The 57,671-nt window shown below is 43.7% G+C and carries 52 protein-coding genes and 3 tRNA genes (2 of these 55 only partly in view); 30 read left to right on the top strand and 25 right to left on the bottom strand.

The genetic code is table 11. The features are described 5' to 3' along the window. Positions 1-225, bottom strand: partial view of an exodeoxyribonuclease V subunit gamma gene (locus ABZP31_RS01340; protein ID WP_248134790.1) — the 5' portion only. It extends 3,468 nt beyond the left edge of the window; 225 of the gene's 3,693 nt are visible here — the first part of the coding sequence; its start codon is at positions 223-225; its stop codon lies beyond the left edge, outside the window. Positions 226-411: 186 nt separating this feature from the next. Here ABZP31_RS01340 and ABZP31_RS01335 point away from each other — a divergent pair, with 186 nt between their 5' ends. Continuing rightward, positions 412-909: a hypothetical protein gene (locus ABZP31_RS01335; protein WP_005016937.1), complete on the top strand. Its 498-nt coding sequence runs from the start codon at positions 412-414 to the stop codon at positions 907-909. 41 nt (positions 910-950) lie between these two features. On the opposite strand, the gene ABZP31_RS01330 is transcribed toward ABZP31_RS01335, so the two are convergent. After that, positions 951-2,372 carry a phosphate--AMP phosphotransferase gene (locus ABZP31_RS01330; protein WP_248134788.1) on the bottom strand — a complete coding sequence of 474 codons (1,422 nt, stop codon included), beginning with the start codon at positions 2,370-2,372 and terminating at the stop codon, positions 951-953. Positions 2,373-2,584: 212 nt separating this feature from the next. On the opposite strand from ABZP31_RS01330, the gene ABZP31_RS01325 reads away from it, so the two are divergent. From ABZP31_RS01325 to ABZP31_RS01265, 13 genes are all read left to right on the top strand, one after another. Further along, positions 2,585-3,292 (top strand): hypothetical protein, encoded by a 708-nt coding sequence (locus ABZP31_RS01325; protein ID WP_248134786.1) that lies wholly within the window; start codon positions 2,585-2,587, stop codon positions 3,290-3,292. 153 nt (positions 3,293-3,445) lie between these two features. Continuing rightward, positions 3,446-4,390: a bifunctional demethylmenaquinone methyltransferase/2-methoxy-6-polyprenyl-1,4-benzoquinol methylase UbiE gene (gene ubiE / locus ABZP31_RS01320; protein WP_034683429.1), complete on the top strand. Its 945-nt coding sequence runs from the start codon at positions 3,446-3,448 to the stop codon at positions 4,388-4,390. Positions 4,391-4,403: 13 nt separating this feature from the next. After that, on the top strand, positions 4,404-5,078 hold the full coding sequence (locus ABZP31_RS01315) for an SCP2 domain-containing protein (protein WP_106438952.1): 675 nt from the start codon (positions 4,404-4,406) through the stop codon (positions 5,076-5,078). Between the two features lie 12 nt (positions 5,079-5,090). Beyond that, positions 5,091-6,710 carry an AarF/UbiB family protein gene (locus ABZP31_RS01310; RefSeq protein ID WP_248134784.1) on the top strand — a complete coding sequence of 540 codons (1,620 nt, stop codon included), beginning with the start codon at positions 5,091-5,093 and terminating at the stop codon, positions 6,708-6,710. A 183-nt stretch (positions 6,711-6,893) separates the two neighbouring features. After that, the gene (hisIE, locus tag ABZP31_RS01305) at positions 6,894-7,676 is read left to right on the top strand and encodes a bifunctional phosphoribosyl-AMP cyclohydrolase/phosphoribosyl-ATP diphosphatase HisIE (protein WP_248134782.1); all 783 of its coding nucleotides are present in this window, start codon (positions 6,894-6,896) and stop codon (positions 7,674-7,676) included. An 8-nt stretch (positions 7,677-7,684) separates the two neighbouring features. Then, entirely contained in the window at positions 7,685-9,187 is a 1,503-nt protein-coding gene (locus ABZP31_RS01300; protein ID WP_248134779.1) for a UvrD-helicase domain-containing protein, read from the top strand. Positions 9,188-9,203: 16 nt separating this feature from the next. Then, the gene (locus ABZP31_RS01295; protein ID WP_248134777.1) at positions 9,204-10,556 is read left to right on the top strand and encodes an AAA family ATPase; all 1,353 of its coding nucleotides are present in this window, start codon (positions 9,204-9,206) and stop codon (positions 10,554-10,556) included. Positions 10,557-10,888: 332 nt separating this feature from the next. After that, positions 10,889-13,726, top strand: coding sequence for a monovalent cation/H+ antiporter subunit A (locus tag ABZP31_RS01290; RefSeq protein ID WP_248134775.1), 2,838 nt, complete (start codon positions 10,889-10,891; stop codon positions 13,724-13,726). 6 nt (positions 13,727-13,732) lie between these two features. Beyond that, on the top strand, positions 13,733-14,101 hold the full coding sequence (locus ABZP31_RS01285; RefSeq protein ID WP_005016960.1) for a Na+/H+ antiporter subunit C: 369 nt from the start codon (positions 13,733-13,735) through the stop codon (positions 14,099-14,101). Next, on the top strand, positions 14,101-15,909 hold the full coding sequence (locus tag ABZP31_RS01280) for a monovalent cation/H+ antiporter subunit D (RefSeq protein WP_034672275.1): 1,809 nt from the start codon (positions 14,101-14,103) through the stop codon (positions 15,907-15,909). The genes ABZP31_RS01285 and ABZP31_RS01280 overlap by 1 nt, the downstream gene beginning before the upstream one ends. Positions 15,910-15,912: 3 nt before the next feature. Beyond that, on the top strand, positions 15,913-16,452 hold the full coding sequence (locus ABZP31_RS01275) for a Na+/H+ antiporter subunit E (protein WP_005405911.1): 540 nt from the start codon (positions 15,913-15,915) through the stop codon (positions 16,450-16,452). Continuing rightward, positions 16,449-16,721, top strand: coding sequence for a monovalent cation/H+ antiporter subunit F (locus ABZP31_RS01270; RefSeq protein ID WP_005016968.1), 273 nt, complete (start codon positions 16,449-16,451; stop codon positions 16,719-16,721). The genes ABZP31_RS01275 and ABZP31_RS01270 overlap by 4 nt, the downstream gene beginning before the upstream one ends. Before the next feature lie 9 nt (positions 16,722-16,730). Then, the gene (locus ABZP31_RS01265) at positions 16,731-17,150 is read left to right on the top strand and encodes a Na+/H+ antiporter subunit G (RefSeq protein ID WP_005016970.1); all 420 of its coding nucleotides are present in this window, start codon (positions 16,731-16,733) and stop codon (positions 17,148-17,150) included. A 495-nt stretch (positions 17,151-17,645) separates the two neighbouring features. Here ABZP31_RS01265 and ABZP31_RS01260 read toward each other — a convergent pair whose 3' ends face one another. The 9 genes from ABZP31_RS01260 to tpiA all read right to left on the bottom strand — a co-directional run bounded on the left by ABZP31_RS01260 (position 17,646) and on the right by tpiA (position 24,591). Then, entirely contained in the window at positions 17,646-18,044 is a 399-nt protein-coding gene (locus ABZP31_RS01260) for a ribosome-binding factor A (RefSeq protein ID WP_005016973.1), read from the bottom strand. Continuing rightward, entirely contained in the window at positions 18,044-20,770 is a 2,727-nt protein-coding gene (gene infB, locus ABZP31_RS01255) for a translation initiation factor IF-2 (protein WP_005405706.1), read from the bottom strand. Before infB ends, ABZP31_RS01260 begins: the two co-directional genes overlap by 1 nt. Before the next feature lie 10 nt (positions 20,771-20,780). Continuing rightward, entirely contained in the window at positions 20,781-22,265 is a 1,485-nt protein-coding gene (gene nusA, locus ABZP31_RS01250; protein WP_248132750.1) for a transcription termination factor NusA, read from the bottom strand. 40 nt (positions 22,266-22,305) lie between these two features. After that, complete coding sequence (gene rimP / locus ABZP31_RS01245; RefSeq protein WP_005016981.1) at positions 22,306-22,830, bottom strand: ribosome maturation factor RimP; 525 nt, start codon at positions 22,828-22,830, stop codon at positions 22,306-22,308. 207 nt (positions 22,831-23,037) lie between these two features. Then, a tRNA-Met gene (locus ABZP31_RS01240) sits at positions 23,038-23,114 on the bottom strand. An 86-nt stretch (positions 23,115-23,200) separates the two neighbouring features. Continuing rightward, positions 23,201-23,277: transfer RNA gene (locus tag ABZP31_RS01235), tRNA-Met, on the bottom strand. Between the two features lie 42 nt (positions 23,278-23,319). Next, positions 23,320-23,404: transfer RNA gene (locus ABZP31_RS01230), tRNA-Leu, on the bottom strand. 52 nt (positions 23,405-23,456) lie between these two features. Further along, positions 23,457-23,786: a preprotein translocase subunit SecG gene (gene secG, locus ABZP31_RS01225; RefSeq protein WP_017400668.1), complete on the bottom strand. Its 330-nt coding sequence runs from the start codon at positions 23,784-23,786 to the stop codon at positions 23,457-23,459. A 10-nt stretch (positions 23,787-23,796) separates the two neighbouring features. Beyond that, entirely contained in the window at positions 23,797-24,591 is a 795-nt protein-coding gene (gene tpiA, locus ABZP31_RS01220) for a triose-phosphate isomerase (protein WP_034672273.1), read from the bottom strand. Positions 24,592-24,879: 288 nt separating this feature from the next. Between tpiA and pilB the strand changes: the two genes are divergently transcribed. Genes pilB through coaE form a run of 4 tightly spaced genes read left to right on the top strand, consistent with a single transcriptional unit; the run spans position 24,880 to position 29,318 of the window. Next, positions 24,880-26,589 carry a type IV-A pilus assembly ATPase PilB gene (gene pilB / locus ABZP31_RS01215; RefSeq protein WP_034672272.1) on the top strand — a complete coding sequence of 570 codons (1,710 nt, stop codon included), beginning with the start codon at positions 24,880-24,882 and terminating at the stop codon, positions 26,587-26,589. Positions 26,590-26,618: 29 nt separating this feature from the next. Then, the gene (locus ABZP31_RS01210) at positions 26,619-27,845 is read left to right on the top strand and encodes a type II secretion system F family protein (protein WP_248134770.1); all 1,227 of its coding nucleotides are present in this window, start codon (positions 26,619-26,621) and stop codon (positions 27,843-27,845) included. Further along, positions 27,845-28,705, top strand: a complete 861-nt coding sequence (locus tag ABZP31_RS01205; protein WP_248134768.1) for an A24 family peptidase — start codon at positions 27,845-27,847, stop codon at positions 28,703-28,705. Before ABZP31_RS01210 ends, ABZP31_RS01205 begins: the two co-directional genes overlap by 1 nt. Position 28,706: 1 nt before the next feature. Further along, positions 28,707-29,318: a dephospho-CoA kinase gene (gene coaE, locus ABZP31_RS01200; protein WP_005016991.1), complete on the top strand. Its 612-nt coding sequence runs from the start codon at positions 28,707-28,709 to the stop codon at positions 29,316-29,318. Here coaE and ABZP31_RS01195 read toward each other — a convergent pair. The 4 genes from ABZP31_RS01195 to ABZP31_RS01180 all read right to left on the bottom strand — a co-directional run bounded on the left by ABZP31_RS01195 (position 29,315) and on the right by ABZP31_RS01180 (position 31,662). Further along, the gene (locus ABZP31_RS01195) at positions 29,315-30,250 is read right to left on the bottom strand and encodes a DMT family transporter (protein ID WP_101235097.1); all 936 of its coding nucleotides are present in this window, start codon (positions 30,248-30,250) and stop codon (positions 29,315-29,317) included. The genes coaE and ABZP31_RS01195 overlap by 4 nt on opposite strands. Before the next feature lie 24 nt (positions 30,251-30,274). Further along, positions 30,275-31,030 carry a 23S rRNA (guanosine(2251)-2'-O)-methyltransferase RlmB gene (rlmB, locus tag ABZP31_RS01190; RefSeq protein WP_005405959.1) on the bottom strand — a complete coding sequence of 252 codons (756 nt, stop codon included), beginning with the start codon at positions 31,028-31,030 and terminating at the stop codon, positions 30,275-30,277. A 103-nt stretch (positions 31,031-31,133) separates the two neighbouring features. Beyond that, positions 31,134-31,457, bottom strand: a complete 324-nt coding sequence (locus ABZP31_RS01185; RefSeq protein WP_005016998.1) for a pyrimidine/purine nucleoside phosphorylase — start codon at positions 31,455-31,457, stop codon at positions 31,134-31,136. Between the two features lie 67 nt (positions 31,458-31,524). Continuing rightward, the gene (locus ABZP31_RS01180) at positions 31,525-31,662 is read right to left on the bottom strand and encodes a hypothetical protein (protein WP_005405738.1); all 138 of its coding nucleotides are present in this window, start codon (positions 31,660-31,662) and stop codon (positions 31,525-31,527) included. Between the two features lie 402 nt (positions 31,663-32,064). On the opposite strand from ABZP31_RS01180, the gene recN reads away from it, so the two are divergent. The 3 genes from recN to ruvX all read left to right on the top strand — a co-directional run bounded on the left by recN (position 32,065) and on the right by ruvX (position 35,052). After that, positions 32,065-33,726 carry a DNA repair protein RecN gene (recN, locus tag ABZP31_RS01175; RefSeq protein WP_248134766.1) on the top strand — a complete coding sequence of 554 codons (1,662 nt, stop codon included), beginning with the start codon at positions 32,065-32,067 and terminating at the stop codon, positions 33,724-33,726. Between the two features lie 335 nt (positions 33,727-34,061). After that, the gene (locus ABZP31_RS01170; protein ID WP_005017002.1) at positions 34,062-34,616 is read left to right on the top strand and encodes a YqgE/AlgH family protein; all 555 of its coding nucleotides are present in this window, start codon (positions 34,062-34,064) and stop codon (positions 34,614-34,616) included. After that, on the top strand, positions 34,609-35,052 hold the full coding sequence (ruvX, locus tag ABZP31_RS01165) for a Holliday junction resolvase RuvX (RefSeq protein ID WP_111280213.1): 444 nt from the start codon (positions 34,609-34,611) through the stop codon (positions 35,050-35,052). The genes ABZP31_RS01170 and ruvX overlap by 8 nt, the downstream gene beginning before the upstream one ends. Positions 35,053-35,117: 65 nt before the next feature. Here ruvX and ABZP31_RS01160 read toward each other — a convergent pair whose 3' ends face one another. From ABZP31_RS01160 to ABZP31_RS01150, 3 genes are read right to left on the bottom strand one after another with little or no spacing between them, the layout of a single operon-like run. Then, positions 35,118-36,131 carry an HlyD family secretion protein gene (locus tag ABZP31_RS01160; protein WP_248134808.1) on the bottom strand — a complete coding sequence of 338 codons (1,014 nt, stop codon included), beginning with the start codon at positions 36,129-36,131 and terminating at the stop codon, positions 35,118-35,120. A gap of 26 nt (positions 36,132-36,157) precedes the next feature. Beyond that, positions 36,158-36,364: a DUF1656 domain-containing protein gene (locus ABZP31_RS01155; RefSeq protein WP_111280209.1), complete on the bottom strand. Its 207-nt coding sequence runs from the start codon at positions 36,362-36,364 to the stop codon at positions 36,158-36,160. Position 36,365: 1 nt separating this feature from the next. Next, entirely contained in the window at positions 36,366-38,450 is a 2,085-nt protein-coding gene (locus ABZP31_RS01150; protein WP_248134764.1) for an FUSC family protein, read from the bottom strand. 459 nt (positions 38,451-38,909) lie between these two features. Here ABZP31_RS01150 and ABZP31_RS01145 point away from each other — a divergent pair, with 459 nt between their 5' ends. Next, positions 38,910-39,680 carry an IclR family transcriptional regulator C-terminal domain-containing protein gene (locus ABZP31_RS01145; protein ID WP_248132762.1) on the top strand — a complete coding sequence of 257 codons (771 nt, stop codon included), beginning with the start codon at positions 38,910-38,912 and terminating at the stop codon, positions 39,678-39,680. A 227-nt stretch (positions 39,681-39,907) separates the two neighbouring features. On the opposite strand, the gene ABZP31_RS01140 is transcribed toward ABZP31_RS01145, so the two are convergent. Continuing rightward, the gene (locus tag ABZP31_RS01140) at positions 39,908-40,522 is read right to left on the bottom strand and encodes an alpha-ketoglutarate-dependent dioxygenase AlkB (protein WP_005404537.1); all 615 of its coding nucleotides are present in this window, start codon (positions 40,520-40,522) and stop codon (positions 39,908-39,910) included. Positions 40,523-40,670: 148 nt separating this feature from the next. On the opposite strand from ABZP31_RS01140, the gene ABZP31_RS01135 reads away from it, so the two are divergent. Further along, on the top strand, positions 40,671-42,473 hold the full coding sequence (locus ABZP31_RS01135; protein ID WP_248134762.1) for an ABC transporter ATP-binding protein: 1,803 nt from the start codon (positions 40,671-40,673) through the stop codon (positions 42,471-42,473). A gap of 69 nt (positions 42,474-42,542) precedes the next feature. Here ABZP31_RS01135 and pgsA read toward each other — a convergent pair whose 3' ends face one another. From pgsA to lpxO, 4 genes are all read right to left on the bottom strand, one after another. Continuing rightward, entirely contained in the window at positions 42,543-43,130 is a 588-nt protein-coding gene (gene pgsA, locus ABZP31_RS01130) for a CDP-diacylglycerol--glycerol-3-phosphate 3-phosphatidyltransferase (protein ID WP_005017019.1), read from the bottom strand. 106 nt (positions 43,131-43,236) lie between these two features. Next, a complete protein-coding gene (locus ABZP31_RS01125) occupies positions 43,237-44,034 on the bottom strand; it encodes a thioesterase family protein (protein WP_034680169.1) in 798 nt (265 codons plus the stop codon). A gap of 107 nt (positions 44,035-44,141) precedes the next feature. Next, entirely contained in the window at positions 44,142-45,941 is a 1,800-nt protein-coding gene (gene uvrC, locus ABZP31_RS01120) for an excinuclease ABC subunit UvrC (RefSeq protein ID WP_248134760.1), read from the bottom strand. A gap of 502 nt (positions 45,942-46,443) precedes the next feature. Then, on the bottom strand, positions 46,444-47,358 hold the full coding sequence (lpxO, locus tag ABZP31_RS01115; RefSeq protein WP_111282749.1) for a lipid A hydroxylase LpxO: 915 nt from the start codon (positions 47,356-47,358) through the stop codon (positions 46,444-46,446). 539 nt (positions 47,359-47,897) lie between these two features. On the opposite strand from lpxO, the gene fadB reads away from it, so the two are divergent. The 3 genes from fadB (at position 47,898) to ABZP31_RS01100 (ending at position 52,249) form a co-directional block, all read left to right on the top strand. Then, positions 47,898-50,048, top strand: coding sequence for a fatty acid oxidation complex subunit alpha FadB (gene fadB / locus ABZP31_RS01110; protein WP_248134758.1), 2,151 nt, complete (start codon positions 47,898-47,900; stop codon positions 50,046-50,048). 12 nt (positions 50,049-50,060) lie between these two features. Then, entirely contained in the window at positions 50,061-51,233 is a 1,173-nt protein-coding gene (fadA, locus tag ABZP31_RS01105; protein ID WP_005017032.1) for an acetyl-CoA C-acyltransferase FadA, read from the top strand. A 224-nt stretch (positions 51,234-51,457) separates the two neighbouring features. Beyond that, complete coding sequence (locus ABZP31_RS01100; protein ID WP_034680168.1) at positions 51,458-52,249, top strand: hypothetical protein; 792 nt, start codon at positions 51,458-51,460, stop codon at positions 52,247-52,249. A 92-nt stretch (positions 52,250-52,341) separates the two neighbouring features. Here the strand turns inward: ABZP31_RS01100 and ABZP31_RS01095 are convergent, their stop codons facing one another. Next, positions 52,342-53,091: a hypothetical protein gene (locus tag ABZP31_RS01095; RefSeq protein ID WP_248134756.1), complete on the bottom strand. Its 750-nt coding sequence runs from the start codon at positions 53,089-53,091 to the stop codon at positions 52,342-52,344. A 202-nt stretch (positions 53,092-53,293) separates the two neighbouring features. Between ABZP31_RS01095 and ABZP31_RS01090 the strand changes: the two genes are divergently transcribed. From ABZP31_RS01090 to ABZP31_RS01075, 4 genes are all read left to right on the top strand, one after another. Continuing rightward, positions 53,294-54,001 (top strand): DsbA family oxidoreductase, encoded by a 708-nt coding sequence (locus tag ABZP31_RS01090; protein WP_248134754.1) that lies wholly within the window; start codon positions 53,294-53,296, stop codon positions 53,999-54,001. A gap of 625 nt (positions 54,002-54,626) precedes the next feature. Next, a complete protein-coding gene (locus tag ABZP31_RS01085) occupies positions 54,627-54,851 on the top strand; it encodes a hypothetical protein (RefSeq protein WP_005404531.1) in 225 nt (74 codons plus the stop codon). Between the two features lie 306 nt (positions 54,852-55,157). Continuing rightward, on the top strand, positions 55,158-55,487 hold the full coding sequence (locus tag ABZP31_RS01080; RefSeq protein ID WP_248134752.1) for a hypothetical protein: 330 nt from the start codon (positions 55,158-55,160) through the stop codon (positions 55,485-55,487). Between the two features lie 254 nt (positions 55,488-55,741). Next, on the top strand, positions 55,742-56,896 hold the full coding sequence (locus ABZP31_RS01075; protein ID WP_248134749.1) for a hypothetical protein: 1,155 nt from the start codon (positions 55,742-55,744) through the stop codon (positions 56,894-56,896). A gap of 352 nt (positions 56,897-57,248) precedes the next feature. Here ABZP31_RS01075 and htpG read toward each other — a convergent pair whose 3' ends face one another. Further along, positions 57,249-57,671: the 3' end of a molecular chaperone HtpG gene (gene htpG / locus ABZP31_RS01070; RefSeq protein WP_248134747.1), read on the bottom strand. Its footprint extends 1,500 nt past the window's final position; the window shows 423 of its 1,923 coding nt (coding positions 1,501-1,923); its start codon lies off the right edge, out of view — the gene reads right to left on this strand; the stop codon is at positions 57,249-57,251.

The raw sequence follows: 57,671 nt of genomic DNA, 5'->3' as shown, positions 1-57,671 counted from the left end.
ATACCATTGGAAACCGCGTATACGCTGGTGAAACAGCTGGTTGGCACTAATGCCCTGTTCTTCAGCCATTTTCTGGGTCAGCCACTGCTCGATAGCTGGAGTCGGTACCACAAAGTGCTGGGTTTTCAAGACTTCAAGCGGATGTACTGCCGGCTGGCCCAAGGTAGAAAGCACCCCGTGTACCAATACGTCAATACGCTGGCTTTGAATAACATGAATCCCCATATTCTTTTTACCCTAATAACAAATATTCAAGTTCTGTGCACAAAATCACAAAGATAATTCACTGTACAACACCTGCTGGCCATGTCACTTTTACATCATCCATAGGTACAAAATTTCTTTGAAATACGTATCTTAATAGTGATTCAATTGGAAAATTAACACTTCACTGAATAAGGTATTCATATAATGAAAATAGACAAGATTCCTGATGCCATTGATCCTACCCTGAATTTAGAACAGATTCGTCAAGAATGTCTGGAACTGGTCAAAAAACGTGCTTACGTATCCGCTGGGGCGGCCGTAATTCCAATTCCTTTTTTTGATGTCGTGATTGACATCGGTATTTTATCGCAATTATTGCCGGAAATTAACCATCGTTTTGGCCTGACCCCTGACCAGATCAGTGTTTATGACGCAAAAACCAAACAAATTCATTGGAATGAGCTGCGTAAACGTGGCGTAGAATTTTCTGGCTTGGTAGTTGCCCGTACTGCGGCAAAGCAGTCATTAAATGGAATGGTCGGTAAAGTATTGACTAAACAGGTGACCAAATTTATTCCGCTCGGTGGTCAGATTGTTGCAGCAAGTCTGGGTTATATTATTATGAAGAAGATAGCCGAAGCACATGTTGAGGAAAGCTATAAAATGGCTAAAAATATTCAGCAGAAAATACAAAAAGCTTAAAAATGATTTCTATAACTCAATATTAAAAAACTACAGGCTGACTAATCAGCCTGTAGTTTTTTCAGAATGCCTTCGAGTACCTGTATACGAGCGGCTTCTTTATTATTTGTTGCAATTACCTGCCAAGGCGCCCATGCAGGACTGGTCCGCTCAAACATGTCAGCAGCAGCTTTTAAGTATTCATCCCATTTTTCGCGGTTACGCCAGTCTTCATCTGTAATTTTAAAACGTTTATGTGGTGTATCGGCACGGGCCTGAAAGCGCTTGGCCTGCTCGTCTTTACTGATCGCCAGCCAGAATTTGATCACCAGAGTCTGACTGTCAGTTAGGTCTTTTTCAAAACGGTTAATCTCATCGTAGGCCCGTTGCCACTCTGCCGGCTTGGCAAAACCTTCTATACGCTCGACCAGTACCCGGCCATACCAGGAGCGGTCAAAAATCATGATATCTTCATGTTCATCCAGCTTGTTCCAAAAACGCCATAAGTAGGGTCGGCGCAGCTCGTATTTTTCCGGGGCAGCAATGCTATAAATTGTATATTCACGTGGGTCCAGCTTTTTAACAATCCGTTTAATGGCTCCTCCTTTACCAGCTGCATCCATGCCTTCAAAAACGATTACCACCTGACGTTCATCATGACGTAGTGCGGTTGCAACCTGACGACTTAATTCCTTTAAATGACTCTTATACTCATTTTCTGCCAGTTCCTCATTTTGGGGCTCCAGCAATAGTTGCGGAACAGCTGCCTGTTTCCAGTTAGTCACTCCATTGTTCTGATGGACTGGCAGGCGTTGCATAGCTTCTAATATAGATTGCGCAAACTGCTGGTCACGGATTTTTTCATCCTCTCCATCAATGATCAGCCAGTCATCAGTAAAACGCTGACGTAACTTTTGCAGAGTCTCATACTGTTTTTTATTGCGCCAGTCCAGCCCATGCAGGCGGTGCCAGTGCAATTCTGAAGCATCGATATTGTCCAGACGCTTTTGCAGATTTTTCCAGGGCAGATCAAACCAGACTTTAACAACCTCGACATGATTATTCTGGAGGTCCTGCTCAAAGGCACGCATATTTTCGATATAACTGTCATACATGCCTTGGTCAAGCGGTTCAGAAACATGCATAGCTGTTGCCAGCAGGTCGCTGTACCAGTTCCCGAACATCACCACAATCTGCCCTTCTGCAGGTATGAAACGACTATATGGCTGCCAGAAAGCCAGCTTGGGGGTCAATAGATGTGGAGGATCAGCCTTGACCTGCAGATAACGTGGATCCACCCATTCACGAAGCTGCTTGACTGCCTCGCCCTTACCAGCCAGCTCAATGCCACTTACCAAAATGACCAGACTTTTAGCCTGCGGTGTTCCCCGACTTTCCCGCAGGGCATACTGGGCATCGATCAGGGCAAGTGATAACTCATCTTCATTCATCAGTTTAAAAGATCTTTTTTCTTGTCCGGCCATGCGTGCCTCATCATTTCTGTTTTGTTCAATATACTGTGATTTAAACTAGCACCCTGAAACTTAATGTATTATTTGTTTCACTTTATTTAGCGCATCTTTTATAGATTGACTGACTATTTTTTAATAAGTCCAGAACAATGTTGTCATAGCACCTGATTTAAACTCTGGCTATGCTTTTCTTTTTTTATATTTAAACTGGGTTATGTTATCTCATGTCTAAACTCGACGCCCTTGACCAGCTTTTAAAACAATATAATGACTTAAGCTATCATCAGGATCCTGCTTTAAAAAAACGTTTATACGAGGCTCAAGCCTGGCTTAAAGCGCGAATCCAATCTACGCATCAGGGACTTTTTAGTCAGCCACAAAACCAGCTGATGGCTACATATTTTCTGAATCGTCTATATGGCGGACCAGAATTTGATGATCTGGCTAAACAGATTGAACGCTTACTCAAGTATGCACATAAAGCAGAGAAGCTATTGCCTGAAAATGCCATCAGAACCGGACTGAAATCCGTCAGTCTGGCAGTATTGGCAATGCAGCTTGATGAACAGGTGGCTGCACAGCTTCTTGAAGACTACCCGGCTGAGGAGCCTATTAATGATGAAATGATGCGTCTGACGTTAATTAAATTAAATCAGTCAGATGCGCGTTACCATCAACTCGCCTTACTTGATGAACTAGGGCTAAATCTTGATAAATACATGCGTTCTTTTGTTATGCATACCGCATTCAAAATGTGTAAAGGCGTAGCGCAAAAATACCAGTTCCAGCTGATGTACGATTTTATTGGTGAGGGGTTTGTGGCTATGAAACCGATGAAATCAGCTGCTGCTTTCATTTATAGTTTCACCGAGAAAGAACGACAGATTATCGACAATGTTCATTCAGGCAAGGTAGATCCGTTTAAAATATAATCTGTGCTAGAAACCGGATAAAAGATAACTCAACAGATTTTTTCTGTATATTATTCCGAGCAATTACAAGATGAACGCTGTAAAAATAGCAAGAATCTGTCATCATGCAACCTACTGCAAGATTTATTATTTCTGTGTTCAGGAGTGACTCGTATGTCTAATGAAAACCCTACATCCAGCCCAGCCACTGAGTCGGTATCCAATACAGAGAAAGTCAGTCCGTTCTTAACCGAGCCTTTACCGCAAGGTGCGCCTCAAGGCCAGCAGCAATCCCTACAACAACAGCTGACTGATGCTTCAACCAATACACAGGTACCTAAATATAACCTGCCACGTGGTGCCAACACCGGTAACGTAGGTGAAGTGACTCACTTTGGCTATAAGAGTGTACGTGCTGAAGACAAAGCACAAAAGGTTGCAGAAGTATTTCATTCGGTCGCCAGCAAATATGATGTCATGAATGACCTGATGTCTTTCGGCATTCATCGCTTGTGGAAGCGTTTTGCAATTAACATGTCAGGTGTGCGTCGCGGCCAGCATGTACTAGATATTGCAGGCGGCACAGGTGATCTGGCTAAAGTTTTTAGCCGTGAAGTTGGCCCTACTGGTCATGTTGTTCTGTCTGATATCAATGAATCCATGCTCAATGTTGGACGCGACCGTCTGCTAGATGCGGGTTGTACTAATGTCGATTTTGTACTTGCTAATGCTGAAACACTGGAACCATTTGCAGATAACAGCTTTGACCTGCTGACTATCAGTTTTGGCCTGCGTAATGTGACAGATAAAGATGCAGCGCTACAAGCTATGTACCGTGTACTTAAGCCGGGCGGCCGCCTGCTGGTTCTGGAGTTTTCTAAACCGGTATTTGAGCCTTTTTCAAAACTCTACGACCTATATTCATTCACTGCCCTGCCGCTTATGGGCAAACTGGTTGCAAATGATTCTGAAAGCTATAAATATCTTGCTGAATCCATTCGTATGCACCCGGACCAGCGTACACTTAAAACAATGATGGAAAATGCCGGATTCCAAAACTGTGATTACCACAACCTGACAGGTGGTATTGTTGCGGTACACCGTGGATTTAAACTTTAAAAGGTAGAACGATATGTGGTCGATTTTAGCACTGGGTGCTATCGAGCGTGTCATTCATCACTGGATTGAGCTGGATTCGCTGACACGTATTCAGCTTAACCAGCTACAAGGCAAAATGCTAAGGGTTGTAATTGCTTCACCGCAGCTGTCTGTAGATATCTGCTTTGATGAAGATGAGGTACGGCTGGAACCAACCATTACCGGGCATCCGGAGCAGTCTTCTGTTTTTGAACAGCGTCCTTTTGATCCAGAACATGCTTTTAGTGAAGCGACAGCAACCTTAAAGGTTGAAAATATAGTTGAACTGGCCAAACTTTTTCTGACAGAAGAGATCGGTAATATTCCGGTACAAGGTGATTATCGCTTGCTACAGGAATTACAGCGTATTATTCAGCAGGCCGAGCCTGATCTGGCAGCACATCTTTCCCCATGGATAGGTCCGGCCTTGGCACATGAGCTCGGCAAACTCCAGCTTGCACCTAAAATTTTAAAGCGTTCAATGCAAAGCCACTTCTTTTTTGCCGAAGATGCACTCAAAGAAGATAGCGGGCTATTTGCAGGCCGCTGGGAAATGGATGAGCTACATCACTCTACTCGGCAACTTAACCAGAATATTGACCGTCTAGAAGCGCGTCTTCAGCAGCTTCAAGCTCAGCTTTTGTCTCAATCAGTCCAAAAACAAGACTAGGTAACACTCTCTATGATTCCGCACGTTACACGTTTACTCGAACTCTGGCGTATCGCAGCCCATTACAGACTCGACACCCTGGTTCCCGCGGAAGAAATACCTGTCAAAGCCCGTCCTGTACTAAATTTAATCCGCCTGCATCCGGCTGCATGGTCGAGTAAAGAACGTAAAAACTCACTCAAGCTAAAAGAAGCCCTAGAAGACATGGGGCCATTAGCAATCAAGCTGGGACAACTGCTTTCTACCCGTCGCGACCTGATACCACCCGAGATTCTGGCACAGCTGGTGCTGTTGCAGGACAGAGTCAAGCCTTTTCCAGTTGAGGTGGCTAAATCAAGAATCCAGCAATCCCTGAGGGCTGATATATACACCTTGTTTGCGCGTTTTGACGAGCAGCCGCTGGCTGCTGCTTCAATTGCCCAGGTACATACAGCTGCCTTGCATGATGGCCGTGAAGTGGTCGTTAAAGTAACCCGGCCCGATATCCGAGTGCAGATTTTACAGGATTTTGAAATTTTGGCCTGGCTGGGCCATTGGCTGGAAAGCCGGATTGAAGCAGCACGTGCCTTGCATTTATCTGAAATTATCCAGGATTATCGCCAGATTATCCTGAACGAACTCGACCTTACTCTGGAAGCTGATAATACGCGTCGTATGCGTCATTATTTTACTGGCTCTAGCATGATGTATGTACCGGAAGTCTATATGGACAGTCCGGATGTAATGGTTGCAGAGCGTATTACGGGCGTTCCAATCTCAGATACGGCCACCTTTGACCGTATGGGGATGGACCGGGCCGATCTGGCTGAAAAGGGATTAACCATTTTCTTTACCCAAGTATTCCGTGACAACTTTTTCCATGCTGACATGCATCCGGGCAATGTCTTTGTGGAAACTATCAACCCACAGAATCCACGCTTTATCGCACTGGACTGCGCGATTATGGGTGAACTCTCTAAACATGACCAGATGACTGTCGCACGAATGCTGCTGGCCGTGATGAACAGTAATTTTATGCAGCTGATCCAGATTGTGCATCAGGCGGGCTGGATCCCTCCAGGTACGGACCAGGATGCGCTGGCTCGTGAAATGCGCCGTACTGTCGGGCCAATGGTTTCCAAGCCAATGGATCAACTGGACTTTGCTGGCATTCTTATTCAGGTGATGGATATTGCCCGCAGGTTCCATCTGGAAATTCCACCACAACTGATGCTTTTGCTTAAAACATTAGTTCACGTGGAGGGTTTGGGTACTGACCTGTATCCACAGCTGGATATCTGGAAACTGGCCAAACCCATCCTGACCGACTGGATCAAGGCAAATATGCATCCCGTCAAGAATATTAAGGAAATAGGTCAGCAAATTCCAGACCTGCTCCTGGGAGCACAAGATTTACCAAGCTTATTGATTGACAGCCTTAATGGACTAAAAAACCAGTCATCCTGGCATGAAAAGCAACTGCGTGAGTTACAGGGTATGCGTCTGCAAATGGAACACCAGCAGCGACGTAGCTGGATTTTCGGCAGCCTCATAGCTATTTTTCTCAGTATAGCCATCATTGCGCCATGGTATTTGTCGGTTTTGCTTATTGCGTTTGCCAGCTTCTTAGCCTTATGGCGGGTAGTAAAATAATTTTAAATTCAGCTTTAGTTTTTCTTGACTGACGCCATAGGATCAAATATTCATGGCGTCTAATCCTGTCGTTTTTTTCTTGGATAACGTTCTTATCTTCCCTGCTTTGCCGTACACTATAGCCTCATAAAAATTCCTGCCGGTCTTTTCACCGGTTCCATCTTTTATTGCGGTGATGTATCCATGAATAATTTGCAGTGGCTCGATGAAGTAAAATTTAACGATCAAGGTTTAGTACCTGCTATTGCACAGCATCATCAGACTGGCCGTGTTTTGATGGTGGCATGGATGAATCGCGAAGCTCTGGCCCTTAGTGCTGAAAAAATGCAGGCTGTGTACTACTCACGTTCACGTCAGAAACTCTGGCATAAAGGTGAAGAGTCTGGACATTTTCAGACTGTATATGAAATCCGTCTGGACTGTGATGCTGATGTGATTATTTTGCAGATTGAACAGCACGGGGGAATTGCCTGCCATACTGGACGTGAATCCTGTTTCTATCGAAAACTTACAGCCAATGGCTGGGAAATTGTAGATACCCAGCTCAAAGATCCAGAGCAGATTTATAATAAGAAAACACAGAATACGCATACAGCCGTGATGTCTGCATCAAATGCTGAATCCGAACAGGTAGAGATTTTATCTTATCTGGGTGGGATGATGCGTGAGCGTAAAGCAGCTGATCCTGACTCATCTTATGTCGCCAAACTCTACCATAAAGGTTTAAATAAAATTCTGGAAAAAGTTGGTGAAGAAAGTGTAGAAACCCTGCTTGCAGCAAAAGATTTCGCTGCATTAAACAACCAGGACAATCGCAATGATCTGGTCTATGAGACAGCAGATCTCTGGTTCCATACTATTGTAATGCTCGGTTATTTTGATCTTGAGCCGCAACTGGTACTCAATGAACTGGCACGTCGCCAGGGTTTATCCGGACTGGTTGAAAAAGCCAGCCGTCAACATTAAGGCGTTTTGTGTCTATTCAAGAAAAACCTCAAGCCACTTATGAGCAGGCTGTTGCCATAGACAATGCCCGTCTTGGCCAATCCTTTAAAGTGATTGCCTATGCAGGAACAGGTAAAACCACAACCTTACAGATGATCAGCGATGCCATGCCACAAAGGCGTGGCATGTATCTGGCTTTTAACAAGGCAATTGCCGCTGAAGCACAGCAAAAATTTCACCGTAATGTCGACTGCCGTACTTTTCACTCGCTGGCTTTTCGTAGCGTACCGCGTGGTGTGACGGATAAACTGCGTTTACCACGTTTGAGTCCCAGTTTTATTGCTAAAGAATACCGGCTACAGCCTATTACATTACGTCGTTTAATGGGCGGACGCTATGAGAAGTATGTACTCATGCCCAGCCGTCTGGCGAGTCTGGTTGCCAATGCAGTCAGCTTTTTCTGTTCAACCAGTTCGCAATATCCGGCACCACGGCATATTCAGGCTCCAAGCTGGTTACATGCAGATGATATTATTACTCTACAGCAACATCTGTATCCTGCGGTAGAACGGCGCTGGTTAGAATCAATTGATCCTAATCATCAAGCAGGTATCGGGCATGATATTTACCTGAAGCTTTGGGCCTTGTCTGAGCCGTATATTCCAGCTGACTATGTCCTCTTTGATGAAGCTCAGGATGCTGATCCGCTGATGCTTGGAATTTTACTTAAACAGAAAAGTACCCAGGTTATTTATGTGGGAGATGCCCATCAGCAAATTTATGCCTGGCGCGGGGCTATTAACGCCATGCAGCAGCTTCCCTTGCCAGAATCCCGTCTTACCACCTCATTCCGTTTTGGAAACGAGATCGCACAGGTAGCGAACTATCTGCTGGGTGCATTAGATGAAACTGTGCCCCTTCTTGGAAACCCTGAGCTAAAGTCGAGCGTAGTTAACAAGCCTCATATTAAAATGCGGGATGCTATCTTATGCCGGACCAATGCCCGGGCGATGGAGCTGCTATTGGCCGGTTTAGTACATGGAGATAAAGTCAGTTTACAGGCTGACCATCTTAAACTGAATCGTTTTGTCGATGCAGCCAGCCTGCTTAAACAGGGCAAGCGGGTTACCGATGTGCCTGAACTGGCTTGGTTTAATTCTTGGCATGATGTTCACGAATATTGCGAAACTAATGAAGGAAGTGATATTAAACCGCTGGTCAAACTGGTGGATGATCATGGTACGGATCCACTCAAGAGGGCACTAGCCAAAATTACCCCGATTGAACAGGCTGATTATGTGATTTCAACTGCACATAAGGCAAAAGGGCTGGAGTGGAACCGTGTCCATATTGAAGATGATTACCAGTTTAAAATAAATGGACTGGAACATAAAATCAGTGATGAAGAGCTAAGATTACTATATGTCGCATGTACACGTGCTAAAGTGAGCTTAAATATTCATCACATCTATGACCTGATCCAGCAGCTCAAGCTCAAGACTCCTCAAAGTTTGCGCCGCTCCGTGGGTTAACTTATGCCGGGGGCATATGAAGCTCAAGTCTGTCCGTTTAAAACATATCAGCCATTTTACTGACCTACAGCTGGAACTTGATGAGCAGCCACTAACACTGATCATTGGTGATCAGGCTTCTGGCAAAACATCAATCCTTAAAAATATCTATCAGGCACTGACCTGGTTTCCTGCACGCTTAAAAGATCTCAGAACTGCAGGCGTAGTTATTCAGGACCAGGATATCATGCATAACCGGCTACAGGCCAAAGTCGATATACAGGTGAGTCTACCTGCCGAAATTGGTAACCTGGCTGAAAGTAGTAATGTTCAAGCCACAAGCTCGTCTCTGTGTTCATGGCAATTGTATAAAACTCTTAATGCTCAAGGTACAGGCATCAGCAAAGTTGAAACTGTGCAGCTTGAGCAGATGGCCATGTTGTACCAGCAGGCGATCAGACAGGATCCAATGCTGGGTTTACCGCTAATTGCCTATTACCCGACAGAGCGTTTTACCAATGAAACCAATTTGCTGAGCAAAAATATTCCGACTATTTTTCAAGCGGCTTCAGCATACGATCTAGTATCAGTACCCTTCACCACTTTTATACGCTTTTTCGAATGGTTACGTGAAGTCAGTGATGTTGAAAATGCCCGGACTACCCAGCTTTTTCATGAGCTGCTCAAGCAACATCATGCATCCACTATAGAGTTCCAGCATGGACTCTCCCAGCTTCAGACACAGCTCTATGCACCCTGTCTCATTGCTTTAAAACATAGCCTTCAGACAGTCTTACCAGAATTAACCGAGATTTATCTGGAGTATCAGCCCAAATTACAGCTGATGGTCGTCTATGCAGGAAAAACGTTGATGTTCCAGCAGCTCTCCAGCACTTTAAAAACCTGGGTTGCCCTAGTCGGAGATATAGTACGCCGCCTTTGTTTATTAAACCCGCTAAGTCTATATCCATGTCTTGAAGGAGAAGGTATTTTGCTGATTGACAATATAGATGCACATTTAGATTTACAAAGCTCGCACTACATACTTGAAGGTTTGAAGCAGGCTTTTCCAAGGCTACAAATTATTGCTACTGCCAGCCAGAGTGAACTGCTGGAGACCAATCCTTTATACGCACTGCGTTTAGACAACAGGCAATTATATAAAAAGCCAGAAAGTACCACCTGGGCTGGCTTCACTACTCTCTATCAGGACTTAGAGGGACAAGAAATATTACCTGATTCAGCAAATACAAATGAGGCAGCGTGCTCGGCTTTGCCCCAGATTGTTGAGCTGATTAAGCAACTTTCAGCTACAGAATACGAAGAGCTTTTACGTTTGATAAAAAACGGTTCCTATTCACTTCCTATATCTGATGCTGATTTTAAATAAACTTGGTCATGAAACTATTAAACAGGCAATTGCCTTAGCAATATGAAAAAAATCTTGGGATCACGAATGAGTCGCGTATAATAAACAGGCGTAACACATAAGTCTTTGATGTTGTTATTTTCGTGTAATAAAATCAAATTTTACGTAATTTTTTATAGTAAGATTATTGATCGTTTTGCTATAGCATTTTACAAGTTGCGCAATACAACTTGTCCTTTTCTGATTTACATACAAGTTTCGGCTTTCAAGATTTAAAGCTTTGGATATCTCATTGATCTCCTATAAACCCTTGAAAGATAAGGTTCACCTTTAGGTCTTGACCTAATCATGACATGGATACGAGTGTGCTATCGATTATTATACTGCTCCCTTTAATACTTGGCACCACCCTTGTCTCGTGGCTGAAGAGATTCTCGCGCGGGGTAACAGCTTTAGGGGCGATTGGAGTCAGTTTAACCAGTTTTAGCTTATTACTGACTCACGCAAAAAGTATTTTAAATGGTCAGGTTTTTTCAGAAAGCTGGCCTTGGCTACCCGAATTGGGACTGAATCTGAGTTTGCGTCTTGACGCACTAGGACTGATGTTTGCCTTGCTGATTACCGGTATCGGCACCTTAATTTATATTTATGCCTATTACTATCTTAGTCCTAAAAACTCCCTCAGCAAGCTCTACAGTCTACTCATGCTGTTCATGGCAGCCATGCTGGGCATCTCTTTATCTAATAACCTGATTCTTCTGGTGACCTTCTGGGAACTGACCAGTATTTCATCATTCCTGCTGGTCGGTTACTGGAGCAACTATGAAGCCGCCCAGCGTGGTTCACGTATTGCACTGACGATTACCGGTATGGGTGGACTGGCAATGCTCGGTGGTTTTGTTCTGCTTGGACATATTACTGGCACTTATGAAATTGACCAGATTTTAACTATGCGGGAGCAGATACAGCACCATTCTCTTTTTGTACCAGTCTTATTACTGGTTCTACTCGGTGCATTTACGAAAAGTGCCCAGTTTCCCTTTCATTTTTGGCTACCTAATGCCATGGCAGCACCTACCCCAGTTTCGGCCTATTTACATTCGGCCACTATGGTGAAAGCTGGTATCTTTCTACTGGCCAGACTGGCACCTATTTTTGTGGGGGCTGCGCTTTATCATAATATTGTTACCTTTATTGGCCTGTTTACATTAACCATGGCAGCTTTTTTTGCCATTTTTAAAGAAGATCTAAAAGGTCTATTGGCCTACTCTACCATCAGCCATTTGGGGCTGATTGTTTGCCTGTTAGGTATCGGCTCACCGCTGGCTGTTGCTGCTGCTATTTTCCATATTATTAACCATGCAACGTTCAAAGCTGCATTGTTCATGATTGCTGGAATTATTGATCATGAATCAGGCACTCGTGATTTACGCAAATTAAGTGGTCTCTGGCAATTCCTGCCATTTACCGGCACCTTAACCATGATTACCGCTGCAGCAATGGCTGGTGTCCCCCTGACCAATGGTTTTTTGTCTAAGGAAATGTTCTTTACAGAGCTACTGGCTAATCTCTCAGGCCCTGTTGCAATAATTTTTGGCATCATGGCGACCCTAGCCGGAATATTTGCAGTTGCTTACTCTGTCCGGCTGGTTCATGGTGTGTTCTTTGATGGACCGATAAGTAAAGCAGTACCAAACCGCTCACCACATGAACCTCCATTTGGAATGCGGGCACCTGCGTTACTACTGGCCATCTTATGTATTTTAGTAGGTATAGCTCCAGCCTTACTGGTTGAAGATATTATTAACTCAGTTACACGTGCTAGTTTAATGCAACCAGGATTTGAAGGTGCTCATTTGGCCATCTGGCATGGGTTCAACTTGCCACTGGTTATGAGTATCATCGCTCTGGCCGCCGGTGCAGGACTATACTTTAGCTTAGCCAAAAATGGTCGCATCCGCTCAATTGATCTGGACCCAAAACTTGGAAAATTACAAGGCCGGGTACTGTTTGATCTTTTTCTAAAATACCTACTAATCAACTCACGTCGACTTAAACGCAAGACTGAATCAGGGTCATTACAGAATTATCTGCTCTGGATCATCTTATTCAGTATCGCACTGGTAATGACGCCTTTATTTAATCAGGGCTTGACTACTGGAGCACGCGAACTTACTCATGCACCTGCTATTGCTATCGTTTTATGGCTATTACTGTTTTCATCCTGCTGGATGATGCTGTGGTTTCATCATGAGCGTATCAAGGCAGTCCTTATCAGCGGTGCTATTGGCCTAGTCGTCACCATGGTGTTTGTGGGACTTTCGGCACCTGATTTGGCATTAACCCAGATTACAGTCGATGTAGTGACCACCGTACTTTTACTGATGGGGCTGGGTTTACTGCCTCAGCTTACACCATACGAATCAAGCCGGACACGGCGCTGGCGTGATGCTGTGATTGCCATTGTAGCGGGCTTGGGTATTGGCTGGATTACCTGGTTATTATTAACCCGTGACCATGAATCTATTTCATGGTTTTTCCTCCAGCAGTCGCTGCCGCTTGGAGGCGGATCAAACGTAGTGAATGTCATCCTGGTTGATTTCCGTGGCTTCGATACCTTTGGTGAAATTACTGTTCTGGGTATTGCGGCAATTGGTGTGCTCTGTCTGATGGATGGTATGCGAGCACATGGCACAACCATGACTCAAGGCCTGACCTTCCGGTTTAACCCTTCACCGTTGATGTTGCGCTCTACAGCATCTTGGGTATTGCCTCTTGCCCTGGTGGTAAGTCTGTATATCTTCTTACGCGGTCACAATTATCCAGGTGGTGGTTTTATTGCCGGGCTGATTACCGCAATGGCCTTAATTATTCAATACATAGCCTTGGGTCAGGACCAGACTGAACAGATGCTTAAAGTCCGCTCCGGGCGCCTCTACGAAGTCTGGATTGGTGTGGGTCTATTAATTGCAGGTCTGACTGGCATTGCTGCCTGGTTCTGGGCACGGCCATTTCTTACCAGTGCTCACATTTATATTTCTCCACCTGTTCTAGGTGAACTGCACTTAGCTTCTGCTGCGGCATTTGATGTAGGTGTATATGTAACTGTTGTCGGCGCTACCATGCTGATGATTTCTGTATTAGGCGACTCCAGACATTCCAGTATGTCAGGACCGATGCCAAGGGAGTAATTATCCATGATCAGTTTAGAATTCTTACTTGCCTCTGCGATTGGTCTACTGGTTGCTACAGGGGTCTATCTGTTATTAAGAGCGCGTACCTTTCCCGTGGTTTTAGGCCTGGCAGTTATTGGTTATGCCGTTAACATGTTTTTGTTTGCAACTGGTCGTATTCAGCTTAATGCTCCGGCAATTTTGTCACAGACTGTAAGAGTCACAGATCCATTGCCTCAGGCACTGGTATTGACAGCTATTGTGATCGGTTTCGCGACAACTGCTTTTATTGTACAGCTGGCTCTGCGTAGTCGCTATGAATCAGGAACTGACCATGTCGATGCTAAGGATGACCCGTCACCCAATCTTGATGCGCGCGGGGATGAGCCATAATGTCTGATTTCTTAAGTTTCTGGCATGCTCATACGCCAATTTTCAGTATCTTGATTCCGTTATTTACAGCAGTTCTCTTATTGTTGTTAGGAAATCCAGGCTCAGGAGAGTTAGCGCAAGACTGGCGTCAGCCTTGGCGACGCGGTATCAGTTACTTTTCTGCACTTGCCGGGTTTGCTACAGCCATCAGCTATTTTATACAGGCCAGCCAAGGCACCATTACTGTTTATAATTTAAGTGAATGGGCCGCCCCCTTCGGCATTATTCTGGTTCTTGACCAGTTATCTGCCATGATGCTAGTGCTTACCTATACCCTGGCGGTGCCTCTGCTCTGGTATGCCAGCAAGGACTGGGATACCCGTGGACGTTATTTTCATGCCATGGTTCACTTCTTGCTGATGGGGCTGTGCGGTGCATTTCTAACGGGTGACTTATTTAACCTGTTTGTATTCTTTGAAATACTGCTCATGGCCTCTTATGTACTGCTGCTACATGGTCAGGGGAAAGCACGTTTTCAGCTTGGGGTACATTATGTCACGATTAACCTGTTGGCTTCTGCCCTATTCCTGATTGGACTTGGAATTATTTATGGCAGTGTCGGCAGTCTGAATATGGCTGATGTAGCGCGAATTGTACCTTCATTACCACCAGATCAGCATCAACTGGCAGTTGCGGGTAGCCTGCTTCTGTTTGCCGTATTTGCCATTAAGGCGGCGTTACTTCCGGTCGGATTCTGGCTGCCTAAAACCTATGCTGTAGCCACTACACCCGTTGCCGCACTATTTACTATTATGACCAAAGTGGGTATTTATGCCATCCTGCGAGTAAATGGCACTATTTTCGATGATTATTTTGCCCAGACTGCACTTAAAAGCTGGCTTCTACCACTTGCTATTATTACTGCTATTTATGGCACTATCGGAGCAATCGGTGCTGAACGCTTACGACGCTTCGTAGGCTTCATGATTGTATCTTCAATTGGTACTCTGCTGATTGCCATTTCGATGTTTAATACCGAAGCCTGGTCTGCGGCTCTTTATTACCTGGTGCACAGTACTCTGATTGGTGCTGCTTTTTATCTGCTGTGTGGCTGGATAACTTCGCAACGTGGCGAGTTTAAAGATCATCTGGATGTGTCACCAAAAATGAAACAGGACAAGACCATTGCTCTGGTTTACCTGATCATTGGTATGATGATGGCTGGCTTACCGCCATTTAGCGGCTTTTTTGGCAAGCTATTTATTTTGCAGGCAACCGCTAATCATCCGCAGCAGGGAATTATTATTGCAAGCCTGCTGATTGTCAGCCTGCTCAGTATTATTGCTTTTGTCCGGGTCGGCTTCATCCTGTTCTGGCGAGCCACTACACCAGAAATGGACCCACGTGAAATTGCTTTCGAAGCGTATAAGGTTTTACCTGAAACAGCGCCAGTACGTAATGATAAAACCTTATACCTGTTACTTCTGCTTCTGATCCTTTATGTGGTTTTTGCTGCACCGATCCAGCGCTATAACCATAATACGGCACTGCAGATTCAAAATGATCAGGCTTATACAGATACGATTTTAAAACGTGGTCTGCTTAATCAGGTCATCAGTGTTAAACCTTACGATGCCAGTTATGTACCAGAAACAAAATATGGCGGCGAGAATAAAGACCGGAATGCCAATCTGATTCCATTTATGATCAGTGAAAATACACTAGAAGGTGGACACATCTCGGAATATAAATGGCGACAAATTCAGCAACAGCATAGTCTGGAACCTGCTGTTCCGGAAGATGCACAGCTTAAACCCATGGAGCCTTAATTAATGAAGAAATCCATGCATAAAATACCTGTTTTAGAGTGGTGTTTTCCACATCCCTTTGTTTCAATACTGGTAGGTTTAAGCTGGCTCATGCTGGCACATAGCGCCGATGCCGCCAACCTGGCCATGGCAGTTTTACTGGGTATTGTTATACCGAAACTGGTTCAGCCCTTTATTATTCGTACACCGGATATTCACTGGGGTATGGCCTTAAAACTGTTTTTTGTAGTGTTGTGGGACATTGTTACTGCCAATATCAAGGTAGCCATTTTAGTACTTGGCCCCTCACGCAACCTTAAGCCAAAATGGTTTAGGGTACCGCTAGAGAGTGATCACGAACAGGTTAACAGCTTGCTGGCGATGATTATTACTACCACGCCTGGAACAGTCAGTGCGGGCATAGATCAGGAACGTGGTGATATTCTAGTCCATGCCTTAAGTGCCGAAAGTGAGGAGGAAGAAATTGAAACTATCAAGCAACGCTATGAAGCTCCTTTACTAATCATCTTTAATGTCGAGCCAGCTCAAGGAGAAATCGAATGATCTTACCTTATGCACTAGGAATCTGCCTGATCGCGATTATGGTCTCGATGTTAATGTGTCTCTACCGCCTGGTTACAGGCCCATCCATAGTTGACCGGCTACTTGCACTGGACACATTTTTCCTGAATGCCACCTGTCTGGTAGTTGTACTCGGAATTTACTGGATGAGCACTTCCCTGTTCGAAGGAGCACTGCTGGTGGCCATGCTGGGTTTTGTCTCTACCGTTGCACTTGCCCGTTATTTTACCAGTGGCCATGTAATCGACTAGGAGAACGAAATGCAAGAACAGTTCATTATGGAAATACTGGTTTCTTTTTTCCTGGTGGTTGGCTCATTTTTTATGGTGGTTGGGGGCATTGGCATGGTGCGTTTACCCGATTTATTTATGCGCCTGCATGCCCCGACCAAGTCCAGTACTTTGGGCTTAGGTAGCTTCTTGATTGCCAGTATCATCTTCTCGGCATTCCATGGCCGCTTTGGTTTTGCTGAGATTTTAATCACCTTGCTGGCTTTTATCACAGCACCTGTTTCCGCTAATTTGATGGCACAGGCTGCGCTCCATCTGCGTTTACGCTCTAGAAGTGGTGATGTACCGGAAGCACTGGACCGGCCCTTGCCTTGGGAAGGTTATCGACGCCGGGTAACCAAGCGGATTAGAGAGAGTCGAAGAGGAAGAAAAAACACCCCAGATTCTTGATGATTCTATTTCAGAATATTAAGGATCTGGCTGAATCATCAGGTCATGATCAAGGATGGTACTTGACCTGAGATCAGTTACTCACATATTAAATAGATTATTAAAATTTATAACCACATTCTGAGCTTTTAATTTCCAAGCATGTATTGCTAGATAAAGATTAAAATATTTATGGAATCAATCATTAAATAATTGATATAAAGTTCAGCCCAATAATTAAAGAGCCTAATTTATAAACTAAAATTTTCATTTCTGGCTTAACAGAAGCCACCTTTTATAGAATACGAGTAGAACCTGTAATAAAAGAACTTTTTTAATTCTTCACGTTCAAACTTTTTATTTCATATTAAATGATCAGTAATAAATATCAGGTCAGATTTTTACTTTAATAGCGCAATAAATAATTTAAATAAAATAAATTTTTCAATTAAAAAAAGCGGACTTTAAAGCCCGCCTTTTTGCCAAAAATTTTTTTAAAAGAATTCAGAATAAAAATTATTCTTCATCTTCTTTACGCTCAGGCAGGTCTTTCACTGCCTCAGCAATCAGCCCAAACATATAGTTGCCGTAGGCATTAGTCTTGTCATAATGGAAACGCAATCTTGGTGTAATGCGTGTCTTAATACGACGACTCAATTCTTGGCGCAGGAAACCTGAAGCCTTGTTTAGAACTTCAAGTGTCTGCTGATGTGCCTGTTCATTCTGGTCATCAGATAACTCACGACCCATAACTGTGACATACACATCGGCATAACCTAAATCTGGGCTCACTTTCACGGCCGAGATGGTCACCAGACCACCCAGACGTGGATCTTTCAGCTCTTGGCGGATCAGCTCAGACAGCTCACGCTGCACACTGTCGCCCATACGCTTCAGACGTTGACTACCCGCCATTAAAGACTCCGTTTGATTTGCTGAACATCATAAACTTCGATTTTATCGAGTTCCTTGATGTCATTATAACCTTTAACTGCCAGACCACATTCGATACCCGCACGAACTTCGTTTACGTCATCTTTATAGCGGCGTAGAGATTCTAGTTCACCTTGGAATACTACAACGTCATCGCGCAGTACACGGATTGGTTTATTACGATAAATCGTACCTTCCATGACCATACAGCCGGCAGCAGCACCAAACTTGCTTGAACGGAATACTTCACGAACCTGAGCTACACCCAGAATCGTTTCACGATGTTCTGGAGCCAGCTTGCCGCTCATTGCATCTTTTACATCATCAATCAGTTGATAAATCACGCTATAGTAACGGATATCAATTCCATCAATGTCAGCTTTCTGACGTGCTGTGTTGTCTGCACGAACATTAAAGCCGAGTAGTACCGCTTCAGAAGATTCAGCCAGTGTCACGTCAGATTCAGTAATTGCACCTACACCTGAACCAATGATACGTACTTTTACTTCATCTGTAGCCAGATCGGCCAGCGCCACATGCAAGGCTTCTAAAGTACCTCGTACATCTGTCTTCAGTACCACGTTTACTACAGGCACATCTTTCTTGCCCATAGACGCCATGATATTTTCCAGACGCATTGCACTTTGACGCTCAAGACGTTTTTGGCGTTCACGGTCCATACGGGCATCAGCAACTTCACGGGCTTTTTTCTCGTCATTCACCACAAGAACTTCATCACCCGCCATTGGCGCTTCTGGTAGACCCAGAATTTCTACCGGAATTGAAGGACCTGCAGATTTAATCCGTTTACCGTTTTCATCTGTCATGGCACGTACACGGCCATAAGATGCACCGGCAAGAACCAGATCACCGACATTAAGCGTACCATTTTGTACCAGGATCGAAGTAACTGCACCACGGCCCTTATCGACACGCGCTTCAATAACCACACCTTGCGCTGCACCTTCTTCAGAAGCTTTGAGCTCCATCAGCTCTGCCTGAATCTGGATCAAGTCAAGTAACTCATCAATCCCTTCACCACTATGTGCAGAAACTTTGGCAACTGGTACATCACCACCCCATTGTTCAGGCACGATTTCTTTAGCGGTTAATTCATTCAGTACGCGGTCCGGATCAGCCGATTCTTTGTCCATCTTGTTGATTGCAACAATAATCGGTGTTCCTGCAGCACGTGCATGATCAATTGCTTCTGCAGTTTGTGGCATGACACCATCATCTGCTGCAACGACCAGCACAACAATATCAGTCGCCTGTGCACCACGTGAACGCATTGCGGTAAAGGCAGCGTGTCCCGGAGTATCCAGGAAAGTGATAATTCCCTTGTCGGTTTTCACATGGTAAGCACCGATATGCTGGGTAATTCCACCTGCTTCACCGGCAGCCACTTTCGAGCGACGGATACGGTCAAGCAAAGATGTTTTACCATGGTCAACGTGACCCATAATTGTCACGACTGGAGGACGTGTAGTTTGAGCACCACGAGCCTCTTCAGCAGCTTCTAGCAGGTTATCTTCCGCCTGTGTATCAGAAACAAGTACCGGATTATGGCCCATTTCTTCTACAACCAGGGCAGCAATTTCCTGATCAATTGCCTGGTTCTGAGTTACCAGTTCACCCATTTTCATGAGTGACTTGATCACTTCACGTACTTTAACTGCCATTTTCTGTGCAAGATCAGCCACCACGATGGTTGAACCGATCTCAACATCATAAACCTGCTTTTTAACCGGTTTTTCAAAGCCATGTTTATTGGCCTGACTGGTTTTTAAACCACGTTTATGCTGATTCTGGTTAAATGACTGCTCTTCTTGACCACGACGACCACCTTTTTTCGGTGAACGTGTATTATTGGTATTGGTACCCCGCTTGATTTCACGGTCTTCTTTAGCAAATGAATCTTCATATGCCTGACCAACCAGACCTGCCGCGAGTGGAGAATCATCTACAACACGAATAGTTTTGGTGGCATCTTCATTTGAATATTTGGAAGCCATCTGACGCATTTGTTCAAGCGTACGCTGTTGTGCCTCTTCAGCAGCCTTGCGACGCGCAGCTTCTTCAGCCGCTTTTAATTGTGCTGCCTGCTCTTCACGTGCTTTACGCTGCTCTGCAGTCTCGGTTGGTTTGACTACCGGCTTAACAATCGGCTTATTGGTTGAGCGTTTTTTCACCACCACTTCAGCTTTTTGCGGGCTTTTCGCAGTTTCCTGCTTAGCTGCTGCACGCATTGCTTCCAATGTTGCATTCGCTTTATTTTCACCACTAAGTTTTTGCCCGTCATTTTCCTGACGCGCTGCCTGTTCAGCTTTTTGACGTGCAATCATGTCAGCACGCGCCTGCTCTTGCGCATCAGCTTTAGCGCGCGCTTCAGCAGCAATCTGTTCAGGGTTCGGCTTAGTAAAAGTATGTTTTTTACGTACTTCTACATTAATCGTTTTCGCCTTACCTGAGGTACTGGCCACTTTAGCCGTGCTAGTTGTTTTACGTTTCAACGTGATTTTTCCTACGCCACTATCCGCTTGCCCATGTACTTTTTTGAGATGACTCACTAGTACATCCTGCTGCTCGGTAGTAATAATATCTTCAGCCTGACGCTGTGGTAAGCCTGCATCGCGAACTTGCTCTAGGAGCTTTTCTACAGGACGACCTACGCTGAGCGCTAACTCTTGAATCGACTTGTCCGTCATATATTTCCTCCTAGTTAAACCATGATTCACGCGCTTTCATAATGAGCTGACCCGCACTCGCAGCATCCAAACCTTCAATATCAGCAATATCGTCAGTTGCCTGATCGGCCAGGTCATCTACAGTCACTACACCACGAGCGGCAAGTGAATAAGCAATCTCTCGTGTCATCCCTTCCATGTTCAGAAGTTCTTCACTCGGATCTTGAATGTTTTCCTGCTGTTTTAACGCATCCGCTAAAGCAGCTTCTTTGGCACGGCTTTGCAATAATTCGACCAGTTCGGCATCCAGCTCGATTTCATCGAAGGTTTCTGCCGGTACATAAGCTACTTCCTCAAGTGAAGTAAAGCCCATTTCAACCAGTGCCATCGCCAGTTCTTCTTCAATATCCAGACGTGAAACAAACATATCCAGATATTGCTGTGCCTCATTCTGCTGGCGAGCACGATATTCGTCTTCCAGCATCATATCCAGCTTGTAACCGGTAAGTTCTGAAGCAAGACGTACATTCTGGCCCTGTGAACCAATTGCACGTGCAAGCTGGTCACTGGTCGCAAAAATGATATCAGCACTATGTGTATCTTCATCCAGTACAATTCCAGAAACATCAGCCGGCTCTAGGGCACTGGCAATATACTGGGCCGGATCATCAGACCACACTACAACATCAATACGCTCACCGTTGAGCTCCTGCTGAACAGCCTGGATACGTGTACCACGCATACCAATACATGCACCCACTGGATCAATACGGTGGTCATTGGTTTTTACAGCAATTTTAGCACGAACACCAGGTTGACGCGCTGCTGCTTTAATCTCAATGATTTCTTCAGAGATTTCAGGAATCTCTTTTTTCATCAGGGCAATCAGCATTTCAGGCTTGGCACGCGAAAGTAGAAGCTGAGCGCCACGGCCTTCACGGTTTACACTGTACAAAATGGCATTGATCCGCTGTTTTGGGCGCAAAATCTCTTTAGCGATCATTTCTTCACGCGCCAGATAAGCTTCTGCATTATCTCCCAGATCAATGATAAAGCCATCTTTGGTCTGCTTCTTCACTTCACCGTAAATCAGCTCGCCTACTTTAGACTCATAAGCATCCGCAATGAGCGCACGCTCTGCTTCACGAATTTTCTGTACAATAACCTGTTTGGCAATTTGAGCTGCGATACGGCCAAATTCAATTGACTCGACTTCCAGCTCCCGAATATCGCCAATTGACCATTTTGCTGGGTCTACATCGGAAATCGCATCTTGACATGCCGGCATTTCATGGTCTTCATCTGCAACCACTTCCCATTGACGGAATGTACGATAATCCCCAGTCTTACGATCAATTTCAACACGTAAACGTGCTTCTTCTGCGGTGGTACCTTCGTAGAATTTTTTCTTCGTCGCTGCAACAAGCGCCTGCTCTAAAGCTTCGAAGATCGCTTCCCGACTAACACCTTTTTCATTACTGACCGTTTCAACAACGGTAAGAATTTCACGGCCCATAAGTCACCTATTAAATTGAATTCTTCTTAATGGAATTAATTTAGTCCTGATAGATCAAATTTGCTTTATCGATATTGTTGCTATCGATTTCGAGCACCTTGCTGCCTTCTACTTCTACCTGAATCTGTTCTTGCTCCAGGTCCACACTCACCAGTTTAGCTTGAAATTTACGGCGGTTATCAACAGCACTAATCAGACGTAGAGCCACCTGCTGACCAATATAAGCCGACATCTGTTCAAGCTGGAAAAATGGACGATCCCATCCTGGTGAAGAGACTTCAAGTGAATATTCACCTGAGATTGGATCATGCACATCAAGAATTGCGCCCACTTGCTGGGTCACCCGGACACAGTCCTGCACACCAATTCCACGGCCCTGTTCCAGCTCACCGTCTTCATTCAGTACAGGTTCTGCATTTTCATCTACAGGTTTATCAATAAAGATGCGGACTAAAGAACGTTTGCCCTGAGGAAGGAATTCGATCCCCCACAACTCGACGTCACAGGCTTCGACCGCTGGTGCAATTAAATCATGGAGGGCTTGGGTTTTATTTGATAATTTCATTTACTCTCGTCTTCTCGTGCCATTCAACCGGTCAGTACGTTCTGACCGATGCAGACTGTTATAGTGAAGCATCACTATTTGACCAATTGATGTCGACACTACACGATAGCCAATAAAAAAGGGCGTCAATCGCCCCTATATTTTACACAGAAAACTAAAGTCCACTGTGCAAAAAGGCCCACCTATTTGTGAGCCCTCTTAGAAACTTGGTAGCGGGAGCTGGATTTGAACCAACGACCTTCGGGTTATGAGCCCGACGAGCTACCAGACTGCTCCATCCCGCATCAACGTGCAAAAATTATAAACGAATTTCAAAAAAAGTCAATCTGACTTACAAGAAACTCTCAACTGCTTTACACTGCAATTGAATTGGTAGCGGGAGCTGGATTTGAACCAACGACCTTCGGGTTATGAGCCCGACGAGCTACCAGACTGCTCCATCCCGCATCAATGTTTTCTGCTGCATGCATCAACGATCTGGTTTATCGTTGGTGCGGAAGGGGGGACTTGAACCCCCACGCCCGAAGGCACTACCACCTCAAGGTAGCGTGTCTACCAATTCCACCACCACCGCAGCAGGTCGCATTCTAGTAGCTTCCCTAGTAAAAGAAAAGCTTTAATTTAAATTATTCACCAGTTTTTGGTGCAGTTGGTGAAGTTTCAGGCGAAACCGGTTGCGCAGGCGCACTGGTTTGTACACTTTGCAAGCTATAAGCAGCTGTAGTCTGTTTTTTTGCAAAGACTGCCAGGGTTAGGCTGGTTACAAAAAACAGTGCAGTTAAAATAGCGGTGAGCCGGGTCATGAAGTTACCAGACCCTGAAGCACCAAATACGGTTGCCGCACCACCGCCTCCAAAAGAAGCTCCGGCGTCAGCACCTTTACCATGCTGAACCAGGATCAGTCCAATCATCAAAATAGCCAGAATAATATGTATTACCAATACAAACGTATGCATGCCGAACTCCTCATTCTTTTATTTGGGCAAATGCCTGAGCAATTTTATGGAAGGACTCGGCGTTTAAGGAAGCCCCGCCAACCAGTGCCCCATTAATATCCGGACAGGCTGCTAGCTCTACTGCATTCTCAGGCTTAACACTGCCACCGTAGAGGATGGCTATATTAGAGCCAAGCGGGGTGATTTGGCAAAGTGCTTCACGAATTTTTTCATGCATGGCCTGTGCATCTGCGGCAGAGGCAGTCTTACCCGTACCAATTGCCCAGATCGGCTCATAAGCAATCATGATATTTTGCCATTGCTCGGCCTGTACAACTTCGGCAATGTCACAAATCTGTTGCAATACCACTTGTGCTGCCTGCCCTGCCTCACGCTGCTCCAGGCTTTCCCCTACACAATAAATAATTTTCAGACCCGCATTTAATGCATTTTTAATTTTTTCTTTTAAAATCTTTAGATCATCACCCAACAGTTCTCGACGCTCTGAATGACCTATGAGCACCCAGTGAATCTGACTGTCTTTTAATAGCTCTGCACTAACTTCGCCGGTATACGCCCCAGTTCCTGCTATACGTGAGACATCTTGTGCCACTATATGCACCGGACTTGCAGCATTTCCAAGCTGCTGTTTTGCAGAGGTCAGCGCAATTGCCACAGGCGCTATCCCCAACTGACATTGCTCAGGACTGATATGCTGTTCTATAAGTAATTGCTTAAATTGTTCAATGAGTTGCTGGGCATCTGCGTGCATTGGGTTCATTTTCCAATTACCAACAACCCAAGGAATAATTGTCGAACCCGACATACTTCTAACCTTTCATCAAAAATGCACCACATTCTACACGGAATTCATCTATTTGAAGATAAATTTCGTAACTCCATTGCTGCTATTAGGCTTTTAAAGTTAAGCTTATTGTTCTGTGATATGTCCTGACGATCTATATAGAAAATTCTTCCTAAAGATAGCCATTGTTCAGGTTAAATACATGATTTCATACCAGAGCCCTTATTTAAACTGTGGTATTTTTCGGCAACAAAAGTATAATTTTACAGAGATCTATAAATCGTCGGTCATTTAAAGGCGCAATAAACAATGACAGTTAATTTTACTCCAAAGTTTTCCGGTTTTATTCGCCGTCTGGTTGAGGATAACCACGTGTCTGCTGCTGAAATGCAGAATGCGGTCGATACTGCTAAAAGAAACCGGCAGGATATCGTGCCTTATCTGATCGATCATTTTAAGCTTTCACCCTTACTGATTGCAGAATTTATCTCGATTGAATTTGGTGAAGCTTTATTCGATTTGGCTGTTTACGATACTGTCCAGATTCCACGAGATGTAGTTGATGAGAAACTGATACTCAAGCATCGGGTCTTGCCCCTCATTAAGCGTGGTCATACTCTGTTTGTTGCTACCAGTAATCCCACCAATATTGAAGCTTTAGAAGCTGTCCGGTTTAACAGTAAACTGAATATTGAAGTTGTTATTGTCGAGCATGACAAACTGCAGCGTACTATTGAGCAGAATTTTTCTGAAGAAAGCAATTTTGATTTTGGTGATGAAGAACTCAATATTGATGTTTCAACCAGCAATTTAGATGAGGACGACAGTCAAGATAATGCGCCTCAGGAAGAAGAAGCTCCAATTGTTAAATATATTAACAAGTTATTGGTAGATGCCATTCGTATTGGTGCATCAGACTTACATTTCGAGCCTTATGAAAAATATTACCGGGTACGTTACCGGGTCGATGGCGTGTTAAGACAGGTGGCAACACCACCTTTACAGCTGGCCACCCGACTGGCTTCACGTTTAAAGGTTATGTCACAGATGGATATTTCCGAAAAGCGCGTTCCCCAGGACGGCCGGATCAAATTAAAACTCTCTAAGACCAAAGCTATTGATTTCCGTGTGAACTCACTGCCTACACTATTTGGAGAAAAACTGGTTCTGCGTATTTTGGATCCGTCCAGCGCCATGCTGGGTATTGATGCATTAGGCTATGAACCCGAGCAAAAAGCCCTGTTTATAGAAGCTTTAGAAAAGCCGCAAGGTATGTTACTCATTACCGGGCCTACCGGTTCCGGTAAAACCGTATCGCTTTATACAGGCCTCAATATTTTAAACCGTGAGGATACCAATATTTCAACTGCCGAAGACCCGGTAGAAATTAATCTTGAAGGTATTAACCAGGTCAATGTAAATAATAAAGTCGGGTTAAGCTTCTCTGCCGCGCTAAAGTCATTCCTGCGTCAGGATCCAGATATTATTATGGTAGGTGAGATTCGTGACTTGGAAACAGCAGAGATTGCCATTAAAGCAGCTCAGACCGGTCACATGGTTATGTCTACCCTGCATACCAACAGCGCTCCTGAAACATTAACACGCCTAAGAAATATGGGCGTAGCAGCATTTAATATTGCCACTTCAGTTAATCTGGTCATTGCACAGCGTCTAGCTCGACGTTTATGCAACCAGTGCAAGGTACCAGCAGAGATTCCTAGAAATAGTCTGCTTGAGATGGGCTTTACCGAAGATGACTTGGCCAACCCTGATTTTCAGGTTTATCAACCTGTCGGTTGCCCGGAATGTCGTGATGGTTATCGGGGTCGTGTGGGTATCTATGAAGTAATGAAAGTTACACCGGAAATTTCAAAAATTATTATGGAAGACGGTAACGCCCTTGAAATAGCAGCAACAGCAGCACGCCTGGGTTTCGATAACTTGCGTCGTTCTGGCCTGAAGAAAGTCATGCAAGGTGTAACCTCTTTACAAGAAATTAACCGTGTGACCAGTGAATAAAGTCAGCATTTAAAAATAAGGATAAAGCAATGGCAGTCAAAAAAGCACAAATGATGCCGACTTTTGCTTATGACGGCGTCGACCGTAAAGGAATTAAAGTTAAAGGGGAGCTGACAGCCAAGAATATGGCGTTGGCTAAGGTGACTTTGCGCAAGCAAGGAATAACTATCAAAACCATTCGGGAAAAACGTCGCAATATTCTAGAAGGCTTGATGAAGAAAAGGGTTTCTACACTAGATATCACTATCTTTACACGTCAGTTGGCCACTATGATGAAAGCGGGTGTTCCCCTTGTACAAGGCTTTGAAATTGTCGCTGAAGGTCTCGAAAATCCGGCTATGCGTGAAGTGGTTTTGGGTATTAAGGCTGAAGTTGAAGGGGGCAATACATTTGCCGGTGCACTGCGTAAATATCCCCAATATTTTGATAACCTGTTCTGCTCACTGGTCGAATCTGGTGAACAGTCTGGTGCACTTGAGACCATGCTCGACCGGGTGGCCATCTATAAAGAAAAGAGTGAACTTCTCAAGCAGAAAATTAAAAAGGCGATGAAATATCCCGCCACAGTTATTGTGGTTGCGGTGATTGTAACGATTATTCTGATGGTTAAGGTAGTTCCGGTATTCCAGGACCTGTTTAGCTCATTTGGTGCAGATCTGCCTGCATTTACCCAGATGGTTGTCAATATGTCGAACTGGATGCAGAAGTACTGGTTTATTCTCATTATCGCAATTGCTGTTCTTATTTTCGGTTTTCTTGAAGCCAAAAAGCGGAGCCAGAAGTTCCGTGATGCGCTTGACAGAATGGCTCTTAAACTGCCAATTTTTGGTGATCTGGTCTATAAAGCAATTATTGCCCGTTATAGCCGTACGCTGGCAACCACATTTGCAGCCGGCGTACCACTTATTGATGCGCTGGAATCTACTGCAGGTGCAACTAATAATGTAATTTATGAGCAGGCTGTCATGAAAATCCGGGAAGATGTAGCAACCGGTCAGCAGCTTCAGTTTGCTATGCGTGCCTCTAACCGTTTTCCGCCTATGGCAGTACAGATGGTTGCCATTGGAGAAGAATCGGGCGCCCTTGATGCCATGTTAGATAAAGTCGCGACACATTTTGAAAATGAAGTTGACAATGCCGTTGACGGTCTGACTTCCATGATGGAACCCCTGATTATGGCAATTCTGGGTGTATTAGTGGGTGGCCTTGTGATCGCCATGTATCTGCCAATTTTCCAGATGGGTTCAGTTGTTTAATGCAAGAATTAATTACCTTATTAAGTAATAACCCGACTGCGCTCTACATTGTGGTTGGGCTTTTCAGTCTATGTATTGGCAGTTTTTTAAATGTCGTTATTCTTCGCACTCCTAAAATGATGGAGCAGGAATGGCGCAATGAATGTCAGTTGTTGCTTCATCCAGATCAGCCCCTAATTGATGAAACAAAACTCACGCTCAGCTATCCGGCTTCTACCTGTCCCAACTGTCATACGCCGATTCGCTGGTATCAGAATCTGCCTTTAGTCAGCTGGCTGCTACTCAGAGGCAAATGTGGTCAATGCCAGAATCCGATCAGTATCCGTTACCCTCTAGTTGAACTTTTAACTGCTCTGTGTTCACTTATTGTAGTAGCTGTCTATGGCCCTACCCTGCAAATGCTATTTGGTCTGTTACTGACTTGGGCATTAATTACCCTGACCTTCATCGATTTTGATACACAACTGCTTCCAGACCGGTATACCCTGCCGCTTGCCGCCCTAGGCCTAGCTCTGAACAGTTATGCATTATATACCTCGGCAAGCTCTGCTATTTGGGGTTATGTGATTGGGTTTTTATGCTTATGGATTGTATATTACCTGTTTAAAGTCATCACCGGCAAAGAAGGCATGGGATACGGGGACTTTAAGTTACTGGCCGCACTCGGAGCCTGGATGGGTCCTTTAATGCTGCCTTTAATTGTGCTACTTTCATCTTTAGTCGGGGCAATTATTGGTATCGTACTGCTCAAGATTCGCAAGGAAAACCAGCCTTTTGCCTTTGGTCCCTATATTGCGATTGCCGGCTGGATCGCTTTTTTATGGGGTGAGCAAATTATGAAAATTTATCTGAGAGGCTGATATGACATTTATCTTGGGGTTAACAGGAGGAATAGGCAGTGGAAAGTCAGCTGCCAGCCAGTGGTTTGAGTCTCAAGGTATACAGGTCGTAGATGCCGATGTAGTAGCACGTGAAGTGGTACAGCGTGGCCAGCCAGCACTGGCACAAATTCATGATGCCTTTGGTGACTGGGTGTTACAAGAAGATGGCGAGTTAAACCGGCGGGCATTGCGTGAACATATTTTCAAGCTACCGGAAGCGCGTCAGACTCTGGAAGGAATTACCCATCCTGCTATCCGCCAGGCGTTAATCCAGCAGCTACAGGCTGCCCAAAGTCCTTATGCCATACTGGTTTCTCCTCTTTTATTTGAAACCAATCAGCATGAACTTGCCCAGCATACACTTTTAGTCGATACCAGCGAAGATATCCAGATTATGCGTGCCTGTGCGCGTGACCAGCAGTCTGAGGAGCAGATCCGTCAGATCATTGCCGCACAGATGCCTCGCTCACAAAAACAGACTCTCGCTCATGATATTGTAACCAATGATGGCCACCTGGAACATCTATATGCTCAATTACAGCCTCTTCATCAGCTTTACCTCATCAAGGCCGAAAAGCTAAAAGCAGATTAGGAGATGCGAGAGTCTGAACCAGAACCTTTTTTCTGGTTTTCCAGCTGCGCCTGTAAAGTATCTTTGCGGAACCAGCGCCATGGCTGTAAAGCTCCAAAACTCATCCCGATTAATCCAGCAAGCACAGAGAGACTTAATGATTCGCCGAGCAGTGGTATAGCAAGCAAGGCTGCAATAAAAGGTGCCAGAGTTACAATACTTCCAGTTTTAAAAGCCCCTAAACGCTCAATGGCTGCCACATAAGTCAGGGTAGCAATGATTACCACAAAAACGCCGTGGAAAAGTGTCTGGATAACCAGATGCAGAGGTTCTGGCTCACTGAGATGTTTAGGTATAAATAACAAGTAAATTGGAACATAGATAAGGGCTGACCAAATTACGACGCTCGCCATAGAGTGCCACGCAGACAGCTTCCATTGCTTGAGCAGTACAGTAAATACGCCCCACCAGATGGCACTGGTAAATAGAAGGATATCTCCTATACCAAATGCATGACTGCTTGAGCGTGAAATCAGATAACTCATGACAGCTAAAGCAAGTAGCATAATGCCAAGACTTAGCCAGGTATGCTGATCAAAAGGCTGTTTAAATAAAATCCATGCTGCTACAGCAGTGGTCAGTGGAATACAACCGTTGAGAAAAATCGCGGCATGGGCAGCAGGAGCATACAAAAATGCTGTATACACTGTTAAGCAGTATCCTAAGCCGCCAATCAGTGCCAACAGAACAGACTGTCTCTTCCATAAAAATGCCGTATCTTTTTTATACAGCAGAATAGGCATGAGAATGAGAAAGGCCAGACCGAAACGTAAGGCCGTAATATCCCAAGGACTGATATGCCACTGGGCATTTAAACGGGAGAATAAAGTAAAACCGCCCCAGATACACATGGTAATCGCCACAAACAGATAACCTTGAACCCGGGGAGTCATACTGAATCCTTTTAATTAATCAACTTATAAACTTTTAGCATTACGCTGACGACAGGCTTCATAGAGCGCCATACCGGTTGCCACACTGACATTTAAACTTTGCAGATTTCCAGCCATCGGAATGTAAACCTTGTGGTCGCACTGTGCCTGGGTGATAGGTCTTAAACCGGTATCTTCAGCACCCATTACAATCACTATAGGTCCGGTCAGGTCACATTGCTGAAGCGGCAATGCCTGTTCGTCGAGCATGGTTCCTATTACTCGTACCTGTGACTGCTCTTTCATCTGTGCAAGCGTACGGGCCAAATTGGTAACCTGAATGAACTTGACTTTCTCCGCCCCACCGGCTGCCACTTTCCGTGCCGTCGGTGTCAGACTGGCTGAACGGTCACGTGGCACAATAACTGCCTGTACACCCATTGCTGCGGCTGTACGGATACAGGCCCCCAAGTTATGCGGATCAGTTACCTGATCCAGGGCCAGCAATAGAACATCCGGTGTTTGTTCAAGTAACTGTTCTAGATCTTTTTCATTCATAACCGGATGTGGACGGACAGCAGCCACAACCCCCTGATGAAAGGGTAACCCGGCCAGCTTTTCAAGACTGTCCCGGCTGGCTTTTTGCACACTAATTCCGAAAGGTTCAGCCAGTTCCAGAATCTTTTGCAAACGCTGGTCTTCACGTCCTTTTAGTGTAAACAGGGTCAGAACCCGTTCTGGCTCCAGTTCTAATAATGACTCCACTGCATGAACGCCATAATAATATTCAGGTTTCGCCATGAACGACCTCTAAGCTGGTGACTTGTGAAAAACAAAAATCCTGCAAAGTAACTTCGCAGGATCTCCTATATCAGTCTAGTGTACCTGATTTATTGCAGAATGCTTAGCCTTCTAGGTGGCAAACATAATCAAGCACATCATCAGTTTCAATTTTAAAGGTGCTGTTACCTGGTACATAAAAAGACTGACCGGCGCGGAACAGTTCAGCCTCTTCATTATTGGCAATTTTAACACGGCATTCACCAGAGATAATCTCCATACGCTCAGGCACATGGGTTTCAAAGGTAAGCGGCTGCTCTGTCGGTAAAATGACCCCCAGAGTTTTTTTAGTACCGTCTTCAAATAAAATTGTATGGCTAATACACGAACCACCAAAATAGACATTTGATTTTTTTATTACTGATACATGATCAAACTGTGCTGACATGCGTATTCTCCAGATAATGCGCATTTATATACGTTATGATTGCGGTAGTTTAATTGCGGCGGCGCAACTAATCAATTGCCGTTTCAACAGGAAAAATCAATATTTTCCATTCCTTGCCGTTCAGTTTATTCAGATCTACAGGCAGCCTTAAACCAATAGTTGAAAGATCCAGCATAACGGTTGATGAGCGACCATTTTTTATCATTCTCTGTCTATAACTTACTATGATATTGTGTCTGCTATATTTGTTGCACTTATGGTTATACAGATAAAATTTTGAGTTAAACATCTAATTCATCATTACATTTTTGATCAAACCGTATTTTTCATTTTGTAATTCTAACCATCAACAATATATGACTGGCATAACAACAATGGAACACTGATCTTTGCTGGCAATATATTCTCTTAATTAGTTTTCAGTATTGTTAAAGCGAATACAGCTTTTTGCCAAGAACAGAACAACTGTATTTACAAAATTTTTATTCGCATATTTATTTTAAGATCGCGTTATCATATTTTGAATGTCTTAAAATAAAAGCCATCTTGTGACCACAACAAAACTTGACTATCTTAGACACAAACCTTTCGCAGCCTGGATGCGTTTATGCTGACACATTTAACACTGATCAATTTTGCGCTTGCTGACCATCTGGCCCTTGATATTGAACAAGGTTTTAACGTACTCACAGGTGAGACCGGTGCTGGTAAATCCTTATTACTTGATGCGCTTTCTGCCTGCCTCGGTGAACGTACCGATACCAACTATGTTCGTTATGGCACAGACAAAGCCGACATTACTGCCGTCTTCAGCTACCAGCCAGATAGCCCTGAAGCAGGGTGGCTCAGTGCGCATGAGTTAAATGATGAATCAGGTGAAATACATTTACGCCGGGTAATTTTTGCTACAGGCCGCAGTAAAGCCTGGATCAATGGCCGCCCGAGCAGCCTATCTGAACTGAAAGAAATTGGACGTCTTCTGGTTCAGCTTTATAGCCAGCATAGTCAGCAGCAGCTTCTGGAACCACCTTATCCACGCAAGTGGCTAGACCGCTACAGTAATTTTTATAATGAGGCCCAGCAAGTACGTGATGCATATAGCCAGTGGCAGAAGAATATTCGCCAGCATCAGGCTGCGCTTGAAGCACAGGCTAGCCGATTACAGCGGATCAGTACGCTGGAGCTACAGCTTGAAGAACTTGAAGATATAGTTGCTATTCACTATAAAGAAATAGAGCAGGAATTTGACCGTCTCAGCCATCATGAACATATTATGCAGGACTGCGCTTACAGCCTGAATGTACTCGATGAAGCGGAATCCAATCTTTCTCAGGAGCTCTCTTCGGTAATTCGCCGGCTGGAAACACATGCTGGGCGTAGTGAACAGCTGTCCAGTATTTATAATGCATTATTAAATGCGCAAAGTGAACTAGATGAAGGAACAGCGCAGCTACGCCAGTTTATTGACCGGCAGAGCTTTGATCCAGAACGTATGGAAGAGCTGAATGCCCAGCTTGAAATTTTTCATCGTTTGGCCCGTAAGTATAGAATCCAGCCAGAGCAGCTAAAAGAAGAATATGAACTCTGGCAGCAGGAACTGGAAAAACTGCAACAGCTTGAAGACCCAGAAATGCTGGCCGAACAGGTTGAATGCGCTCATCAGGACTTTTTGCAGAAGGCTGAGCATCTGGACCAGATTCGACGTGAAGCCGCGATACCACTCGCTAAACAGCTGACTGAACAGGTAAAACCACTGGCCCTGCCCGAAGCTTATTTTGAATTCCGTTTTGATGCACTGGAACAGCCTACTGCAGAAGGCCTGAGCTTTATCCAGCTACTGTTTACCGCCAATAAAGGCATACCGGCCCAACCACTGGCACGGGTAGCTTCAGGAGGTGAGCTGTCACGTATTGCACTGGTAATGCAGGTGATGAATGCCGAGAAAACTGAAGCTGAGGTTCTGGTGTTTGATGAAATCGATGTCGGGATCAGCGGCGGTACTGCCGAGATTGTAGGACGACTGCTTGGCGGGCTGGCACAGCATGTACAAATTCTGTGTATTACCCATCAGGCCCAAGTGGCGGCTCAATCTGACCAGCATCTTCTGGTAAAGAAACTGCAGACTGATCCGGCCAGCAGTACCATCATTGAACTGGATGAAGATGAAAGGATTCAGGAACTGGCCCGTATGACAGGTGGCGTTGAAATTAGTAACACCACCTTGCAGCATGCCAGACAGTTGCGTCAGCTTAAATTCCAGCAGGCTTAATAGATAATATCTTTTAGCAATCAGCAGCCAGTTTGAGCTCTTGATTTTTATGAAATCGCCACAATTATCTTCAATCAGCAGATTTTATATTCTAGTCTGTCCCCATTCTGCAAGCCTTGAATAGTCAGTATTTAATTCAAGGCTACATCTGACCAATAAGTTTCTGCTTTTTTTTGCTGAAAGGCACAGATGCTTACGTGCAGAGGATTGTATTCTCGACAGTAGTCACTTATAAGTGGAGAGACCATACTCTGTAATTTTATTGAAATTTATCTTTTTGCCTCAATTTTTGTCCAGACAAAACTTTATGCTGACAATTTAGGAGAACAGCTTAGGTGACCAAACAATATTTGACGCATCGTTGTCTTATCGCTCCTCCAGAAATTGCCGATGATTTCTTTGCTCATACGGTCATCTATCTGGCTCGACATGATGAAGACGGCGCACAAGGGATTATTATCAACCGACCTGCTGGCATTCAGATCAAGGAATTGTTGAATGACCTGGAAATTGATGCAGATAATGTCCAACCTCATGATGTGCTTCAAGGCGGTCCATTGCGCCCGGAGGCAGGTTTCGTTTTACATACCGGTCAACCCGTTTGGCATTCGTCTATTGCTATTGGTGAAAACGTTTGTATCACCACCAGTAAAGATATTCTGGATGCAATTGCACACAATGAAGGAGTGGACCGTTACCAGATAGCACTGGGTTATGCCAGTTGGAGCAAAAATCAACTTGAAGAAGAGATTGCACGCGGTGACTGGCTCATCTGTGATGCAGATATGGACCTGATTTTTAATCTGCCTTACGATGACCGCTGGGACGCTGCCTATAAAAAAATGGGCCTAGACCGTACCTGGTTAGCTTCTGAGATTGGTCATGCCTGATGCCTCTCATCCGGGTCTGATTATGGCTTTTGACTTTGGCACCCAGAAAATGGGCATGGCTATCGGACAGGCAGCTATTCAGAGTGCTAATCCCTTGACGCTCTTCCCAATGAAGGATGGAATCCCGAATTGGGAACATTTGCTGAAGATTGTCAAAGAATGGCAACCGGACCTGTTTCTGGTCGGTTTACCCTTAAACATGGATGAGAGTGAGTCAGAACTTTCTGCCCGTGCCCGCAAGTTTGCACGGCGACTGCGGCATCAGACCAACATTGAAACCCTGATGGTGGATGAGCGACTAACGACTCGCGAAGCCCGTAGTGAACTGAGTCAGTATCAGGCTCAGGGTGGGAACCGTAAACTTGCGGCTGACAGTATTGCAGCTGCCCTGCTGATTGAAAGCTGGTATCGCGAACCAGATGGTCTTAATCCTTAATCCTTTATCTTCTATGAAAAAAGAAGAGTAATACTCTTCTTTTTAATGATTTTTGCCAAGACCGGTTAAATATGATCTTTGGCTTCAATAATTCGTACTGTTGCAGTACGGCCTGATACCAGGGTTAACCGGTTTTCTGGCAATTTATCAATCATGATTTTGACCGGTACCCGCTGTGCCAGACGCACCCAGCTAAATGTAGGGTTGACGTTGGCCAGCAGGTTAGAACTGTTGCCACGCTCACGGTCCTCAATTCCTGTTGCTATGCCCTGCACATAACCATAAATCTTTTCCGAATCTCCCATGAGCTGTACTGTGGCTTTATCTCCCACATGTATTCTGTTAAGTTTGGTCTCTTCAAAATAACCGACCACATAGAGCTGCTGGCGGTCGACCAGGGCAGCCACTGCCTGTCCAGATTTCACGTAATTACCAGGACGCATATCGAAATTGGATAAAGTGCCATCTGCCGGTGCAATAACTGCTGAGCGGTGCAGGTTGAGTTCAGCCAGATGTACCTGGCTGGTGGCAGCTTCAATCAATGCTTTTTGCTGACGGATAGTAGCCTGCGCCTGCTGAATAGCAGCCTGCATCTGTTCATGTTCGGCACGCGCCTGGTCACGCACTGCGAACATCTGGTCTTGTTCCTGCTTGGAAATTGCACCATTCATTAGGCTGGCATAACGCTGTGCATTTTTCTCTGCCAGCCGGATATTCGCTTGAGACTTGATTGAGTTGGCATGTGACTGGGCTAGAGCAGCTTCAGCTTCGGCCAGCCCTGCCTTGGCTTTAGCCAGATCGGATTTAGCCTGTTCGACATCCAGTACCTGACGGGCGACATCTATTTTAAACAAGACCTGACCTTTTTTTACCGTCTGGTTATCTTGTACCAGAACTTCTGTGACCAGTCCGGAAACATCTGAAGAAACCTGCATCACATCACCCTTCACCCGACCGTCACGGGTCCAGGGTGCAGCATTATAGTAGTTCCATAAATGTATAATGGCATAGAGAGCAACTGCCGCCACCAGCAGCAGAGATAAGGGACGAAGCAGCTTGCGCGCATCAAATGAGTTCATCACGGTCAACCTATCACCAGAGAAAATCAAGCAGAAAAATAAAGAAAGAGCCAGTGGATACAGAGCAGTAGCACTAGATACCAGCAAAGATGAAATATGCCTGGCCACATAATCCAGCCATTTGTAACCCAGCGATGGGTAAATACATCTGTAAACTTGAGTAGTCCGTAAGCCAGAATCGCCTGTATCAGCAGAATCGGAACATAAAGTCCATAAATATTGACTTCACCCATCTCAAGCTCCTGCCATAATAAAATGTGGTTGTGTATTGCTCATCCCGATATGGCAAATACTGCACTGGATATTGTTCAGTGAAATTAGCAGTCGAAGTCGCAGCTCATTATCTTCAATATCTGTGGCAAATAAACGTAACTCTTTGAGCTGCCGTACAAGTTCAGTGGATGGTACAGCATTCCACAGGCCTGCCTGTTCACGTAGTTCAAAATAGTGCTCGAGCTGCTGGCCCAGCTGTGTAATCTGTTTCACCAGCAGCTCATGATCAGATAATTGACCTGCCAGTTCCTGCAGCCGGCTTAAATCGACAATCGCACTACATTCAACCAGTGCTGCATTAATCGAAGAACGAATCTCAGATGACTGAACCATTTTGGTATTCAGTACACCGATTCGGTCGAGCATGCTTCTAAGATGAATCCTAAACTGGGTACCATAAGGCAATACAAGTGCTTGGCGCATGGCTTTGCTATGTAGGGCCAGTATTCGTGTTGCGCTGGTTTCTGGTGACATGGCACGTACAAAATAGATCACAATCAGTGAGACCAGAACACCCAGAATCATGGCAAAAGAGCTGTCAAAATAGGTCACTGCATCCATATTGTAAGAATTACGCAGATTTAGCCCCATCATGGTATTAATACCCAGCACCATTCCTACTGGCATCAGAGAAGGATTGGCCATCATGGATACAGAAAACAGGAACATGGGCAGAAGCACCAGTGCCAGCTCCCAAAACGCCGTAATATGTGGAAAAATACCAAAGGCATATACAAACACCAGCCCAGCCGAAACCAGACTGCCCCAGATAAAGATACGCAGTACGGGCACCGGGTTATCAAGTGCTGTCAAAATACATGCTGTTACTGTCCCCATCTGTGCCATCATGAAGCCCATGCGCCAGCCAGAAAGGATCCAGAGCGCACAAACGATCAGTGTAATCAGAAAGGCGCTGACACCTCCCCGCACTGCCACGCCATAATCACGATGTAAACTCGGATAAGTTGTAGTAATTGGAGTAATACTCTGAGGGATATTTTTCTCACCTGCCTGAATCAGCCCCCACAATAAATTAACCGTCCGAATATTATGAATAAAATGCTGGATATCCATTTTTATACTGCTTAAAACGATATATTGTTCAGGGTTAACATCTCGCAGCAATTCACTGAAGTCAGCCTGGAACTCTGGAGGCAATTCAGTCAATTGGCTCTCGGCTACAGGCTGCTTTTGATTTAGAAAATTCAGCACATGCTGCTGAAGTTTTTCCAGATACTCAGATTTTTTAAAATCAAGTTGATGAAGCTGTTCGCGCTTTTCCGACATGGCGACCAGATTGGCAATTACCATGGACATTTGATGTAGCATTTCCTGCAACTGTTTGGTCATGCCCTGCAATTCACCCTTCTCATAAGACAAGTGCACAGCAAGTGCATGAATATCGCTACTGTCACGGGTTATGCCAGCCAGCAGTTCGCTATAGTTCTGGTCTGGATGCGGATTTTTCAATAAATTACTGAACAGGTTTTCAGTATCATTCAGAAGTTTAGTGACACGCTGCCTGATGACCGAGCCAATATGTACCGGTAAAACTGTCGCTGAGACCACAGCATGGGCAATTACCCCGATTGAAATTTCCAGTACCCGAGCCAAAGCCAGATCAAAGATGTTATAGCTGTCTATATAACCAATCGCATTACATACGATCATGGCAGTAGAATAACCGGCCAGCATAAATACATAACTGCGCGGTGTACGGTCCAAAAGAGAAATATAAAGTGCAAAACCGACCCATAGCGCCAGTACAACAGAAAATAGCCAAGGCGTATTGATCAAGGGTGGAGTCAATAGCAGTGCGATTATCGCCCCTGCAACCGTTCCGATAAGCCGGTATACACATTTGGAAGAGACCATGCCTGAGAATGGACTGGCAATAATCATCACTGTACCAATCGACCACATCGGGTTAATCAGATCCAGACGAAAAGATACAAATAGAGCCAGCATGCCGGCAATAAAAGTTTTAAGCGCAAAAGTCAGTTCCATCCGGCCCGGACGAAAAGCCAAGATTTGTTTAAATAGCATGTGGTATCTCGAAAATAGAAATCCGTTTTAAGGCGTACTTCCAAGTCAACATCAACTTACCCTTGCCTAGACCTGCTAAACATCGCACATGGCAGGACCCTAGCTTTTAAGCCCTGATATAGATATTGCAGCAGTCAACACATCCCTGTTTTAAAAGCAGGATCAATGTTCAGGTAAGTTTTCTTTCAGACGAAAGAAAGGGAGAGAATAAACAGCACTTATTTTAATCTTGATAGTTTCTAAATAAGATACTTAATGTGAGTATTTTTTCAAATAAACATAAAATAGTCAATAAAGTATCTTATTATGATAATAAATAAATTATTTTGATTACTAGTTATTCCTTAAGCGTACTTTAATAGGCCAAGTTTTCCAGCCTGAAAATATATTCACCGGTCTCTACAATTTGTTATAAAGGTAATAGCTCATCATTAAGATTTTGGACAACAGTAGGTATACATGGCACTTTCTAGTTTTGGCAAGATTCTGACGGTTCTTGATTTATTTTCAGTTTCACGGCCTGTCATCAATGTTGACATTATCTGTGAGGAACTCGGCCTGTCCAAACCGACCAGTTATCGTTACCTCAAGGAACTGGTTTCTTCAGACATTTTGCAGCGTATTAGTGGCACATCAGGTGATTATACGCTGGGTTCAAAAATTGCTGTATTGGACTATATTTCACGTACAACTGATCCTGTAGTACAGGCCAGCAGTCCGTTTATGAGTGAAATTGCAGAACGCACCGAATTGTGCTGTCTGCTCACTCACCTTAATCAGGATTACTGCATTGATGTGCATCATGAGGTTTTCCGTAATACCGACCTGCTGTCCTATGGTCGCGGTTGTCCACGTCCGGTGTACGTCGGGTCTTCTCCCAAGGTTATCTTGGCACATCTGCCAAAACAGCGTCTCCATAATTATTATGAACGCTTTGCTACCCAGCTCTCTGAAGTCGGCTTTGCGCAGGACCTGGAAAGCTTTATGCAGCAGATGAAAAAAATTAAAAAACAGGGCTATTATTTTTCTCAGGGCGAGCTCGACCCACGGGTATCCGGTTTGTCTGTACCCATCCGGTTTTCTTCTAAAGAAGCGCCTATGGCATTAACTGTACTGGCTTCAAGAAGCCGCTTTGAGTTTATTAACGTCAGTAAACTGATTGAGACATTGAAGGAAAATGCTGCAAAAATCGAGAAGAAATTTTCTGTTATTTCAGAAGAAGGGAACTGATCTATTAAGTAATAATCTATACGATAATTTACATAAATTACTCGAAGAGATTTCTTGTAATTTTAAATAAATTCTCATATGATGATTTTGTTCTTCAGTAATTGCCAAAAGTGTTCCATGACATTACTGTTCTGTTTTTTCGAAAACAGCTCCTCTGAATAAAACAGCCCATGTCCTCCACACATGGGCTGTTTTATTTTATTGTCTCTGCTGGTCTGCCCTGCTTTTTAGCCCTCTGGCCAGAAATACCGAAATGTAAGATTAATACGGGGTTCCTGTACCCGAGTGCTTTTCATTAAGGCATGTTTCCAGAAATGCTGGGTTTCATCGCGCATTAACAGCAATTGCCCATGCTGTAATAAGACCTCTATCTTGTCATTTTGGGTTTTATGCCTAAAACAGAATTTACGGGTTGCCCCCAGGCTGACTGAAGCAATCACCGGATTTTGACCTAGAGTTTTTTCATCATCACTATGCCAGCCCATGCCTTGGCTACCATCTTGGTACAAGTTGGCCAGACATGAGTTAAACTGCTGGCCCGTCAGTTTTTCAATATACTGTTTAAGTTTCCAGAGTCTGTCATCCCATATATGTCCTTTTCGTGTAATACCTGAATAGCGATATTCAAATTTTTCATCACCATACCAAGCGATCATACGGCTGGTTCGTATATGCTTGCCATAAAGGATAACTTCATCATGCTGCCAGGCCAGCTGTTGTAGAAAATATTGCAGATAGGCTGTTGCGTCTGTCTCAGTCAGTATCTGACCATAATCTTTAACAGAGCCGTCATAAGGCAGCAGATTTGATCGGGGCTGGGCCGCAAAGAGCTCAAGGTTCATTACTGCTCCGGACAGATCAGGGTAATACTTATTTTAAACATGGTTTTATCACTTTGCTCAATTCACAAATTGTCACAGAGCGGTGGGTTGAGCCGGTATATTTAAATCCTTAGACTGAATTTAGAACTTAAGAACAAGAACGACCTGCATGAATTTATGGCATTTATTTAAAAAGATCTCCCCTTTTGTCAGGCCGTACCGCCTGCTGGTTATGGCAACACTGGGCTTGACGCTAATCGGTGCATTTACGGCCCAGGTCAATGCACTGACATTGCAGTATGCAGTCGACAGTATTAACCGTCTGGTCGAAGCTGGTCAGGGACTAAATGCAGGCTGGCATATTCTGGTTACCATTAGTGTAATTCTGCTGGGGAAGGAAATTATTAGTGCACTGGTTTCCTTTGGCCAAAAATTTTATGGTGAAAAACTTAGAATTCTGGTGTCACAAGACTTGGCCCAAGGCATTATTGAAAAATTTTTGACCTATCGGCTGGCTTTTTTTAACCAGGAAAATAATCAGGCAGGCAAATTACAGACCCGAATTGACCGCGGTATCGGGTCTTTGACCCGACTGGTACAGATTTTTTTTATTGATATCTTGCCTCTATTTACCAGTGCAATTGTCGCGCTTGGTCTCATGTTTTATGCCAATGTCTGGGTAGGACTTGTGGCCCTGTGTATCGTACCGGTATATTTCTGGCTAACCTACAAACAAGCCCAGAAGCTGGGAGGATGGCGGCGCAACCTGCGCGATGGAAGAGAAAAAAAGAGTCAGGGCATTTTGAGTATTATTAACTCAATTACCGTAATTAAATCTTTTAATCGCGAGTCGATAGAAGCAGAGAAACAGCTCAAGCTACAAAAAGAACTGACCCAAAACCAGATGCGTACCCGTCAGACCAGCTTTTTGTTCGATGGCATGAAAACCTTTATTGAACAGATCGGTATTGTTCTGATCATTATTCTGACTGCGTATTTTGTTCTGTCCGGCCAGATGAGTATAGGGATGATTATGTATCACGTACTACTCTTCAATAACGTTTCTGCCCCTATTCGCTCGTTGCACCGTATTTATGATGAAGTTAATGATGCCATGATTTATTCAGAGAGTTTTTTCCAGATTCTGGAGGCTGATGATGAAATTGAATCAAGCGGTACACGCAAGCCGGTTATTCATGGCCAGTTCGAGCTAGAAAATGTCGATTTTTATTATCCAAACGGACATCATGCCCTCAAGAATATAAATATGCAGATTCAACCCAACCGTATTACTGCACTGGTAGGCCTGTCTGGTGCCGGAAAATCCACTCTTATCAGTCTGCTGGATAAATTTTATCTTCCAGCCTCAGGTAAACTCTACCTCGACGGAGTTCCAATTGAAGAGATTGATACGGCCTATCTGCGTGACCATATTGGTCTAGTGCTGCAAAAAAATCACATTTTTCAGGGTTCAATTCTTGAAAATATTCGTTATGGCAAGACTGATGCCTCGCTGGATGAAGTCATCGAAGCGGCACGGAAAGCATCTATCCATGAGCAGATCATGCAGTTGCAACATAGCTATGAGACGGATGCCCTGATGCTTTCTGGTGGCCAGCAGCAGCGCATTGCCCTGGCACGGATGTTTCTTAAAGATCCACCGATTATTTTTCTGGATGAGCCCACTGCAAGTCTGGACGCGATTGCTTCCGAGCAGATCAAGCAGAGCCTAGACAAGATCAAGCAGGGACGGACGGTTATCATTATTTCACATAGCCTGTCACAGATCATTGACGCCGACTATACGTATGTCATGAAAGAGGGAGGAATTGTCGAGCACGGCGAACATGATGCACTTTATCATCAGGACGGAGTTTATAAAGAAATTTTCAATGCCATGGCAAAAAGCCTAAATATTGAAAAAATTGCCAAGACTTTTGGTGAAGAGGCTGAGGAAGAAACTCACAGTTAAGGCCTGTATTGACTTAAAGAAAGTTATAAAAAATCCCCTGTATCATGGGGATTTTTTATAGGGCCACTGTTAAGGCTGCTTTAAATAAGGCCAGGCGGCCTTTAGATAAATAAACATTGACCATAAGGTTAAAAGCACTGCGGTATAAAGCAGTGCATAAGCAATTAATTCAAGCGGCGGCCAGTTCAGCAGAAATACAGAAATCGCAATCATCTGAAATGCTGTTTTGTACTTACCCACCGTAGAAACAGCTACGCTGGTCCGAGCTCCCAGTTCTGCCATCCATTCACGTAAGGCGGAAACTGTAATCTCACGAGAAATAATGACAATCGCAGCAAAGGCCATTGAAATTGTCGGTTGCCATTGCACCAGCACAATCAGTGCCGCTGCAACCATCAGTTTATCTGCCACAGGGTCAAGAAAGCGCCCAAAGGCTGAAGTCTGATTCAAGGTTCGGGCCAGATAGCCATCGAACCAGTCGGTTACTGCAGCAAGCACAAAAATTGCAGTCAAAATAATATGCCGGGTCATACTGCTTTCATGCCCACTTACCTGCATTGCAGGTGGCCAGTAAACCACCAGCAAAAATACCGGGATTAATCCGATACGTGCCAAAGTCAAGATGTTCGGAATATTCAGGATACGACCTGTAGTCATAGACACCGCCAGTGTTTCCCCCTACCACATGATCATGTAATAGAAAATTTTGAGGATTTATCCATTTTTAGTAGGGTCACTTTATACGAAATGATATTTAGTGTCACTAGGCAAACACTGTTACAGTCTGCCGGGAAATCGCAATCAGGCGATTTTGGGCATCCCAGATATGGGCATATTCGGTTGAATAGCCGTCCCCTGCAAAATCTGTAAAAGCTTTATATTTAAACCAGTCATGCAACTCATGCTGGACCGGATGTACCAAAGTGATATGCCACGTCAAGGAACTGGCAGGAGCCACCTGTTTAAAGAGCGGTATCACAGCAGGTGGCCAGATATCCATCAAGGTCAACAAATGAGCCAGCTCAAGTTCGCTATTATCATGAAATTCGGGCTTAAACCGGAACCAGCCACCAAAGTCCGGAGTCTTGCTGCCACTACAGGGTAACTGCCCTTCGGCCCAGCACAGTTCAAACTGCTGATAGCACGGTGGCAAGAAGCCCTCCCGATAAGGCAAACAGTTTAATTGTTCAGGCAACGGATAGTCAGGAGCATGACGCTCCTGATGGACTTCAATTGCAGATGGGCGCTCAGCACCAAAACTGGCCAGCAGAATACTTTGGACTTCATCATTCTGCCATAATCTTACCTCTACCGTCGTTACGGATTTACCTTCACGTAACACCTCAGCGGTGATTCTGGCACGACTCTCCTGTACCGGGCCAACAAAGGTCACACTGGTGCTTAACAGCCGTTTTTGCGGATCATTGACAGTCGCTACAGCCTTGTGCATCAGGATTCCCGCTACCAGTCCGCCATAAATGGTCCGGCCCTGTAACCAGCCTGCTGGAATATCAATCTCTTCTGAAACTGTCACAGCCTGAAAAAGTTGTTTTAATGACATCCCTTGCCTCAATTATTCTTGTGCTCGGGCCATCATGACAAGTTTTTTAAGTGCTGTGAATGGCTGCTGACTGGGGAGTCATCCTCTACTTTGGTAATTTTCGCCTATTATTCATGCAGTATTCTATAAATCGTTCGAGCCAGTGCCGGACCCAAACCGGGAACTACCATTAACTCTTTTTCTGAAGCCTTCAGTACACCTTGAATCCCACCAAAATGGGTAAGCAGGTCACGCCGGCGCTTTGGGCCAAGACCCGGCATGGCTTCCAGAACCGAACCTGCACGGCGTTTGTCCCGCTTGGCACGGTGCCGGGTTATAGCAAAACGGTGTGCCTCATCACGTACCTGCTGAATCAGATGCAATGCTTTATGGTCTTCAGCGAGCTGAATCTTGCGGCCATCCGTAAAGTGCAGGGTTTCTAGTCCCGGTTTACGTCCTTCACCTTTAGAAACACCTACCATGAAAGCATCCAGATCCAGGTCTTGCATGACTTCCATTGCCATATGTAACTGGCCTTTACCTCCGTCAATCAGCAGCAAGTCTGGTAACAGACTTTTTTTATAACGCCGGGTCAGAGCTTGCCGCATGGCTGCATAATCGTCTCCCCCGGTGATATCCTGAATAGCAAACTGCCGGTAGTCACGTTTACGTGCCCCTCCCTGATCAAATACAACACATGAAGCAATCGGTGCTTCACCCATAGTATGCGAAATATCAAAACACTCAATCCGGTCAATTGGTCGGCCCATGACCTGCTCTAGCTGGTGAAAGCGTTCATGCAATTCAAGATGGTTGCTCAGCTGCCCCTTAATGGCATGCTGCACGTTCATGACTGCAAGCTCCTGCCATTCGGCACGGGTTTCCCGTACTTTATGCTTGATCTGTACTTTCTTGCCAAATTCAGTCTGAATAGCCTGTTCAAGTTCCTGCGTGTTAGGTAAGGCTACATTTACAATCAGCTCAGCCGGAACCTCATCAGCCACTTGAAAATAAAAGTTAGCCATAAAGTCACTAAGCATCTGTCCTAAGTCATCATTTTGCATGTCGGGAAAATAGCTTTTACCCCCTAACATCCGGCCATTACGCACATGCATAATCTGGACACAGGTTACTCCGGCCTGATAGGCAATTGCCAGAATATCGGCTTCACCCTTGACCTTATAAACTGCCTGCTGGGCCTGTACTTCGCGCAACAGTCCCAGACGGTCCCGATAAAATACGGCCTTTTCAAATTCGAGCTTTTCTGCGGCCTCTTCCATTTTGGCAATCAGTTCCTGATTCAGCTCTTTGGTATCACCTTGTAGAAAGCGAATGGTATTCTTTACATCTTCCTGATAATCCTCAGGACTTACCAGTCCGACGCACGGTGCAGAACAACGCTTAATCTGATATTGCAGACACGGCCGTTTGCGCTGGGCAAAATAGCTGTTTTCACACTGGCGTACATTAAACAGCTTTTCAAGTACGACTAAGGTGTCACGAGCACTATATGCACTGGGATAGGGTCCAAAAAACTTGCCGACCTGATGCTTGCCCTTGCCCCGGCCACTGGCTACCCGTGGATAAGGCTTATCACTCGACACAAAAATATAGACATAAGATTTATCATCACGCAGCATGATATTGTACGGCGGACGATGTAGCTTGATCAGGTTTTGTTCAAGTAATAAGGCTTCTGTTTCAGACCGGGTGATTAGAGTCTGAATATCATAAATACGTGCCACCAGTGCCTGAGTTTTGGGATGCTCGATAGTTTTAACAAAATAGCTCGACACACGATTTTTTAAATTCTTGGCTTTTCCCACATATAAAAGTTCACCATCTTTACCCAACATACGGTATACCCCGGGTAAAGTGGTCATGTTTGCCAGAATTTTTTCTATATGTTCGCGTGCATTTTCGTTCACATGGGGCCTATATTGACAAGATCTTGCTCTTCACATGATGTGATGCTTTTACTGGCTTTTTCAAGCATCTTCACAATTTTCAAAGAAATTCATTAGCCTTTAACATCAAACTCATTACGTATAGATATATTATTTGAAAAATCAAATTTTGCTGGTTATTTAAGAAAACTCTTTTGAAGAGATATTAATCCCTGATCTTGCTAGCCGGTTTTGTTTATACTTAAAAAATTGAATATTAGTTATCATGTAATGGTCTGAATATTTTAAATTTATTTAATTTTCAGAAATATCAATTATAGAACAGGAAACTGTATTAAACAGAGTAAAATAGCTTACGACTTATAGCAATATATTCATTATTCTTGGTTCAAAACACCTTTTAAAAGTGCACATTCTATTTTTATCAAAATTGATCTATCTGTTTTGATGTACATCCTGCTAAGTTATGCCTGATTTATCAAAGCATTCGAATATAAAAAATGCCCCGCAGGGCATTAAATTTTTAAGTAATATACGGCCGGATAAAAATCAGGAAGAAAATACCCAGCATTAAAAACCATTTTAAAACGTAATAAAGTTGGCGGTTGGTCTTTTTCAATGCTTTGGCTTTAAGCCTAATCTGGTAGACATAAGCAAACAATTTATTTAAACCGCCTGTCTGGTCGCCAGCCTCATTCGGCGAGCTGGCCGCAGTCATCACTTTTTTACCAAACCAATGATTAAAATTTTGCATCAAACGTGTCTTTAATGGACGCTCTACATCGCAAAACAGAATAATCCGGTTTTCATCTGTCTTGTTCTCTGCATAATGGATATAGGTTTCGTCAAAAACCACGCTCTCCCCGTCCCGCCATGAGTAACGTTGACCATCTACATCAATAAAGCAGCGATCATCATTAGGAGTCAATAAACCCAGATGATAGCGTAATGAACCAGCATAGGGGTCACGATGTCGAACTAACCGGCTATCTGGGGCCAGCTCAGTAAACATGGCAGCTTTAATGGTCGGTAATGTTCTTAATAGGGCCGTGGTTTTTGGACAGAGTTCTGCTGCAGACGGATGGCTAGAATCATACCATTTTAGGTAAAAACGTTTCCATCCAGTCTTAAAGAACGAATTAAAACCCAGATCGTTATAACTGCTGGCTGCCTTGATCCCGCCCTGCTGGTACAAGGCTCTGGCCTCATCCCGAATCATTTCCCAATGCTCGTCCAAGGTTTGCAGATCCTTAAAATGCTGGGTAGCAATATAAGGCTGGTTAGGTACCTTAGAAAACAGGTACATTAAGAAATTAATCGGTGCGAGAAGCGTTGAATGGTCAAAAAATTGACGATAGAACGAATGACGCACTTTACCGCGATTTTGGATATACAACGCTGAAATCACAAAAATCGCCAATACGATCCATTTAATCATATAGCTACTCTGCAACATAAAAAGAGATAGATTAGAGCTGCTCGACAGGTCAATGGCTCTGTAAATGGCGGCGATTTTATCAAATGTTGATAAAAAAGACGATAAAGGGTAGCCAAAATAGAATTCTATCTAATGATGTATTATCAATAACAACCCCTAAACATAACAATTTCAGTGCATTCAAAAATTTTAAAATTGAATTTAACAGGTTACTAAAACATAACCTGAGTATTTAAACTGCCTATTACGGTAGATATTCTCTTGTTTTCTATAAATAGTTTACATCAACTGATTAAAATAATAATTATTATAATTAATGACTTATTTCAAATAATCTATCAAAGATTTACTTATTGGAATCACAACCAGAATATTGACCTTTAAAATTGATGACCCTTGCGTCACGGCTTGATACAACTTGTTATGTTCTTTTTGGATATAGTTATCGTAAGATTAGCGGAGCATCGATGTGTGCGGGAAATGTACACACGCTTCATTACATCAACTTAGAAGTCCTCCAAAATAAAGGAGATCAGGGCATGATCCACGCTGGCAATGCCATTACCGTCCAAATGCTTGAGGACGGGATTGCAGAATTCCGCTTTGACTTACAAGGTGAGTCGGTTAACAAATTCAACCGTGCAACGATTGAAGATTTCAAGGCTGCGATTGACGCCGTATCCGCTGCTGATATTCAGGGTTTAATCGTTACTTCAGGCAAATCTACATTTATCGTTGGTGCTGATATCACTGAATTCGGTGATAACTTTGCACAAGGTGAGCAGGCAATTGTTGATTGGGCGATGCCTGTCCATGAAGTTTTTAACAGCTTTGAAGACCTGGACATTCCTAAAGTGGCTGCTATTAATGGCATGGCACTGGGTGGCGGTTTTGAAATGTGTCTGGTCTGTGACTACCGTGTCATGTCAGAACAGGCACAGGTGGGCTTACCTGAAATCAAGCTGGGGATCTTCCCGGGTTTTGGCGGTACAGTTCGTTTAAGTCGTGTTATTGGTATTGATAACGCTGTTGAATGGATGGCAACTGCTGCACCGAAAAAACCGGCTGCTGCACTAAAAGACGGTGCTGTGGATGCTGTTGTGTCAGCTGACAAGCTCAAAGATGCTGCAATTGATCTGGTTAAGCAGGCTATTCATGGCCGTCTGGACTGGAAAACCAAGCGTCAGGAAAAGCTCGACCCTGTAAAATTGAGTCCACTTGAGCAAATGATGGCGTTTAATACAGCCAAGGGTGCGGTACTGGCTAAAGCTAATCCGGCTCAATATCCTGCTCCAAAACTACTATTGGATTCTTTGCAGGCAGGTGCAAGCTTACATCGTGACGAAGCTTTGAAAGCTGAAGCTGAAGGTTTTGCCAAAGCAGCTATTACTCCGCAAGCAGGAGCACTCATTGGTCTGTTCTTAAATGACCAGGTTGTGAAAAAAGCTTCTAAACAGCATGAAAAAGGTGCACATCCTGTAAATCAGGCAGCTGTTCTGGGTGCGGGGATCATGGGTGGTGGTATTGCTTACCAAGCGGCAAGCAAAGGTACACCAATTATCATGAAAGATATTGGTAACCCGCAGCTGGCCCTGGGTATGTCTGAGGCAAACAAACTGCTGACCAAGCAGGTTGAACGCAAGAAAATGAAACCTGCGCAAATGGGTGAAACCCTGGCACGTATTCGCCCGACTTTAAGCTATGAAGAGTTTAAAGAAGTAGATATCGTGATTGAAGCAGTCACTGAAAACCCAAGAATTAAAGAAGCGGTTCTGGCAGATACTGAAAAATCGGTACGTGAGAATACAATTATTGCATCCAATACTTCTACAATTTCGATCACGCGCCTGGCAAAAGCCTTACAGCGTCCGGAAAATTTTGTTGGTATGCACTTCTTTAATCCGGTACACATGATGCCACTGGTTGAAGTCATCCGGGGTGAAAAGACATCTGAAGAAGCAATCGCAACAACAGTAGTTCTTGCCCAGAAAATGGGTAAAACGCCAATTGTTGTTAACGACTGTCCGGGCTTCCTGGTTAACCGTGTATTATTCCCTTACTTCGGTGCATTTGACCTGTTACTTAAAGATGGCGCTGACTTCCAGCAAATCGATAAAGTCATGGAAAAATTTGGCTGGCCGATGGGTCCTGCCTACCTGATGGATGTTGTGGGTATCGATACCGGCGTACATGGTGCAGAAGTCATGGCTGAAGGTTTCCCTGACCGTATGAAGCCAGATTACAAAGGTTCTATCCAGACCATGTATGAAGCAAAACGCCTGGGTCAGAAAAATGATGTCGGTTTCTACAAATATGAGCTCGACCGTAAAGGCAAGAAAGCCAAAACTGTTGACCCGACTGCCTATGATGTCATTGCTCCGGTAGTGTCAGGTGAAAAACGCGAATTTGATCCTCAGGAAATCATTGACCGCATGATGCTGGCTTTCTGTAATGAAACAGTTCGTTGCCTGGAAGACAACATTGTGGCTACTCCTGCTGAAGCAGACATGGCGATGATCATGGGTGTAGGCTTCCCTCCATTCCGTGGTGGCCCATGCCGTTACATTGATCAGACCGGTGTTGCTGAATATGTAGCGCTTTGCGATAAATATGCGCACTTAGGTAAAGCTTATGAAGCACCACAAATGTTGCGTGACATGGCAGCTAACAATAAAAAATTCTACGGTTAAGGAGTGACGTGAATGGCTACTTTAAATCCACGTGACGTTGTGATTGTTGATGGTGTACGTACAGCCATGGGCAAATCGAAAAACGGTATGTTCCGCAATGTACGTGCCGACACCATGTCTGCTGAACTTATCCGTGCACTAATGGTACGTAACGAATTCGACCCGAATGAAGTTGAAGACGTGATCTGGGGCTGTGTAAACCAGACCCTTGAACAAGGTATGAACATTGCCCGTAATATTGCTTTGCTGGCGGACCTTCCAAAAACTGTTGCCGGTCAAACCGTTAACCGTCTGTGTGGTTCTTCCATGCAGGCTATTCATACAGCGGCTGCACAGATTGCAACCAACCAAGGTGATATTTTTATCATCGGTGGTGTAGAGCATATGGGCCATGTAGGTATGATGCACGGTATCGACCTGAACCCTGCTGCTTCCAAGCATTATGCTAAAGCATCTAACATGATGGGTCTGACTGCTGAAATGCTGGGCCGTATGAACGGTATTACCCGTGAAGAACAGGATGCCTTTGGTGTGGAATCACACCGTCGTGCTTGGGCTGCGACTGAAAATGGTCTGTTCCAGAACGAGATTGTGGGTATTGAAGGTCATAATGCTGACGGTTATAAAGTATTGTGTGATATCGATGAAGTAATCCGTCCGGATGCCAATATTGAATCTTTCCGTGCTTTACGCCCAGTATTCGACCCTAAAGGCGGTACAGTCACTGCTGCAACCTCTTCTGCATTGTCTGATGGCGCATCTGCCATGTTACTGATGTCTGCTGAACGAGCTCAGTCTCTTGGCCTGAAACCACGTGCCGTAATCCGCTCTATGGCAGTTGCAGGCTGTGATGCTGCGATCATGGGTTATGGCCCGGTTCCAGCAACCCAGAAAGCACTAAAACGTGCTGGTCTCTCGATTGCTGACATGCAGACAGTTGAGCTAAATGAAGCGTTTGCTGCACAAGGTCTGTCTGTACTGAAAGGTTTAGGCCTTTATGACAAACAAGACATCGTAAATTTAAGTGGTGGCGCAATTGCGTTAGGACATCCACTGGGCTGTTCTGGTGCGCGTATTACCACTTCTCTGCTGAACATTATGGAACAGCAAGATACACAAATCGGTCTTGCGACCATGTGTATCGGTTTAGGTCAGGGTATTGCTACCATCATCGAACGTGTTTAATTCTTAAAATACCAAACTTAAAAAACCCTGCTCAATGCAGGGTTTTTTTACAATTTTTTTAATAAAAAACTTGGCCCTGCAACAAAAAAGAATCAATATGAATACTCAATGTGACGAATAAAAACTTATTGCACATTTTTCTTTCACAATTAATCTTATATTTCTCAAATGAAAAAATTTTATTCAGCTTAAGCTGTGCTGTAGTACTTACAGGTTGTAATACTATGGCGATTAAACCCGAAACACGTAGCGCTTTAGACCGTCAACAAAATGAGCTCCGACAATCTTCTGTAGCAATTTTAACTGATAGCTGTTTATCACGTGCAGAGTTAGGGACTTCTCACATTATTGGTCAAGAAAGTGCTCAACTGGCCCTAGGCTTTAATGAGGCTCTTGCCCAGCAATTAAAAGAAGTTTCGGTTAATACAACTGTGAAATCAGCACCCTTCATTTGCGGTTTTATGCCAAAGAAACAGATAATAGGGTATGACATCCGTTTACATCCAAAGGATAAACGGCAGGAAATTAATCAGTTTCCTGTGCTTAACGCTTTAAATCACACTACGCCCAATCTATCTCAACAAGACACCCTTTTACGTCTGTTTGAAAAATTGAATAAAACCACTGTTTCACCCAACCAGAATACTTTTCAACCAGTCAATCTGGATTTATCTGCTGAAGATTTAAGTACGCTTAAAACCTTTACTCAGGCAGATAAAGTGTTTGTTGTGAATATTTCCGGAGCTCAGCCGTCTTTCGGGCGTAAATTCTCACAAGCGACCTTGAGTGCAGGCGTATCACTGGCAACCATGGGAGCAGGCGCTGGACTAATTTATTATTCAATGCCGGTTGAAGGTCAACGTTATTCTTTAAATCTGATAGATCTCAGTAAAAATCAGATAGTGTGGCATCAACAAAATAACTTTGCTGGAAAACTTTATAAAGTAGAGAAAGTGGATTTTGTCGCGCCTAATTTCCTGGATCCACTTTTCCCTGCTACAGTCGCGAAAAAATAAATCGCCTTTTATTTTAACCCTAAAAAAGAATCATCCCTGAACACTACAGGGATGATTCGAGCTAGAAACAACATGATTTCGAGGCTCTTAAGCTATAGTTCTTGCTTCAGGGCTTCGACATTTTTCTGTTCAATCTTTTCGATTTCAGCATTAAGCTGTAATACTTCCTGATATAAAGTGTTGAACTGTTTTACCTGCTCATCTTCATAAAACAGAATTGTTTCACCTTGCTTGACCCATTTGTACTTTTTCAGCATTTCAAACATGGCTTCTGCTTTTTCTAGAATTTGTAGTTCTAACTGAAAAATTGCCTGATCTTCGTCACTTTTCTGGCTACGTTCAAGCTTGGTGAGCATAGCTTTACGCAAATCAGTACGAATGGGTAACTGCTCTACTTTTTCTAAAGTCTGCTGTTTAATCTGGCTGGTCTGCTGCTGATACTGCTGCGAAATCTTGCGAACCTGCGCCAGCATTTGCTCAGTTTCCTTATAATTCTGTTTCCGGTCTTTATCGAGCCGGTCTACATCCAAAAAATCAACCCAGTCAGATTTCTCCAGTTCCCGTAAATAACGGTTACGTGCCTCTGCACTATTTACCCAATAACTGAGCAAAGTATCAGCCATGAGCTGGTAATCTCCAGACAAACGCTGGTCTTTCGTTTGTAGATGTATAGGGGTGGTCCAATCTTGAGCCTGAAGATACAGCTGCTGCATTTTTTCAGTCATCACTGTTTCAAACTGCTGTGCCTGTACCTCATCCTGACGCTGTGTTGAGTACTGATAAAATAATAGGGCAAATACCGCAAAGGTCACTACACCTAAAATCATGAATATACGTGGCATATTTAGCTCCAGTGACCGCTTCATTTTTATACTAACCTGAATCAGAACACAGCACTGTTTGACTTTTATGACTAAAAACAGATCTTTATATTTCAAAAAATAAAGGAATCCGGGCTGACTTGCATTTTATTACAGCCTCTCTCTTTAAAAGCGCTCATGTCGCCCTTATCATTTGAAATGAAGCATAGAAAAGAGAAACAGCATGCGTGTAGATATCTGGTCAGATGTAGTCTGTCCTTTCTGCTATATCGGAAAGAAACGTTTAGAGTCGGCAGCTGAACAGGCAGGAGTTGAGCTTGAAGTCTATTGGCATAGCTATGAGCTTGATCCAGAAGCACCAGTCAAGCATGAACAGTCCAATACAGAGCGTCTGGCCCAGAAATACGGGCGTACAGTTGAAGAAATGGGAGAAATGCAGCAAAAAATTGCTGCTATGGCTGCAGAAGAAGGAATTGAATTTAACTGGAAACAGGCCAATTCAGGTAACACCTTTGATGCTCACCGTATTATCCATCTGGCCCAGAGTAAAGGTTTAGGCAATCAGGCCGAAGAAGCATTTTTCTATACTTATATGACACAGGGCTTAGCCATTGGCGAGCGCGAAACAGTAGAAGATGTGGCAGCGCGGATCGGGTTAGATGCAGCGGAAGTCGAATATGTACTAGATACTGATACCTTCGCAGATTTTGTGCAGCATGATGAAAAGCTGGCTCGTGAACAGCTTAAAGTTACGGGCGTTCCTTTTTTTGTATTTGACCAGCGTATTGCTCTGGCAGGTGCACAGCCACGTGATGTGTTCATAAAAGTTTTTGACCAGGTCTTAAAGACACAGCAGGAAACAAGTATAAATCAGCCAGAAGATGGCGTAGTTTGTACCGATGAGAACTGCGAGATACCTGACCAAAAATAATTTTATTAATAAATCCCCACAAGCTGGGGATTTTTACATAAAAGTTTATAGATTTAATTTATTTTACTGACTTTTAAAAATAAATTATTAAAAATACTTAAGATATTTATAATATTTAATAATTTTTATTTTCTAATATGGATTAAAATCTAATAATATAAATTAAATTTCTAATTTTTAAATTTATTTTAATATTAAAACAACAACTTAAACTTAAATATATTTAAATTATAATTTATCCTGATTTCAATAAGTCATATATTACTTACCAAAGTTTAAAATAACTTTAATATAGCTACAAGAGACACTTTTTATTAACTAAAAGCAAGGTCAATATAACAGCACTTCAACATTAAAATTTTCTATTTTCCTTAATATAGATGACTAACCTGTTTTATTTTTACATGAGGGAAAATATATGACTACTGCAAAAAATGATAGCAATACTTCAAATACTCATGCATCTACACAACATGACAATCAGCAAGACTCAAGCGTAATGAACAATGTCATGGAAAAAGTAGATCAAATTAAAGAAAAGGCACAAGATAGCCTAGAGAAGATCAATAAAGATGCAGCAGAGCATGGTGGTGTAACCAATATGGTTAAAGATAAAGTAACTCATATGATGGATAACGCTGGTGGTCAAACAAATAGTAAAGGCAAATCTGGCTATGACACCTCTGCAGGCAAAAAATCACGTTTTTCCCCTACAGTTAAAGGTGTAATGATTGGTGCTGTAGCCGGTAGTGTATTACCTGTATTTGGCACATTTAGTGGTGCGATTATTGGTGGTATTGCAGGTAAAATGTATGACCGTCGCTGCAAGATGAAATTATCTCACTCTTAATTCTGTAAACTGAATAATAATTTAAAATCAGCTGTATCTCTTTCCTACTCCTCATCCCCCCATGAGGAGTTCTTTTTATCTAGTTAGCCATTTTTAGAGCAGTTTGATTTTTATATAACTTCTCACGCGAACATAGTTAACATCAGCATCTGTAGAGCAAATGTAATTAATGTCCGTTTTTTAGACAATTTTATAAAGTTGCGGCTTTTTAAAACAGCAATTCAGATAATGAAGTATTAAAATAAACCTTACTGTTAAGATAGTCACTCTTATACAGACCGTTTTTTTTAATGAAGGAATTTTTTCATGGGCTTTATGAAATCTGTAGTTGCTGTTGCCATAATTATGGTATCGGGACAGGTATTGGCTGCAGGCGAAGCTATGAATACTCAGCCCATAACAACAGAAGGCAAGGTATCCGATAATCAACTGCAAAATAAAACCCGTTCAGCGGCCAAATCTGAACTTTCGGTTGAAAGTACCAAGCAAGAAGCACAAGCTCCTTTGAGCAAATCAGAACAGGAAAAACAGAGAGCTGCGGCTCAAGAACAATTAGAAAAGATGAAAGAAAAAACAATTGCTGAAAGCTCACCTAGAAAAGGCTTTTTTCAATGGTTTAAGAAGTCTGCTGTCTAGTTATTAGAAAATTGTTAAAGAGAGCCATAGTATTGGCTCTTTTTACAAGCGTCTTTAAATTTAGCATTCTATACTTTCAGCTAATAGGCTCATAAAATGGGCTTAATCTGACAGTCTATAACAGTATAAATTAGTCTAAATACTCTAACGTTAAAATAATAAAGGATTTTTTTTTATTTTGTAGCTATATCTTGCATTTATAGGACAAATCAACAAAAGTGTTAGCGGACAAATGTAACAATAATGATTTTACAATGAAAAAACTTAAGGTTTTAAATTTATTTTTACAAGGGCTAATCTTTACGGCTGGGGCATTAGGTAGTGCATATAGCTTTGCTGAAACTAAAACAGCCACTCTTCCCTACGCCAATCATCTAGGCGATAAAAGCCAGGATAATGAACCTGACTTGCCTGTTGAAGAGCGGGGACCAGAATGGCTGGACTATATCCCATCATGGGTAGATAAAACGCCTACTCTGTTACCCAAGCAGTCTGATGAACCTATTGTGCCTCCAACCGAGGTAACTGAAGACAAAAGTTGGGCCGACCGCAAACAACGTCAGATCCGCAACTGGGCTGATAGATCTTCAAATAAAATTGATAACTGGTTTGGTGAGACAGATCCAAACAAACCAGCAGATGCAACACTACGAATTTTAATTGATAACCGCTGGGATAAACATGATGGCTATAAAATTAAACCGCGTATTCGGGGTAAAATTAATTTGCCCACCTTGGAAAAACGTTTAAGCATTGTATTTGGTGATGAATCTCTTGATAACGAGATTCGTAATAATGTCGCAATTAGTAATGAAAACCGTAATGAGCCGGGTAAATCTCTTGATACGCGTCGTACCCGTGAAGAAAATTCTTCTCTTGCTTTACGCTGGTCGAATTTTGCCAAGCGCCTACCCTTTGAAATTGATGCTGACTTAGGTATCCGCTCAGGTGATGATATCTATGCGCGGATAAAGGCCGAACGTGATTGGCAACTGCGTAATGATTTTACTTTCCATGCTGAACAAATCTATCGTTATGGTATCGACAGTGAAAATTATTTAAGGACCAATCTGGAACTGGTGCATGCCCGTCCAGAGCAACCTGTGCTTGCTAACCAGTTTTCACTAGTCTATGCCGATGAACAGGATGATGACCTCACTTGGGACAACCGGGCCTATCGCGAACACCAGTTCTTTGCCGGAAACCGTTTTAACTATGGTCTTTATACGGGCGGTTTTTATAATAATAGCGACCTGCGTTTAAACAGTTGGGGGCCCTTTATTTCATGGCGTCAACCGCTTTGGCGTGAATGGTTCTATGTACAGGGAGACCTGAATTATCAAAATGATCAACGTGAAGACCGGAGTCATTACTTAAGTACACTGGTCCGTCTGGAAGCAATTTTTTAATTTAACAGTAAATTAATAGGTAGAAAGATATTGTATAGGTCTACAGGAGTCATTAAATATAATACGCTGCTATATATAGGAGTGTATTCCAATATTATGAGTCTTTATAGAAACTTATTTAAATATCCAGTTTATAGTACTTAAAGGTTTAGTTTTTTAGTCATATTAATAGATATTAGTGTGGCTAAGATGATAAGGTAATCATTAAAATTATATTACCCCTATTAATTCTATAATTTGAATTGATTTTATAGATTATTTATTTAAGCCTAAGCTGAATGAAAGTTTATAAATAGATTTATAACCACACCATATAAAAAAGCCTCCCAAAGGAGGCTTTTTTATAAAAATTTTATTTCAGTAATAAACTGTTGATACGTTTTAGATAGGCTGCCGGGTCTTCCGGTAAGCCCCCTTCTGCAATCATGGCCTGATCAAAGATTACGTTTGCCAATTCATCAAACTGCTCAGTATTTTCAAGCTTTTGTACCAGCGGATGTTCAGGGTTAATTTCCAGAATTGGTTTGCTCTCTGGAATAGGCTGCCCAGCCTGTTTCAGCATACGAATAAGTTGCGGAGAAAGCTCACCTTCAGCTGTAACCAAACAGGCCGGTGAATCAACCAGACGCGTAGTTACACGGACTTCTTTGGTTTTATCTTTCAAGGCTCCACTCAGCTTTTCTACTACCGGCTTAAGCTGTTCCTGTGCTTGTTCAAGAGCTTTCTTCTCTTCTGCATCCTGAAGATCACCCAAGTCCACTGCCCCTTTGGAGAT

The sequence above is a fragment of the Acinetobacter sp. FL genome (assembly GCF_040744925.1).
GTDB lineage: Bacteria > Pseudomonadota > Gammaproteobacteria > Pseudomonadales > Moraxellaceae > Acinetobacter > Acinetobacter radioresistens.
This window is presented reverse-complemented; position numbering and strand designations above follow the sequence as displayed.

Bases quoted from the DNA above. Each gene is read 5' to 3' on its own strand.
- ABZP31_RS01330 (WP_248134788.1), bottom strand. From the start codon at position 2,372: ATGGCCGGACAAGAAAAAAGATCTTTTAAACTGATGAATGAAGATGAG.
- ABZP31_RS01265 (WP_005016970.1), top strand. From the start codon at position 16,731: ATGCAAGAACAGTTCATTATGGAAATACTGGTTTCTTTTTTCCTGGTG.
- ABZP31_RS01270 (WP_005016968.1), top strand. From the start codon at position 16,449: ATGATCTTACCTTATGCACTAGGAATCTGCCTGATCGCGATTATGGTC.
- ABZP31_RS01335 (WP_005016937.1), top strand. From the start codon at position 412: ATGAAAATAGACAAGATTCCTGATGCCATTGATCCTACCCTGAATTTA.
- ABZP31_RS01125 (WP_034680169.1), bottom strand. From the start codon at position 44,034: ATGTCATTAAAACAACTTTTTCAGGCTGTGACAGTTTCAGAAGAGATT.
- ABZP31_RS01295 (WP_248134777.1), top strand. From the start codon at position 9,204: ATGAAGCTCAAGTCTGTCCGTTTAAAACATATCAGCCATTTTACTGAC.
- nusA (WP_248132750.1), bottom strand. From the start codon at position 22,265: ATGGGCCGTGAAATTCTTACCGTTGTTGAAACGGTCAGTAATGAAAAA.
- fadB (WP_248134758.1), top strand. From the start codon at position 47,898: ATGATCCACGCTGGCAATGCCATTACCGTCCAAATGCTTGAGGACGGG.
- rimP (WP_005016981.1), bottom strand. From the start codon at position 22,830: ATGAAATTATCAAATAAAACCCAAGCCCTCCATGATTTAATTGCACCA.
- ABZP31_RS01095 (WP_248134756.1), bottom strand. From the start codon at position 53,091: ATGCCACGTATATTCATGATTTTAGGTGTAGTGACCTTTGCGGTATTT.
- ABZP31_RS01085 (WP_005404531.1), top strand. From the start codon at position 54,627: ATGATGGATAACGCTGGTGGTCAAACAAATAGTAAAGGCAAATCTGGC.
- ABZP31_RS01290 (WP_248134775.1), top strand. From the start codon at position 10,889: ATGGATACGAGTGTGCTATCGATTATTATACTGCTCCCTTTAATACTT.
- ABZP31_RS01180 (WP_005405738.1), bottom strand. From the start codon at position 31,662: ATGATAAAAAATGGTCGCTCATCAACCGTTATGCTGGATCTTTCAACT.
- ABZP31_RS01210 (WP_248134770.1), top strand. From the start codon at position 26,619: ATGGCAGTCAAAAAAGCACAAATGATGCCGACTTTTGCTTATGACGGC.
- ABZP31_RS01275 (WP_005405911.1), top strand. From the start codon at position 15,913: ATGAAGAAATCCATGCATAAAATACCTGTTTTAGAGTGGTGTTTTCCA.
- ABZP31_RS01185 (WP_005016998.1), bottom strand. From the start codon at position 31,457: ATGTCAGCACAGTTTGATCATGTATCAGTAATAAAAAAATCAAATGTC.
- pilB (WP_034672272.1), top strand. From the start codon at position 24,880: ATGACAGTTAATTTTACTCCAAAGTTTTCCGGTTTTATTCGCCGTCTG.
- pgsA (WP_005017019.1), bottom strand. From the start codon at position 43,130: ATGACTACAGGTCGTATCCTGAATATTCCGAACATCTTGACTTTGGCA.
- ABZP31_RS01150 (WP_248134764.1), bottom strand. From the start codon at position 38,450: ATGCTATTTAAACAAATCTTGGCTTTTCGTCCGGGCCGGATGGAACTG.
- rlmB (WP_005405959.1), bottom strand. From the start codon at position 31,030: ATGGCGAAACCTGAATATTATTATGGCGTTCATGCAGTGGAGTCATTA.
- ABZP31_RS01080 (WP_248134752.1), top strand. From the start codon at position 55,158: ATGGGCTTTATGAAATCTGTAGTTGCTGTTGCCATAATTATGGTATCG.
- ABZP31_RS01075 (WP_248134749.1), top strand. From the start codon at position 55,742: ATGAAAAAACTTAAGGTTTTAAATTTATTTTTACAAGGGCTAATCTTT.
- ABZP31_RS01140 (WP_005404537.1), bottom strand. From the start codon at position 40,522: ATGAACCTTGAGCTCTTTGCGGCCCAGCCCCGATCAAATCTGCTGCCT.
- ABZP31_RS01325 (WP_248134786.1), top strand. From the start codon at position 2,585: ATGTCTAAACTCGACGCCCTTGACCAGCTTTTAAAACAATATAATGAC.
- ABZP31_RS01280 (WP_034672275.1), top strand. From the start codon at position 14,101: ATGTCTGATTTCTTAAGTTTCTGGCATGCTCATACGCCAATTTTCAGT.
- ABZP31_RS01135 (WP_248134762.1), top strand. From the start codon at position 40,671: ATGAATTTATGGCATTTATTTAAAAAGATCTCCCCTTTTGTCAGGCCG.
- ABZP31_RS01315 (WP_106438952.1), top strand. From the start codon at position 4,404: ATGTGGTCGATTTTAGCACTGGGTGCTATCGAGCGTGTCATTCATCAC.
- ABZP31_RS01090 (WP_248134754.1), top strand. From the start codon at position 53,294: ATGCGTGTAGATATCTGGTCAGATGTAGTCTGTCCTTTCTGCTATATC.
- ABZP31_RS01100 (WP_034680168.1), top strand. From the start codon at position 51,458: ATGGCGATTAAACCCGAAACACGTAGCGCTTTAGACCGTCAACAAAAT.
- secG (WP_017400668.1), bottom strand. From the start codon at position 23,786: ATGCATACGTTTGTATTGGTAATACATATTATTCTGGCTATTTTGATG.
- ABZP31_RS01285 (WP_005016960.1), top strand. From the start codon at position 13,733: ATGATCAGTTTAGAATTCTTACTTGCCTCTGCGATTGGTCTACTGGTT.
- ABZP31_RS01260 (WP_005016973.1), bottom strand. From the start codon at position 18,044: ATGGCGGGTAGTCAACGTCTGAAGCGTATGGGCGACAGTGTGCAGCGT.
- ABZP31_RS01145 (WP_248132762.1), top strand. From the start codon at position 38,910: ATGGCACTTTCTAGTTTTGGCAAGATTCTGACGGTTCTTGATTTATTT.
- ABZP31_RS01205 (WP_248134768.1), top strand. From the start codon at position 27,845: ATGCAAGAATTAATTACCTTATTAAGTAATAACCCGACTGCGCTCTAC.
- lpxO (WP_111282749.1), bottom strand. From the start codon at position 47,358: ATGATTAAATGGATCGTATTGGCGATTTTTGTGATTTCAGCGTTGTAT.
- recN (WP_248134766.1), top strand. From the start codon at position 32,065: ATGCTGACACATTTAACACTGATCAATTTTGCGCTTGCTGACCATCTG.
- infB (WP_005405706.1), bottom strand. From the start codon at position 20,770: ATGACGGACAAGTCGATTCAAGAGTTAGCGCTCAGCGTAGGTCGTCCT.
- ruvX (WP_111280213.1), top strand. From the start codon at position 34,609: ATGCCTGATGCCTCTCATCCGGGTCTGATTATGGCTTTTGACTTTGGC.
- ABZP31_RS01155 (WP_111280209.1), bottom strand. From the start codon at position 36,364: ATGGGTGAAGTCAATATTTATGGACTTTATGTTCCGATTCTGCTGATA.
- coaE (WP_005016991.1), top strand. From the start codon at position 28,707: ATGACATTTATCTTGGGGTTAACAGGAGGAATAGGCAGTGGAAAGTCA.
- tpiA (WP_034672273.1), bottom strand. From the start codon at position 24,591: ATGTCGGGTTCGACAATTATTCCTTGGGTTGTTGGTAATTGGAAAATG.
- ubiE (WP_034683429.1), top strand. From the start codon at position 3,446: ATGTCTAATGAAAACCCTACATCCAGCCCAGCCACTGAGTCGGTATCC.
- fadA (WP_005017032.1), top strand. From the start codon at position 50,061: ATGGCTACTTTAAATCCACGTGACGTTGTGATTGTTGATGGTGTACGT.
- ABZP31_RS01195 (WP_101235097.1), bottom strand. From the start codon at position 30,250: ATGACTCCCCGGGTTCAAGGTTATCTGTTTGTGGCGATTACCATGTGT.
- ABZP31_RS01160 (WP_248134808.1), bottom strand. From the start codon at position 36,131: ATGAACTCATTTGATGCGCGCAAGCTGCTTCGTCCCTTATCTCTGCTG.
- hisIE (WP_248134782.1), top strand. From the start codon at position 6,894: ATGAATAATTTGCAGTGGCTCGATGAAGTAAAATTTAACGATCAAGGT.
- ABZP31_RS01310 (WP_248134784.1), top strand. From the start codon at position 5,091: ATGATTCCGCACGTTACACGTTTACTCGAACTCTGGCGTATCGCAGCC.